We start from the raw sequence: 57,671 nt of genomic DNA on the forward strand, positions 1-57,671 counted from the left end.
CGTTCACAATTTGAAAAATTTACCATTGATCCGACAACAGCCATGATTTACTTGAAAAATATCGTCTCAAAAGTTGAGATCGAAGAGAAGTTAACACCAGTTTTACAAAGTAAGGGAGCTATCTAATCAAGAAAAAATAGGGGGAGAAAATATGGGCGTTATCAATTTTATTATCGAAAATATTTTGACTCAAGCATCGATCACGATTGCCTTGATTGCGATGCTAGGCCTGATCCTGCAAAAGAAATCAACGGGTCAAATTATTTCGGGTACATTGAAAACATTGCTAGGATTTCAAGTTTTAAGTGCGGGTTCGAGTATCATCGTCGGTAGTTTGACATATTTTGGGCAAATTTTTACCGAAGGGTTCCAAATGGAAGGAATCATCCCGTCAATTGAAGCAATCAATGGTCAAGCAATGAATGAACTTGGTCTAGGTAGAGATATCGCGTTAACCTTTTTAGCTATTTTTATCTTTAATATCTTACTTGCCCGTTTTACGAAGTGGAAATATATCTTCTTGACTGGTCAAGCAATCTTATGGATGGCGACGATGACCACTGTATTTGGGTACTTCGCTGGGTTACGTGGGTTTGTCTTGATTTTAGTTGGTGGTTTCATTGGGGCAGTGTTTGCTATTGCGATGCCAGCGATGGCGCAACCAATCATACGTAAGGTCACCGGTTCAAACGATATTGCTTTAGGGCATTTTTGTACGATCGGCTATTTATTTGAGGCTGGGGTAGCAAAAATCTTTGGTGAAAGAGGCGAGAACAAGAAATCGATTGAAGACATTAAATTGCCTGCTCACTTTGAATTTTTACAAGATACGTATTTATCAGTCATGGTGGTGATGGTGCCACTTTATATCGTGACTGTGTTGTTTGCAGGAGAGACGTTTGCGGCTGAGCTATCAGGAGGTCAAAACTATATCATGTTTGCCTTTTTACAAGCCATCCAGTTTGTTGTTGGTGTATACGTATTACTTTCAGGGGTACGTTTATTACTAGGCGAAATCGTTCCAGCGTTTCGTGGGATTGCGATGAAACTAGTTCCTGATGCGATTCCAGCGTTAGATTGTCCGGTGTTCTTCCCTTATAGTCCCAATGCAGTGATTTTAGGGTTTATCACAACAACGATCGGTACGGTCATTGCGATGTTTACGTTGCCGATGTTTGGATTAGCGATGATTCTGCCAGGGATGTTGACGAATTTCTTTGCTGGGGGGACAGCGGGTATTTTTGGTAATGCAGTTGGGGGACGACGAGGAGCAATCATTGGTGGAATCGCTCATGGCTTCTTTATTACCTTGTTGCCAGCATTATTAGTAACGATTTTCAATTCAATGGGATTTGTTAGTGCGACAGCGACAGATGTCGATACAGTAGTGGTAGCGCTACTGTACGCTTGGATCTTAAGTCCGATTTTAAAAGCATTCTAATGTGAAAGTAGGGAGCATAATGTTTGGTTTTTTGAAAAAGAAAAAAGAGCAACCTGAAGTAATACAGACGCTTTCCATCGAAGAAAAAGAAGAACTTCAAACAACGATCGAACGACTAAAGAAAGATATCGACCAGACAGAAGAAACAGACCAACGAGCGGTTCTTTTTGAACAAGTAGGACTAAAGCTCGCTGAGTTAGGGGATAACGATCAGGCAATCGAACACCTTGAGAAAAGTTTATCACTGAAGAAAAGTATCAATGATGGGTACAAGAAGTTGATGTCTTTATATAATGCAAAAAGAGCAGAAGCTGCACGAGCTGGGGACGATCAAGGAATTGATCATTATATGGGGAAAATGGACGAGATGCGACAAATTGCTAAACAACTTACGATTACAGGGAATAAATAAGAATAAAGGTGGCTATAAAAAAAATGTATACGACATTAAAAGAGGTAACAAAAACAGCAGAAGCTTTGAATTTTACCGTGGGCGCATTCAACACGCATAACTTAGAGATGTTGCCAGAAATGTTACGAGCAGCCAAAGAAATGGGTGCGCCGATCATTATCCAAACAAGTGTGGATACGGCGAAATATATTGGGATGAATGTCTTAGTCAATGTAGTGAAAACGATTGCTGAAGAAGAAATGGTGGACGCTGTTCTTCATCTGGATCATGCGCGTGATTTCTCTGATATCAAGCAAGCAATCGATAGCGGTTATACTTCAGTAATGTATGATGGTTCCCATCTACCTTTTAAAGAAAATATCTTGAAAACAAAAGCAGTCGTTGAATACGCCCATGCTCGTGGTGTCTCAGTAGAAGGGGAGCTAGGAACGATTGGTGGGACGGAAGAAGGAATCCATGTGGCAGAAGATGATAAAGTGTATACGAAACCCGAAGATGCGGTAGAATTCGTAGCAGCAACTGGAGTAGACGCATTAGCAATTGCTATTGGAACAAATCATGGACAATTCAAATCAAAAACAGAAGTCAATCTAACACTCCTGAAAGAAATCGACGCAGTAGTCGATGTTCCCTTGGTCATCCACGGCGGTACTGGAGTGAAAGAGGAAGATTATCCAGAGTTGATCAACCATGGAATACGTAAATTCAATGTTGGGACAGAGCTACTTGTCAACTGGACGAAAACAGCAAAAGAAAGCTTTGGGGAAGCAGAAGTCAGCCGATCATTACGCCACAACGTGATTCCAGCCAACGAAGCAGTAAAGGCAATCATCAAACATAAAATCGGCCTGTTTTTGAATACAGGAAGTGAGGTCTATGCAGGAAAGAGCTAAAATGAAAAAATATTTGTTTCTTTTGGCAGGAAGTCCTGGGACAGGAAAAACTTATTTGATGGAACGACTGTTCGAACGTTTTCCAACGATGTATCGTCTTACCTTAGATGAAGTCAAAGAGTATTACGCTGAATCAATTGGGTTCGATAATTTAGCTGAACGAGCAGAGCAAGAAAAAAACAAGGTGTATCCATTCTTTTATCAGGCATTGGAACTGTACATGGAAGCAGGGAAGAAAGTGATTGTTTCAGAGTATCCTTTCAGTGTTAAACAAAAAGGACCATTAGAAGCCTTATCAAAAAAATATGGATATGAAGTGATCACGATTCGCTTGCACGCAGACTTTGATGTACTATGGCAACGACGTTATAAAAGAGATCGTGATCCTGAACGTCATTTGAGTTATATCATGAACCATTATCATTATGGGGATACATTGGACGATCGATCGTTAGGAACCAATCATATCACCAAAGAAGAATTTAGAGCTGTTATAAATGATCGAAAGTATGAACACTTTGAACTTGGAACGCTTTATACATTCGATGTGACTGATTTCACCAAAGTGGATTATACACCGCTGTTAGACGAATTAGAGTGGCGAGTGGCGAATGACCAATAAAAAATAATATCTAGTTGATTGATTCAAGTTTTGAATGAATCGTAAAAAGTGAAAGCCTATCCTCCTATTTATCGAGAGATAGGCTTTTTCATTTTTATTACTAGATTTTTGTGCCATATGTCAAAGTGACTCTTTGGTGGATAACCAATCTGATAATTCCTTTAAGACTGTTTGGACTTGGGGCTCGTTTGTTTGTTTCAAAAAGTCATGTTCTAAATCATAAACAGGTTTGAATCGACTATTCGGGATCTGTTTGCTTATCCTTTTACTTGAAGCAAAAGGTACTTCTTGGTCTGAGATGCTGGCGGTACTATAGCAAGGAGGAAAAACTGCAAGTTCTGTTTCACTAATGGCATAATCCGACCAATCCAGTGATTTCGGTAAGCGATAGTAATCGGCTAAGATTCCTTGTTGTCGTCCATAGTAATAAAGTAAGGCGCGACCCATCAGTGGATCGTCTGCCGTGGGTGTTTGTTGATCAATGTCTATAAGCATTTCTTCTGTTAATGTGTGTGTGGTGGGAGTGGTTTGTTTCTTCAGAAATTCAAAATCAGCATAGCCATAAAAATTGATTAGGAAATTGGGTGAAAGCCCTCGATCCACACACAAATATTTGGTTAGGTGGAACATCAAATAACTTCCGGCAGAACGCCCGCAAATACCAAAGGGGTGTTCATGAATGATTGTCTTTTTTAAGGCATCAAAGCTTTCATTTAGTTTTGCAATGATTTCTGTTACAGATGTATTTGGTGCCAACAGGTAATCAAGAGCTAGCAGAGTGTAGCCATGAGCTAAAAAGAGATCTTTTAGCCTATTGGGTATGTCACCTTTTGATCCGTAAATCAATCCGCCACCATGCAAATAAAGGATATATTTCGGTGTATCACTCTGAGCAGGATAAATGGTTACTGTAATGTCATCGAGTAGTTGTTTGGTTTCTTTCATTTGCCTGTCTCCTCATTTTGATAATATAGGCGCCAATCTCATGATTGATCATTTGTAACGGATTTGTTAAATCAATTGATAGATAATTGGAAATTTTGTGGAGACGATAACGAATCGTTTTAGCATGTAAAAACATTGCTTCTGCTGTTTGTTTGTAGTTCCGATTGTGTTGTAAAAAACAATAAAAAGTTTCAAATAAGTCATAGTCTGTTTGAGCCAACTGCACCAATTTTAGAGGGATTGCTTCTTGCAATGTTGCTATCTGATTTTCTCGAATAAAATGTTTGAATATGCCGATATCTTCGGATGTCACAACAGGACCATTGTAAAATGAGGTATTGAAATTCAAAATATCCAAACATTCAAACAACAATTCCTTGATTTCCTGTCGTGGTTTTGCTTGGCTGATGGCAAATGTTACTTGTTGATTTTCTGCGAGTATTTCTACCATCAGACGTGAAATCTGATCTTTAGTGATAGGCCCTTCCGATTGAGCAAAGTTGAATAAAACAGCTGAATATTGATGTTGGTCAAAGAAAATCGCCTCTTTTTTCAGTGTCCGTAAAAGTGTAAGGATGCGATTTTTCATTAATTGCGTTTGCATCTCTTTAGTTGAAAAGACGATTGTCTGGTAAGTATCTTTTGACTGCATATGCGCTTCTTGTAGCAAGCTATCTAGTTCTTCAGGATTTCGTGGTGTATTTTGTAAAATCGCATCAGCTAAATTATTTAAACGAGTATAGCGTTCTTTTTTCAATAGGCTTTCTGTATTGAATTTTTCTTGCAAGGCGTCAATGGCATTTTCGATAATGACTAGGTCGGTTTCTTTGATTTGTTGGTTGTTCAGATAAACAAGCAATAAGCAATTGAGAGAATAGTTATTGAAAATCGCAATCTCTAATGCATAGCGTTTTTTCGAGTCTGTTTGAGCATAAAGTGTCAGTAAAGAATAATCGTTTTTCATGAAATCTGTTTGTGGTAGCGATTCACGTGAGAGTACGATGGCATCGGTTGGAATCATCCCTTCGCAAATTTCGATTTCTTTATCAAGCAATTTTAAGGAAAAAGGAAGTTCGATGATTTGATAAAACTCTTGCATGATCGTTTCTAAAGAAGAAAACTGTTTTTCTAGACGGTTGAATCTTTGGCGTGCTTCATAGTAGGTTCGTAAAGTATGGGCATGTGCATTGAGTAACGGCTCATAAATCGTTAATAAAATTTTTTCATAGCTGATCTCTTGACTAATTTTGATCAATGGGATTTCATATTTGAAGCATAACTCAATAAACCATTCGGGGATCACCTTGATAAAACGATCGGTTTTTAACACAAGACCGCTGATCCCGATTTGACACATCTTGATGAAAAAATCTTCCAGTTCTTTTTCTGACAAGTCGTTCAATGCATAAAACGAGGTCAGGATCAGCTGATTTTGTTTGCTCCAATTTTCGATATCAATGGCTTCTAAGACCATTGCAGTTTCGACTTCATTATCTAAACCAATCTCATTCGTTAGAATCTTCCCTTTTTTTAGTTCACCTAGCAATAATAACTCCCTTAATTTCATCATATTCTCCTTTTTTCCTTTTATGGATAAAAAGTATAGCATTCTTTTAGAAATACGTCCGATGAAAACACTTTCTTAATCTTCTACAATGACAGTGTAAGAATGAATAAGGAGGGGCATTATGTTAGAAACGGTTGTTTTACCAAATAATTATCAAGATTCCATCAACTTGATGCTATTGACTAATCAAATCAATTCGCTTGAGGAAGTCAACATGAGCCAGATCATGATGGGAACGGATGCTAATAAAGATATTTTGAATAACACGTCACTTTTAACAGAAAAGGCACAAACTGCGTCTGCGAACGATTTAATGATCGTGGTAGAGAGTGAGGATGAATCAATCATGGAAAAGGTACTGCCAATGATTGATGATTTTTTAGCGGATCTATCAGCAAAAGAGACAGCACAACCGAATAAATCAGTGACCACGTGGAAAGAAGCATTGAAACAATTACCAGATGCAAATGTCGCCTTGTTTAGTATTCCGGGGGAATACGGCGCAGCAGAAATGGCACGTGCGTTGAAGAATAATCTGCATGTTTTTTCATTTACGGATAATATTGCGATCGAAGATGAAGTCCGTCTGAAAAAACTAGCGCATGAAAAAGGATTATTGATGATGGGGCCAGATTGTGGGACAGGTATTTTATCGAGTATCCCAATTGCTTTTACGAATGTTGTCGCACCTGGAAATATTGGCGTAGTTGGTGCATCTGGTACGGGTATCCAAGAAGTGACGACAATCATTGATCGTCTAGGTGGAGGTGTGGTTCATGCCATTGGTACCGGTGGTCGTGACTTGAGCGACAAGGTGGGAGCAATAACGGTCAAAGATGCAATCGTGGCACTTGAAAACCATGAACCAACAGATGTGATCTGTGTGATTTCTAAGCCACCTGCAAAAGAGGTACGTGACGAGGTAGTGCAATTATTGCAGAGTATTTCAAAACCAGTCGTCGCTATATTTTTAGGAGAAAAACCAACGAATCACGAAGGAAAAGTCTATCTGGCACACACGTTAGAGGAAACTGCCCGTATCGCTGTGGATTTAGCAAACGAAGCAACAGTGAAAAAAAATTACTTTGAAGCACTAGAACAGCCGGGTGTCTTGACGCTTGCTAAAGAAAAAGTCGTCAAAGGGCTATATTCTGGAGGAACGCTCGCAGCTGAAGCAGGCATGCTGATTTCAGAAGCATTAGATTTAGGTGGTCTGGTCAAAGAAGATGGGTATATCTTGAAATCTCAAGGGTATGAAGTGATTGATTTAGGAGATGATCGTTATACACAAGGTAAACCACATCCAATGATCGATCCGGAAGTCCGGATCCATAAAATAGAAGAGTACGCCAAGGAAGAAGAAACTGGCGTCATCTTATTTGATATTGTTTTAGGATATGGTGCCCATGAAGACATGGTGGGTGCATTGTTACCAACGATCCAATCTGTGCAGTCAGAAGCGGAAAAAGCAGGACGTGAACTTTATTTCGTGGCGACAGTGTGTGGGACGAAGAATGATCCACAAGACTACCAAAAATCAGTGGAACGTTTGAAAGAAGCAGGTGTTTTTGTCGCAGAGAGTAATGCTAAAGCGGTTCAACTGGCGTTGTTGTTAAAAGGCATCAGATTGTCTGAAGCAGATAAAGAAGTCTTAGCATATGATGGAAAAACAGTTTCTGTACCACAACCGAGTGAGCAAGTCATGGAGTTGTTGACGACGAAACCGCGTGTAGTGAATGTCGGTTTGAAAAGCTTCAACGAATCGATTGTCACCTATGGTGGACAAACAGTCCAGTTGGATTGGCGGCCTCGCGCGAGCGGTAACAAGAAAATGATCAAAATTTTAGATGCGTTGGAAGAGCATCAGGAGCAAATTGATGAAGAAAATCAGAAAGTGACAGAAAAAATCAAGAACGCACAGCCGTTTCTGGTCGATGTGGTCCCTGCAAAAACGGTGATTCCTGAATTAAATGATCCAAAGCAAAAAACACTATTGCATGCAGGCCCGCCAATCACTTGGGAGGCGATGACCGGACCGATGCGAGGCGCGTGTCTAGGTGCAGCGTTATTCGAACGTTGGGCAGAAAACGAAGAAGAAGCATTAGCACTTTTTGAAGCAAATAAAGTGCGATTCATTCCTTGTCATCATGTACAAGCAGTAGGACCGATGGGAGGGATCACTTCTGGTGATATGCCGGTCTTCATTGTTGAAAACCGGAAAGAAGGCAATCAAGCCTTCTGTATCTTGAATGAAGGTATCGGTAAGGTATTACGTTTTGGTGCGTATTCCCAAGAAGTCGTTGATCGCTTAGATTGGATCAAAGAAGTACTAGGACCAACAATCCATCAAGCATTGGCATTCACCGAGGAAGGATTGAATCTAAATGTTTTGATCGCCCGGTCGATTACGATGGGGGATGAATTCCATCAAAGAAATATTGCTGCTTCTTTGAATTTCCTGAAAGAAATCGCTCCATTGATCATTCAAACGGAGATTCCTGAAGAACAAAAATATGATGTAATCAAGTTCTTAGCAGATACGGATCAATTTTTCTTGAATATCATGATGGCTACGGGAAAAGCAATCGTCGATGGTGCGCGCCAAGGGACTAAAGGAACAATCGTGACAACGATGACACGTAATGGTGTCGATTTTGGTGTCCGAATCGCAGAAACAGGCGATACATGGCATCTAGCGCCTGTAAATACACCAAAGGGCTTGTACTTTACAGGATTCAATGAAGAAGATGGTAATCCCGATATTGGCGATAGTGCTATCACTGAAACTGTCGGTGTAGGTGGAATGGCCATGGTCGCAGCACCAGGTGTGACCCGTTTTGTTGGTGCAGGTGGTTTTGAAGATGCGTTAGCAACCTCAAATGAAATGGCGAAAATCTGCGAAGGGCATAACCCAACGTTTTCGATACCAACTTGGGATTTTCAAGGAACTTGCTTAGGAATCGATATTCGCAAAGTGGTGGAAACAGCAATCACTCCTGTTATAAATACTGGGATCGCGCACAAAAATGCTGGAGTGGGGCAAATTGGCGCAGGTACAGTTCGGGCACCACTCGCTTGCTTTGAACAAGCCTTAGAGGCCTATGCTAAGGAGCTAGGGATCAACGTTGAGTAATCAAGAAATTCAAATGAGCGAGTATTTATCTCCACTTTTGCAATTTGGAAAAATAGGTGTGATCCACAGCGTATTTGAGCATTCCTTTAATGTTGAAATCAAGCAACAATTGATCAATATCGCCTGTTTTCATGACTATCTATCTAGTTTTGGTATCAATCTTCCTGAAGATCGATTTAACACACTTGCTTCGGCTCTTCAAACAGGAAATCGTGTAAAAATAAGTGATGATGTATTGACGATTTACAGTATTTCAAGTGTCAGACAAGTGACATTAAAACCGTGTCGGCTGGTTCCTCTCAACGTCTTCACGTTAGGGCTATCGAAAAAACAACTACTTTTATTGAAACCATTTTTGGCTGAAAAAAACTGGCAGACAAAAATCGGGTTACCGGTAGATAAACGTGCATCCACGCTGTTTGCTCGAATGGCACAACCAAACAGAGAGTGGACGACAACTGAATGGCAAGAAGTCGTTGGTTATCTTTTAGGCAGAGGCAAAGGGTTGACGCCTAGTGGTGATGACCTATTGATGGGTTATCAGCTTGTTTTAGGGACTGTTTCAGATCCCAGAGGAATCGCGCTAGCGGTTGCTCTGGGAGAAGCCCAAACGGCAACGACTGCAATCAGCCAAGCATATCTAACTTGTGCGACAAAGGGGTACGCCAATTCACTAGTGTATCAATTATTTTCAGACTTAGCACAAAACCAAGAGGAGAAAATAGAAGAACAGTTAGAGAAAATCATGAGAATTGGTCATTCTTCGGGAAAGGATCTAGCTTTTGGTATTTGGTTGGCGCTACAAGCAATCGAAGGAGAAGAAAGTGAGGGTGAAACATGGAAGCGAGTAAACAAAAACAAGCAGTAAGAGTCAGTGATACTTACTGGATCAAAGTAGTAGCAATCTTTTTTATTGGTTGGATCTTGATGTATGCCACACGAACGATTTTTAACCCGATCATGGGAGTGGTCGGGGAAGAATTCGGTTTAAGCAATACGCAATTAGGCTTAGCAAATAGTATCTTCTTTCTGACATATGCCATCGCTCAGATTCCTTTTGGGATCGTCGGAGACAAAATTGGACGAAAGTTAGTCATCACAGTGGGATTTTTACTTTTGGCAGTAGCGACATACTTCACCGGATTAGCCACGACGTTTATTTTATTCTTAGTGATTCGTGCCATCGCTGGGATCGGGCAAGGTGCTTACTACGGTCCACAGTTTGCCTTGTCGACAGAAGCGATTCCAAAGAGTAAACGGACGATTGGAAATGCCATCATTAATAGTGGTATGGCTTTTGGAACATCAGGCGGTTATCTTCTATCAAGTAAATTGGTCTTAGAAAACGGGGATGATTGGAGCAAGCCATTTTATCTGATGGCGATTCCTACATTGATTGTCGGCATTTTGTTTTATGTATTGTTGAAAGAAAAAGTGATCCGTCCGGGTGAAGAAGCAGAAGTGGAAGAAGGTCCAAAAGAAAAAATTTCTTTGAAGCAGATTTTTACAAATCGTAACTTAGTAGCAGCCTTTATTTTATGTTTTACCAGCATTTATGCTAATTTTGTGATTCTTACTTGGTTGCCGCAGTTTTTGATTGCAGAACGTGGATTTACTGGAGCGAGTGTTGGCTTTATTTCTTCTTTGGTCCCTTGGGCATCGATACCAGGCGCCTTACTCTTTGCACGGATCAATGATAAGACAGGAGCGACGAAGAAACTAGTCTTTGTTTTGGTTCCATTAGCAATCGTTTCGGTTTTTGCTATCGCTTTTGTTACCAATCGTACCTTATTGATCACAGTGCTGATTCTTTATGGATTGACTGGGAAATTAGCACTTGACCCGATCATGGTGACGTTTGTCACGAAACATGCACCAAGAGCAGCCTTAGGAACGACGTTAAGTGCGTATAATTTTATCGGGATGTCAGGATCGATTTTAGCTCCTTACGTTACTGGTTATTTAGCAGATACTTCAGGTTCGATGCAAGTTGGTTTTTACCTCTCTTGTGTCTTGTTGATCATCGGGTTGATTCTCTTTGCCCTATTGGCAAAAGAGGATCGTACACAAACGCTGAAGTAATAGAAAGAGGTGTAGGAAAGACATGGGATTAAATGTGATTGCTTTAGGTGGGAATGCTATTTTAGAAACTGATCCAACCGATAAAGGACAAAAAGCCATAGTCGAACAGGCGGCTGAAGCTATCGCAGCTTTTGTTGAACAAGGAGAACAAGTCATTCTTTGTCATGGCAATGGTCCGCAGGTTGGCAATTTATTATTGCAGCAACAAGCAGGAATAAGCGCAAAAAATCCTCCAATGAGCTTGGATACATGTGTCGCAATGACACAAGGAAGTATTGGCTATTGGTTACAACAAGCGTTAACCAATGCGTTTACGCAACATGGGATCACCCAACCGGTCGTTTCCATCGTGACACAAGTGTTAGTTGATCCGAATGATCCATCGTTTCAGAAGCCAACGAAACCGATTGGACCATTTTATACAGAAGAGGAGGCAAAAAAATCGGTACAAAAAAATGAAGGAACATACGTGGAAGATGCAGGACGTGGTTATCGTAAAGTCGTTGCATCTCCTCAACCAAAAGAAATTGTGGAAAAAGAAGCACTTCAAGCGTTAGTAGCAGCTAATGTTGTCACGATTTGTGCAGGTGGAGGTGGTATCCCAGTAATTGAATCATCTGGGCTTTATCAAGGCGTGGAAGCGGTCAATGATAAAGATTTCTCAGCAGCCGTATTGGCAGACGCTGTGGGTGCCGATCGTTTGATCATTTTAACTGGTGTCGAGCATATCTATATCAACTATGGAAAACCAGAAGAACAAGCCTTAGAGACGATGACTCCCGAAGAAGCAAAAGAATACGTAGCTGGTGGTCATTTTGCAGCTGGAAGTATGTTGCCAAAAGTAGAGGCAGCGGTCCGTTTTGTTGCAAGTGATCCAAAACGTCAAGCAGTCATTACTTCCATTGAAAAATTGAACCATTTGACTGAAGGTGCGGGAACAGTGATCCAACAAACGAGGTAACGAGTGATGAAAAAAAATGCCATGATCATTCAAATTAGCCTTGCATTGGCTTTAGGTATTTTGGTAGGGATGTTCTGGCCAATGAGTGCGTCTGTGTTAAAACCGATTGGCGAAGTATTTTTACGACTGATGCAGATGGCGATCCCATTATTGATTCTTGGTCAGATCATTCAAGCTTTAGGTAGTATTGATTTGAAGGAATTAGCAAGTATTGGGACACGCACCTTGCTCATCTTTGGGATTTCCTCCTTATTGGCAGCTTTATGGGGTGTGTTATTGGCTGTTTTGTTTACGCCTGGATCTGGCATGGAACATATAGAGCGATTAAGTCCTACGATCGAGGCGCAAGAGCTGTCGATCCAAGAAACGTTTCTCCAGTTTGTGCCTAAAAATATTTTTGAATCCCTTACGCAAGGTTCGATTATCCAAATCATTGTTTTCGCGATTTTTTTTGGCCTAGCCTTGAATCAATATGGACAAAAACAGCCCCAATCGAAGTTGTTTCAACTAATCATTGATTTTAACGAAGTGATTATCCAAGTCATCAAATATGTGATGCATTTTGCCCCTATTGGGATATTTGCCTTGGTGAGTAGCAGTATCAGCCAATTAGGCGCACAAGTCATTCTGCCAATGGTAAAATATCTACTGGTGTATAGCTTAGCTACAGTATTGTTCTTACTGGGATGGTTAGTTGTTGTCAGTATATACGGCCGATTACATCCGTTAAAATTGATCATGAATATGAAGAATATGTCGATCATGGCACTTGCAACGACTTCTTCAGCCATCACTTTACCAATCGAATTAGAAGAAACACAACATAAATTAGGGTTGAGTAAGCGAATCAGTCACTTAGTCTTACCATTAGGAATGTCATTGAACAGTAATGGCTCAGCAATGCACATGGCACTGACGGTGATCACGATCGCCCAGATGTACCAAGTAGAGTTTCGATGGACGACCATGGTCTATCTTGCGATTTTAGCCACTTTTATTTCTTTAGCCAATGCGGTAGTTCCTGGTGCGGGGCTCGTTTCTTTAGCCATCATCGTGCCGCAAATGGGGTTACCTATTGAAAGTATTGCCATTTTTGGCGGTGTTGAATGGTTGGTAGGGATGTTGCGTACGATTTTGAATGTCAATTCTGATGTGTATTCAGCAATCCTCGTGGCGAAATCAGTCGATGAAATCGATTATGAGATTTTTAGCCGTGGCTAAATGAATAAAAAGAAAGGGGTTGCAATTTTAAAAAATACTTGTTATAGTAAATGTAAATAAAACAGGCATGTGACTGGTAAAGCAGGCAGGACCTAAAGAAAGACACACAAAGAATCCTTTGTTGTTATTTCTTATGGTCTTGCCTGCTTTTTTCTTTTTTGTCTGCGCAGCGAAAAAGAAAAACGAAAGAAGGAGTGGAAAAAATGGATTATCAAACTTTAGCAAAGCATATTTTACAATTCGTTGGCGGAAAAGAAAATATCATTCATTTGGAACATTGTTCAACTAGACTTCGTTTTACGTTGAAAGATGTCAAACAAACAAATCGTGAAGAGTTAGAACGCTTAGATGGGGTCATTGGTGTTCGGAGCAATGCTCAATTCCAAGTAATCATTGGGAATGAAGTAGTGGAAGTTTATGACGAATTAGCCAAACTGATCGGAGAAATTTCGGCAGATCAGAACATAAACAAAGAAAAGAAACCTATTGGAACAATTTTACTTGATTTTATCATTTCAGTCTTTCAACCGTTGGTCCCTGCGATTGCAGGTGGCGGTGTCTTAAAATCACTTTTACTGCTCTTATCTTTATTGGGTGTGATGGATGCAAACTCATCTACTTACCTGCTATTGAATTTGATCGGAGGAGCGCCTCTTTACTTCTTACCGATTTTAGTTACGATGACGACGGCAAGAAAGCTAAAAGTCAATGAAATCGTAGCTGTTTCAGCAGTGAGTGCTTTGCTTTTACCAGAAATGGCAACCCTTCTAGCAGACGGAACCTCCTTTCTAGGGTTCTCAATTGAAAATATTGCGTATGCTTCTCAAGTCTTCCCAGCAATCTTAACGGTGTTGTTTTACAGTATCGTCGAAAAATATGTCACGAAAATTTCTCCGAAGCCGATTCGTATTTTCTTTGTTCCGATGGTTGCTTTATTAGTGACTGTCCCAGTTGCACTGCTGATTTTAGGACCGTTAGGCTATAACGTTGGTAGCGCATTCTCATATTTAATCGTCGAGTTATATCAACGATTAGGCTGGTTAGCGACAGGCTTACTTGCCGCAGTTCTACCATTGATGGTCGTTACTGGCATGCACAAAGCGATGATTCCTTATGCTGTTTCTTCAATGGGAGAGTTAGGAAAAGAGATGCTCTATTTACCGGCTTCTTTGGCACATAATATCGCTGAATCTGGTGCATGTTTTGCCGTAAGTTTAAAGACAAAAAATACAAAATTGCGACAAACAGCGATTTCTGCAGGAATCTCAGCTTTATTTGGTATCACTGAACCCGCATTATATGGGGTCACGATCTTACACAAACGGGTATTGAGTATCGTGATGGTTTCTAGTTTCATCGGCGGGATATTTGCCGGGATCATGGCTTTAGAAGCCTTCGCATTGGTTGGACCAGGGATTGCGAGTATCACGATGTTTGCTAGTGCAGATCAACCGATGAACCTTGTCTGGGCATTTGTCTGTACAGCTCTTTCTTTTGTCGTGTCGTTTGTAGGTGGCTTGGTATTTTTTAAAGATCAAGAAGAAGCAACTTCACAAGAAGAGAACGAGAGTCGTAGGGGAGGAACTTGGGGTATCGTGAGCCCAGTCAAAGGTCAAGTGATTCCTCTTGAAACAGTCCCAGATGATGTCTTTTCTAGTGGGATGGTTGGTGAAGGTGTCGGAGTCATTCCAGAAGAAGGTATTGTTTTTTCTCCTGAAGAAGCACAAGTGACCATGCTATTTGAGACAGGTCATGCCATCGGCTTACGAACGGTGAGCGGAGTAGAATTACTGATTCATGTAGGAATCGATACAGTCAAGTTACAAGGTGAAGGCTTCCAGGCTTTTGTTAAAGAAGGTCAGATGGTACAACCAGGCGAGCGTTTGCTTGCGTTTGATATTGAAAAAATCAAACAAGCAGGATTTGATCCAGTCGTTGTGGTGGTCGTGACCAATCAGAAGGAGTATCACATCGATCATCAAGTAGAAAATCAATCAGTGACACCCGAAACTGAGTTATTGATGATTTCTGCTTTAGTAAAATGAAGAAATGAAAGTGAGGAATAGAAAAATGGATATGACACAAACAGGTTTTCCCGAAGGATTTCTATGGGGAGGTGCAATTGCAGCAAACCAAGTAGAAGGAGCATGGGATATTGGTGGAAAAGGGCTATCTGTGGCAGATGTTGCAACTTATAAACCTAATGTAGACAACAAAGATTACGCAGCCCATGTAGGGGTGACAATCGAAAAAGTAGAAGAAGCAATAGCCGACCCTACAGACAAGTGGTTCCCTAAACGACGAGGGGTCGATTTCTATCATCGTTACAAAGAGGATTTAGCTTTATTTGCAGAAATGGGGTTTACTACATTACGTTTGTCGATTGCGTGGTCCCGACTCTTTCCAAACGGGGATGAAAAGACAGCTAATCCTGAAGGTGTCTCATTTTACAAAGAAGTTTTTAAAGAAATGAAGCGCTTAGGAATCGAACCGATTGTGACCTTGTCTCATTATGAGATGCCATTAGCATTAGCGATGAAAGGCAACGGTTGGATTCAACGAAGTGTGGTGGATGACTTTGTTCGATTTGTAGATACTTGTTTTGACGAATTTGGGGAGTACGTTCATTACTGGTTGACGTTCAATGAAGTGGATAGTATTTTTAGACATCCATTTACGACTGCCGGGATTTTGACTGATACGATCGAACCAGACAAAATCGAAGCGGTTATCTATCAAGCGTTACATCATCAATTTGTGGCAGGGGCTTTAGCAACGAAACATTGCCATGAAAAGATCCCTGGTAGCCAAGTTGGTTGTATGTTGACCAAATTGATGACCTATCCGTTGACGAGTCGACCAGAAGATGTGGAACGAACATTGAAAAAGAATATGAACAATCATTTTTATGCGGATGTTCAAGTCAAAGGTACGTATCCGCCACTCGTTTTGAAAGACTTAGCCAACCGTCATATCACGATCGACATGTTACCTGGTGATAAAGAATTATTGAAAGAACATACGGCAGACTTCCTATCGTTTAGTTATTATATGTCTATGTGTGAATCCGCAGATCCAAAGGCAGAGCGGACACCGGGGAATACCGTTTTGGGTGTTAAAAATCCTTATTTAGAAGCGACAGATTGGGGCTGGCAAATTGATCCTTTAGGCTTGAAAATTTCTTTACTAGAATTATATGACCGTTATCAAGTACCCTTGATGATCGTTGAAAATGGCATGGGGGCTTTTGATGAAGTGATTAACGATGAAATCCATGATCCTTATCGAATCGCCTATTTTACTGCACATTTCAAAGCAATGAAAGCAGCCATCGATGAAGGGGTTGATTTGATTGGGTATACAAGTTGGGGACCTATTGATTTAGTCAGTGCCGGAACCTCTCAAATGTCAAAACGTTACGGATTCATTTATGTAGATGCAGATGATGAAGGAAATGGAAGTTATGATCGCTTGCGTAAAGATTCATTTTACTGGTATAAAGAAGTTATTGGAACGAACGGTCGATCCATCGAGTGAAGGAACTGTTCGATGCGCTCAAGGAGTAACCATGAGCGAAGGAGGATATCATGAGGAAAATACTAAAGGTGCTTAACTCCAGTGTGGTATTGATCGACAGCAATCAGCAAAAAATGATTGCTTTAGGAAAAGGGATCGGTTTTGGCAAAAAGCCCGGTGAGATCATCTCGGATGATTCGATTGATGAGATCTATCTGCCCTATGATGAAGGCAAAGCCATGCAATTATTGGATTTGATCAAAGAGGTTCCTTTGACCTATTTTGAATTAACGAAAGCAATGGTCTCCAGTATGGAGAAACGACTAGGGAAACGGTTAAACTCTAGTATTTATTTAACATTACCTGATCATTTACATTTTTCAGTTGAACGTATGGCCAAAGGAATCATCATCACCAATCGGTTATATTGGGAGATCAAGAATTACTATCCGGAAGAATATCAAGCAGCGGAGCAAGCGCTAATGATCTTCAATGAAAAATCCGATGTCGAGTTACCCATTGAAGAAGCGGCAAATATCGCCTTTCATGTCATTAATTCATTGTCTCAAGAAAGTCAGGGAACCGATAGTATGAAGCAAGCGAAAATGATTGGTGGCATCGTCAACTTAGTAAAATATTCGATTCGAATCGACATTGCTCCAGACTCGATCCATTATAGTCGTTTTATTACTCATGTTCGTTTTTTCGTTGAACGGTTGTTTGCGAATAAAATGCTGGATGGACAAGATGATGGGCTATATCAGCAAATGTGTACCTTGTATCCATTGGCGATGGAAAATGCAGACAAAGTAAGGCAGTATATCCAGAAAATGATCCAACAGGAAATCACGAAAGAGGAAGTTACCTATCTAGGTGTGCATATCAATCGATTGATGCGGCACCCTGATTGAAAAAAATAGACAAGATTGCGTAATGAATAGCAGCAAGCCAGTGATCCTTTCTGGTAGCTGCTTTTTTTTTAAACAAATAGGAGGAATAGGATTTTTTAGCGAAATATATGTTTATAAAGTACCAGATAACCTGTTTTTTGGATCGGATCGTGTGGTAGTTCACAATTGTATCTGATTAGTTATATAACGTAGTTGATTTGAAAATTAACAAAAATAATCGAGGTTATATTAAAAAAACGGGTTGTTTTTAGTGTATAATATTCCTTAGTGTCGTACGACAACCCATCTACTAGGGCTTAAAATGGATAGATAACGCTTACGTTTGTGAGTAATCAATCAGGCTATTTGAAATAAATCAAAGGAAATGGGAAAATGAGTCAAGTAAAATAGTTTTTCAAGCGAATGATCAGTCATAACTAGTGGACATTGTGAATGATTGAATGATCGTGAGAGGAATTATTTGCTTATTCGTCGTATAACCAAATTAAAGGGGGAGAACAAAGAAATGAAGATAGCAATTGCTGGTGCAGGTGCAATGGGGAGTCGGTTTGGACTCATGTTGCAAAAAGGTGGAAATGACGTGACATTGATCGATGGTTGGAAAGACCATGTAGAAGCGATCAAAGAAAACGGATTGAAAGCTAACTTTAACGGTGAGGACATCGTTGTCGATATCCCAGTCGTTCTTCAATCAGAGATCAATGACGTAGAAAAAGTTGATTTGATCGTCTTATTCACGAAAGCAATGCAACTAGAAAAAATGTTGGAAGATATCCGTCCAATGATCAAAGATGAGACAAAAGTTCTTTGTTTATTGAATGGAATCGGCCATGAAGATATTATTGAAAAATTTGTACCAATGAAAAATATTTTTATTGGTAATACAATGTGGACGGCAGGCTTAGAAGGTCCTGGACGTGTGAAATTATTCGGTAGTGGTTCAGTAGAACTACAAAACTTAGGAGACGGTCAAGAAGAAGCTGCGAAAGAATTGGCAGAAACTTTAGCTGACTCTGGTTTGAATGCGAAGTATTCAAGTAATATCCATTACTCGATCTATCGTAAAGCTTGTGTCAATGGCACGATGAACGGCTTATGTACGATTTTAGACGTGAATATGGCAGGACTTGGTCGTACTTCTACAGCTCATGATATGGTTGTTGCTATCGTAAATGAATTTGGTCAAGTAGCAAAAGCCGAAAATATTGATTTAGATGTGGAAGAAGCAGTCGCCCACTGTGAAACTTGCTTTGATCCTGAAACGATCGGTATGCACTTCCCATCAATGCATCAAGATTTGATCAAAAACAACCGTTTGACAGAAATCGACTATATCAACGGTGCGATTTCACGTAAAGGAAAGAAATACGGGATCGCTACGCCTTACTGTGACTTTTTGACAGCGCTCGTGCATGCAAAAGAACAGATTTTAGAGGCGAAATAGGAGGAACAAATAAATGGATACGACGAATAAATTAACGCCAAGAATTTTTTTGAACAAAGTATTAGCTGGAACAGCAACAGGGATCATCGTAGGACTGATTCCAAATGCTGTTTTAGGAGCTATTTTAAAGTATTTCAGTGAATATCCTGTTGCTGTGACGATCGCACAACTAGCTGTGATCTTCCAATTAGCGACACCGTTGATCATTGGTGGTTTGATCGGGTTACAATTTGGGTTTAATCCGATGCAAATGATGGTAGTAGCTGGGGCTGCATTTGTCGGCTCTGGTGTTGTCCGCTTTATGCCAGACCTTGGTGAAGCAGGAGTATATGTAGGGGCAGGTACAGGAGATATCATCAATACGATGATCACTGCAGCGATTGCTGTTGGTCTGATCCTATTGATCGGTGACCGCTTTGGCTCAGTCGCAATCGTATTGACACCAATCGTAGTCGGTGTGGGCGCAGGTCTTGTTGGGTTTTATTTATTCCCTTATGTGACAGCGATCACCTCTGCAATTGGTGAAGGTATCAATAACTTTACGACATTGCAACCTATTTTGATGTCTATTTTGATCGGTTGTTCATTTGCCTTTTTGATCATTTCACCGATTTCAACAGTTGCGATTGGTTTAGCGATCCAATTGGATGGAGTTTCTGCAGGAGCTGCTGCTATGGGTGTTGCAGCCACAACATTTGTGTTGATCGTCAATTCTTGGCGTGTCAATAAATCAGGTGTCACGATCGCGATTGCGTTAGGTGCGATGAAGATGATGATGCCGAACTTATTCCGTAAACCGATCATCTTGCTTCCATGTTTAGTAAGTGCGGTTATCACAGCGATACCTGTCGCACTTTTCTCTGTATCAGGAACACCAGCTTCTGCGGGCTTTGGGATCGTAGGTTTAGTTGGCCCTCTTGCTTCATTAGATGCTGGACTAAATATCGTGATGGTGTTGATTTGTTGGTTCGTCGTACCAGTCGCGGCTGCTTTATTTACGCAATTGGTATTTGAAAAAGTCTTGAAACTTTACGACCGGGAAGAAGTCTTTAAATTCTTAGGTTGATCAAAATTATAAAAGAAAAAAACGCAAAACAGAGAAATCTCTGGATTGCGTTTTTTTTTGAGAAGAAGATGGTGTTATCTGCTATACTGACACTAAATGAAAACAATGGATCATTTGATCCAATAGAAGGAGAATACATGAGAAATATAAAATTAACGATCGAATATGATGGAAAAAGATATTCTGGTTGGCAGCGACTTGGTAATGATGAAAAAACGATCCAAGGAAAAATCGAAGCGATCATTTCGCAAATGACCGGGGAAACGATTGAGATTATCGGTTCTGGCCGAACAGACGCTGGAACACACGCCAGAGGTCAAGTAGCTAATTTCAAAACAGCTAGTACAATGAGTCGAATGGAGATGCTGGATTTTCTTAATCGTTATTTGCCAAGAGATATTGTGGTAAAAAAAGTGGAAGAAGTACCTGAACGTTTTCATGCTAGATATAATGCAAAAGGGAAAAAATATAGTTACTACGTTTGGAATGCTCCAATTCCAACAGTGTTTGAAAGAAACCATAGTTTTGATTATCCGAAGGCACTTGATTTGGAGAAAATGGAAGAAGCTTGTCGGAAACTAGAAGGAAAACATGATTTTATTGGATTTTCAGCATTGAAAAAAACAAAAAAATCAACAGTACGTACAATTGAAAAATTATCGGTCCAACAAGAAGGTAATATGCTTCATTTTACATTTGTAGGGGATGGTTTTTTGTATAAAATGGTACGGATCTTAATGGGAACGATTTTAGATATTGGTTCAGGTAAAGCTGATTTATCTTTGATCGATACGATTTTTGAAACGAAAGTCAGACAGCAAGCAGGCGAGACAGTTCCCGCACATGCGCTTTTTCTAGATGAAGTGTATTATTAAGGGATGTTAAATGATTCAAAGAAAATAGGGGAAAAGCAATCTCAGCTTTTTCCTGTTTCCTTGGATCGGCAGTGGACACTTTGGGAGGGGGAGACCCGATGAAGAAAGAGGAAGAAATCACCACTCTCTACAATTTGATTTTAAACCCAAACACGCGAGACTGGGAGCGACAACAACTAATGACAGCGAAAGAAGAGTTAGCAACTTCTGTTTCTCTAAAAGAGGTACTTGAAAAGTTGGAAGTTTCTTTGCGACCATTGGCTTTACGACAAAATCTAACTCCAGATGTCATGGATTTCTATTTGCAAATGGTCGGCGATCCGTTAGGGGAAGCGCGGTATGATTTTTCTAAACACGAACTGACAGATCCGACAGTTCAAGAACGAGCAGTGTTTGCTGGCGGTTGTTTTTGGTGTATGGTAGAGCCTTTTGAGAAAAAAGCAGGAATTATTTCTGTGATGTCTGGATACACAGGCGGGCAGTTTGATTCCCCTAATTATGACCAAGTCAGTGGCGGCTATACCGGTCATGTGGAAGCAGTGGAGATCATATTTGATAAGCGATTGATCAGTTATCAAGAGCTAGTCGAGATTTACTGGCAAGTAACGGACCCGACGGATGAATTTGGACAATTCCAAGACCGCGGAGAACAATATCGTCCAATCATTTTTGTTCAAAATGAAGAGCAACAAAAAACTGCTGAAGCGTCGAAACAAGCATTAAGCGCATCAGGTCGCTACAGAAAACCGATAGTTACGGCTATTTTACCAGCGACAGCTTTTTGGCCGGCAGAAAATTACCATCAGCAATTTTATCGGAAGCAACCAAAACGTTACAAAAAAATAAAACAAACTCGTCGTCAATTAGCATTTTTGCAAAAAATGACTACCAATTGGGGAAAAAAAGCGAAGAACTAAAACAAGCAACATAATTTTGGTAGCGTTTTCTATTGAAGAGATATAAATTTGAAAGTAATCTATGGGGACTTGAAATAGAGATGGCTAAAAAATCTTGGTCAGTAGTCATCTGCTATCCTTGAAAATGAAAAACGGCATTCCAGAAGTAACTCTTTATTTTTTGGGAGTGGAAGACTTCTGTGATAATCATAAAATAAGGAGTGAATGAAATGTATGTAGCTGATAAAACGCGTTATGAAAACATGGAGTATCGTAAAAGCGGTCAATCTGGATTAAAACTGCCTTTACTTTCCTTAGGGTTATGGCAAAATTTTGGGGAATATGATCCCATCAGTAATCAGCGGGAAATTTTAAAGGGGGCTTTTGATTTAGGCATCACCCATTTTGATCTAGCCAATAATTATGGTGGACCTGCTGGAGCAGCTGAAACAAACTTTGGACGACTTTTTAAAGAGGATCTCAAACCCTATCGAGATGAACTGATTATCTCTAGTAAAGCAGGCTATTATATGTGGGATGGGCCTTACGGCAATTGGGGGTCTCGTAAGTCGATCATTGCCAGTTGTGACCAGAGTTTGCAACGTATGGGTTTGGACTATGTGGATATTTTCTATCATCATCGTCCAGATCCTGAAACGCCTTTGGAAGAAACCGCAGAGGCATTGATGCAATTAGTTCGACAAGGAAAGGCCCTTTATATCGGTATCTCTAACTACAATGGGGCGGACACGCAGAAAATGGCGGAAATTTTACGCAAAAAAGATGCGCCCTTCGTGATCCATCAAATGCGTTACAATCTGTTCTCAAGAGAATTGCTTGAGACGGACTTAGCACCTGTCCTTGTTGAAAATGGACTAGGTGCAATCACGTTTAGTCCATTAGCACAAGGCTTGTTAACGAATCGCTACTTATATGGTATTCCTGAAGAATCACGTGCGCATCGAAAAGAAATCCCTTTTCTTTCAGAAGAACAGATTGCACCGACACTACGTAAAATTACACAGTTACAGGAAGTGGCGGAAGCGAGAGGACAAACATTGGCTCAGATGGCATTGGCGTGGAATGTGCGACAACCATCAGTGACAAGTGTTTTAGTCGGTGCTAGCCGTTTGAGTCAGTTGCAGGAAAGTGTCAAAATGAAAGATAATCTCGTCTTTGCACCAGAAGAACTAGCAACGATCGAAACGATTTTGGCAGAAAATTAACGTGTGAGAAAATCACGTTGAAGTGGATACAACAAAAGCAAGCGTGTCTGGGGGATTAGTCCTCATGCATATTCTAAAACCGAATAAACGGCAGGGACAGAAGTAACCTCTTCGGAAATAAGGCGCCAGCCACGAAAATTTGTAGAACAATTTTAGTGGCTGGCGCCTTATTTATCGAGGCTGAATACTTCTGTTCCGACCTCCTCTTGCTTATGCTATCATATCTTGTGTTTGAGAGGTGATGTAGAGACAGACGGCGTAGCTTGTTTTTCTTCATTTTTACTTGGTACAATAGCTTACCTTCTTGTTCTTCTAAAGTGAAGGTTTTATCGTCTTGCTTTTTTGTTCCTTTTCTATTTGTTTCAAATTCGTTTCCGACGCAGCAGAAAGAGCCTTAACATACAAAATACGTCTATCCTCTCCGGTTTGTATTAAAGATTCGGGGGACGAGTAGCTATCGGTTCCTGTTTTGTTTTCTGACACTATCGCTGTTTCTAGCGTTAGCTCACTTATTTTTTTTGTGAATGGTTCATTTGCGCAACTACTTCTGGACTCAGCCAAAAAATCTCTGTAGGAGAATGTGGCTCGTTTCCCAAATGCAAGGTCAGTTCATTGTTATGTACTTTTATAGAATCTCCTGGGATTCCGATGATTCTTTTAATGATTTCATCCGTAGAGGATCGCTGAATAGCGATGATGATATAACGTGTGAGTGCCGAAAACTTGTCTACGATCACAATATTGCCGTTGGCTAAATTGATGTTCCAGTAACTTGACGAAAGTGATAGCGATGAAGTGAATAAGTAAAAACGACACATAAAAGCAGCCATATTAAGATATATGGCCCTTTCTTTTTTTGAAGTTGACCATTTCCCAGGTATACAAGAAAACAATCCCCTTTTTTTACTTGAATGGTCCTGTTAGTTATTCCAAACGATTTTTTTGTTCTTTGACCTGTTCAACAAACTCGAGAATGGTCTGATGGGCATTTATTCGCGCATTTTCTAGTTCAAATAGTATGTAGACGCAAAAGGTCAATGCAATAGTTAGCAAACTGTTGATGATCAAAAGTTAAAAAAATGGTTTTTTCAATAATTTCAGTTTATAAATACTGATTTTTTAGATAAAATCGTATGGGCTTACAAACGACAAAAATTTGAAGTCTTGGCAAAAAAACGTGTTACTTCTATAGAAGTGTTACAAGAATTGAAATTTATGAGAAGAATCGATGCGATTGAATCAAAAAATCAATCAACGAAGTAACTACTTGTTGATTAATTCTAGCAAGCAATCATTGAAATCTACCAAGTGAGGAGCAGACTTACTTTTTACTTGGTAGTTTCTGGTGTTCCATTCTTTTTTTGCACACTAAAAATAGTGTGCGATAGAAAAATTAGAGTGTGTTTGATAAAAAACAACATGAAAACCCTTTTATATCAAAGTGGTAAAGCGATTTCAAAGTTGGCACGATACTTGCATTATATAAAAATGTAAGAAGAAGAAAAGGAAGTGTTCAAAATGGAGAAAAGAACAATCATGCTTGTCTGCTCTGCAGGAATGAGTACAAGTTTATTAGTGACAAAAATGCAAAAAGCAGCAGAAGAAAAAGGTGTAGAAGCGGACATCTTTGCAGTTTCAGCATCAGAAGCTGATAGCCAACTAGAATCAAAAAATGTAGACGTTTTATTATTAGGGCCACAAGTACGTTTCATGCAAAGTCAATTTGCTGAAAAACTAGCACCAAAAGGGATTCCGTTAGATGTTATCAACATGCAAGACTATGGCATGATGAACGGGGCAAAAGTATTGGAACAAGCAGAATCATTGATCAATAAATAAAAACAAGAAAAAGAGGAAAGAAAATGGAAGATCAAAAAAATTTAGAAGCGATCATGGGTTTGATCATGTTCGGTGGCAACGCAAAAAGCGATGCAATGGAAGCGATTGCTGCTGCGAAAAAAGGTGACTTTGAATTAGCAGATGCAAAAATCAAAGACGCAGAAGAATCATTGGTTCAAGCGCATCATTCGCAAACAGGGTTATTAACACAAGAAGCACAAGGGGAACACATGGAAGTTACTTTGTTAACCGTTCATAGTCAAGATCATTTGATGACATCGATCGCGTTTACAGATTTAGCAAAAGAAATCATTGATCTATACCGTCGTATAGATGCTTAAATAAAAGTTTTTTAAAGGAGAAAAGAGGAAAAGATATGGATAGCTTTGTAGCATTTATGGAGAAACACTTTATACCAGTCGCATCAAAAATCGGTGCACAACGCCATTTAGTGGCCATTCGTGACGCTTTTATGGTCAGTATGCCATTAATGATCTTAGGCGCTTTAGCTGTAATGATCAATAACTTGCCGATCCCTGGATTCCAAGAATTGATGAATTCGATTTTTGGTGGTGAAGCATGGAAAGGATTCGGTGCGGCTGCTTGGAACGGAACGTTTGCGATTCTTTCTGTTTTGATTGCGTTCTTATTAGCTTATCATTTAGCAAACGGTTACCGTAAAGATGGCGTATCTGCTGGAGTGATTTCATTAGGTTCATTCTTCGCACTAGGCGGCGCTTTAGGTATGAGTTCAAACGGATTATTTATTGCAATTATTGTCGGAATTATTTCAACAGAGATTTTTGTTCGTTTAAGTGGAAATGAAAAATTGATCATAAAAATGCCAGACGGAGTGCCACCAGCAGTAGCAAAAGCATTTGCGTCATTATTACCAGCAATGATCACGATCTCATTTTTCGCACTAATCGCTGCGATTTTTGCAGCATTCGGTGTTGCTGATATTGTTGGCGCATTCTACACGGTGGTTCAAGAACCATTTATGGGGCTTGCTAACTCTTACCCATCTGCATTATTGCTTGCATTTATTACACCGTTCCTTTGGTTCTTCGGATTACATGGAGCAAACATGGTCGATCCATTGATGCAAACCATCAATGCGCCAGCGATCCAAGCAAACGTCGAAGCGATTGCCAACGGTCAAAGTGCACCATTTATCGTCAATAAACCTTTTTTTGACAGCTTTGTCAATTTAGGTGGTACAGGTGCGACACTAGGATTACTGATTGCGATCTATTTAGTAGGACGTAGAAACAAACCTTATATGGTCGTAACGAACTTATCGATTGCACCAGGAGTATTCAATATCAACGAACCAACAATGTTTGGTCTACCAATCGTTTTGAATCCAGTGATGTTTATTCCATTTATTTTAACACCAATGGTTTTAGTAACTGTTGCGTACTTTGCGACATCAACAGGACTTGTACCAGCAGCGACAGTAATGCCACCATGGGTAACACCACCAGTGATCGGCGGATTTTTAGCAACAAACAGTCTTTCAGGCGCAGTGTTATCTGCGGTTAACTTACTGATTTCAATTCTGATCTATCTACCATTCGTTAAAGTAGCAACGATCCAAGAAATGAAAAAAGACGCATTGAACGCGTAAGAAATAATAAACGGAGAGCAAGTGATTGCTTTCCGTTTTTTTTTTTACTACTGTTATCATTGCTATTTTTCAGAAAGCAACGTATAGTTTTTGTAAGTATTTTTTTTGAATAGGAGGATAGCGTATGAATACAACAGATATTCAAAAAAGGATCGAACGATTCCAAGCATATGGGAACACCCTTCCAGGAGCTAGGGTATATTTTCGTGAAGATTGGGAAACGCTTTATTTTGATTTGGATGGTAAACAGTTTGGGATGATGAGTCCAGAAGAGAATGAAAAAGCATTGATTACGTTAAAACATTTTCCAGAAAAAAACGAGGAATTACGAACGATGTACCCTGGGATCATTATACCTGGTTACTATGCCAATAAGAAACATTGGAATTCGATCATGTTAGGCAAAGATGAATTGTCAGACGAGGAAATCGAGAAAATGATTTTGATTTCTTATGAATTGGTACTAGCTAAATTCGCTAAAAAGAAACAAGAAGAAATCAAAAACTCAGTGATAGAAAGTGATTGAAAGCTTGAAGGGGCATCAATCATTTTCTAGTCGATGAAAAAGGTCTGGAAATAGGGACACCCTATTTCCAGACGCTTAATAAAATTTGTGCAGATGGACTAAGAATGTTTGGATCGATGATTCGCCTCTACCTCTTTGTCACAGAAATAATCAACATCATCGGACGTCTTAATTCGTCTTTCATACCAGGCATATCTAACATATGTGACGGTGGCATTGGTTCAAGCACATGGTTGATTTGAAAGTCATTAGACAATAATGTCTCAAGATAAGTTGTAATCGTTCGATGATATTTTTTTACAGAAGATCCTAGGAAGTTTGTGTCACGCTCCCCTTCGTCAAAATAATGATTAACTGGAAAGTGCATGATCTGACCGTTGTCTGTATAAATCCAGTCTTGCCGACCATCTGCTGTGAAAATAGGATGTTCAACTGAAAAAAGAAATTGCCCATTCGGTTTTAGGAAGTGATGGACATGCTGGACGAGTTGTTCCCAATTTTCTACATAATGGATAGCTAAAGAACTGAACACGAAATCAAATGAGTCTTTGGCAAACCGGATCGTTGAAATATCGTCTTGCATATAACTGATCGTGGTATCGTTTGTTCGAGCTCTAGCTTCTGCTAGCATCTTCTCAGACAAGTCGACACCAATGATTTTTTTTGCCCCTTGCGAAGCAGCGTAACGACAGTGCCACCCATAGCCACATCCAAGATCAAGGACTGTTTGACCATGGAGATTGGGGAAGATAGATGCAAGCGTTGGCCATTCTCCAGCACCTTGTAAGCCATTTTTGCTACGAGGCATTTCTTTGTATCGGTCAAAAAATTGTTGATCATCGTAAATATTTGTCATGTTTGATTCCTCCATGTAATTTTTTTATTTGCTTAAACTACATGGAGTCCGTCTCTTTTGTGTGCAATCATCTCACTTACTCCTTTGACATCTATTCTAGCTTAGGTCGGAAGAAGAAGCAAAAATTCAAACATAGATAAACATGCTTAGGCATCTATTTTACACGACGCATGAATAATGAATGGAGATTTAAAAGTTGAATATGTATCAATGGATCAAATTAAATGAACACCCAGAATTACTGGAAGAAACCGCAAGTTGGTTTTCCTCAAAGTGGGGCATCCCTGCTGAGGTTTATGCGGAAAGTATACGTACTGGAATCATCGAGAAGGAAAGTATTCCTCAATGGTATGTCATTCTCGATGAAAAAGGTGCAATCGTTGGAGGAGCAGGTGTCATCGAAAATGACTTCCACGACCGCCCAGATTTAGCACCTAATCTGTGTACTTTATATGTTGAACCGGAGCATCGGAATCAGGGATTAGCAAAATGGATATTAGAACAAACCAGAGAAGAGATGCATCGATTAGGATTCAAAAAACTTTATTTGATGACAGACCACACCTCTTTTTATGAACGATATGATTGGTCATTTTTAACTATGGTCAAGGAAGAAGGTGGAACAACTGCCCGGTTGTATCAAATCACTACAACAACATAAAGAGAAGCATGAGATGTTGAATCAAATCTCATGCTTCTCTTTTTTCGCTTGTTCTCTTCGTTGTTTCTTTTCATCGTAAATAAAGACATTTCGCACGATACGTAAGATGGGGCGAGTGGTCAAGAAGATGGCGCCTGCTAAATACAAGTAATTACTGTAATAATCAGGGATTTTCGTGAGTAAAGCAATACTCCCTAAGACATAAAAAATCCCTGTGAGTAAATCAACCGCTAAAGAAATCAATGTGTAACGATTTTGGAAATACAAGCGAAAACGCCGTCCGCGGATCTCAATATCTTCTTCTTTGCCAATCTCGACATCATGGGTATTTCGTTTGATTCTTGGCATATAAAATCACCTAACTAGTTTTTATTTCTACGGTTTCAAGACAACTTTGATATTTTTATCTTCTTTTTTATCAAAAATCTCGTATGCTCGAGCCGCTTCTTCTAACGGCATCGAATGAGTGATGATTTGAGTTGGATCAAACAGTCCTTCTGCAATCATGTCATAAATTTTTGGCATCAAATGGACAACTGGTGCTTGCCCATGTTTGACGTCAATATTGCGCATAAAGAATTCTTGAAGTGGATAGGAAGAAGCAGGTGTCATATAAACACCAGTGATTTGCACTGTACCAAATTTTTTGACCGCTTTAGCAGCCATTTGGATAGGTGAGATCGTTCCACTTTGTAAGCTAACTAAATTTTTAGCTTTTTCTTTTGTTGGCTCTAAACCATCCATTCCGACACAATCAATGATGACATCTGCACCGCCACGAGCTAACTCATATAAATCATCTCCGGCTTGGTTCACATCGTCTAATAGATAGGTTTCGATTTGATTATAGCGGACTGCTTTGTCTAATCGGTGTTTGACTGGATCGACCGCAATGACACGTTTTGCTCCTGCCATCACAGCAAATTTTTGTGCAAATAAACCAACAGGACCTGAACCTAAGACGACGACTGTATCATCTTTTTTAACCCCTGCATTTGCAACGCTCCAATAAGCGGTGGGTAAAATATCAGATAAAAATAAAACTTTTTCATCAGGTAAATCATTATCTGGAACGATAAATGACGTAGAGTCGGCGAAAGGTACCCGAAGATATTCTGCTTGCCCACCCCAGTGATTTCCGTTCAATTTACCAAAACCGAATAATCCGCCGTATAATTCTTCCTGATTGGAATTATCACACTGACTTTCCATATGGTTTGCACAAAAATGGCAATGGCCACAACTAATATTAAAAGGAATAACGACACGTTGTCCTTTTTTCAACTTCTTCACTTCAGAACCAACTTCTTCAACAATCCCCATAGGTTCATGTCCAACGACATAGCCTTTTTCCATAACGGATTCCCCATGGTGATAAAGATGGAGATCAGATCCACAAATCGCTGTCGCAGTGATACGGATGATTGCATCGGTTGGTGCTAAAATTTTTGGATCATCAACATTTCTAATTTCCATTTTTTGCTTTCCTTGCCAAGTGACTGCTTTCATCGTAGTGCTCCTCTCCTGTTTTCGTTAATAAAACTAACGATAGTTATTTATAAACTCATTCTAAGGGAATGTTACTTTTTTTCACAATGAAACGCGCTTTTAGTTTTAGTTTAAAACAGTAAAATAACTTTTGACGAAAAAAGGAAGTTGTAGTTTTATTGACTGAAAGTTATAATTATAGTAGTTGATTTTCAACAAAATAAAACGTAAAAGAACAATTTTTTGTGCTGACCTAGGAAAGGAGAGAAATGAGAAATAGTCGATTAATCAAAATAATTATAGGAGTTGTGTGTACAGTCTGGCTCTTTTTTTTGTCGATTGGCGGACTTTTTTATACGTCTTTAGCAAATGAAGGATTTATGAATGAACAAATCAAACAAGCAAACTACATACAAAAGGTAACGAAAGAGATCAATGGTCGTGTCCAGAGCTATCACCAAGAAGCAAGAGTCACTCCAGAGGTGCTTGCCGACAGTATATCTGAGGAATTAGTCAAAAAGAATATCGAGCATTTTGTCAAAGAAACTTATCGTGACAAGCAACCAAGCTTGATCCAAGCAACGGAGTTGGAAGAACATATCAAAGAGACGATCCATACATATAAAACAGAACATGAGATCAATATTGAAGAAGGGATTGCGGGAGAAGAACTCGCTTTACATATGATCGGCGGGATCTTTGAACGAAGTGTCCAACCAAGTTATCTGCATCTTTTTATTCGAGGAATCAATGACCTGAGCCACCAGGTACTTCACTATGCTTGGGGCATTGTGAGTGTGAGCCTATTGATCTTAGCAGGATTCATTTATTTCAATCCAGGCTCTATCCGTTCACGTATCAAAAAATTTGCGTGTAGTCTGATGGGCGCTGGACTGATAAGTCTAGCATTTGCCACAACTTTATACTATGCGCAGATTTTGCAGACGGATGAGCAAATGGAGTCACTTCAAGGCTTGATGCGAATATATCTCACTAACTTTACCCTGATTGTTTTATTGATCGGAGGAAGTGAGATTGTTGTGGGCGGCTTCGCATGGCTCCTTGCAAAAAGAGAAAACAAAAAAAGAACTGTCGGACAAAATCAAAAATAACGAAAAAACAAAAGTCTTCCGCCTATTTCCATAGGTGGAGGACTTTTGTTTTAGGACTGAAGTAGCACAGGAAAGTGAATTCCTTTAGTGAACCTCAATCAAACATTTTTTTCGCTGCACGCATCAACGTAGGGATATCTTTGTCATAACGTGGTGTTTTCACCAAACGTGACATTGGAATACCTGCAAAATGGAATGCCGCAATTTCTCCTGAACGAACAGCACTTTGTTCGGTAAAGATCATTTGATAAGGCTGTTCAACGAACTCACCAGTAAAGGCAAGGTTTGTTGAATGTTTAGGAATGACTTTTGGTCGATCACTTTTCGCACGATTGTTAAATAAGGCAGAAGCATATGGCATGTAAACCGGAATATTATTGATGACACTATCGTAGATTTCGGTTTCTTTTTCGCGAATGTTTACTGGACCAGGATCAACTTTTGAAAGCTGACCAAGTAATTCTTCTAACATTTCTTTTCCGTTCATTTTAATATACTCTTTGTCGACAAATTCACCACGACGTCTTGGATACAAGAAGTAGCCCCAAATCACTGTTTCATTCGGTTTTTGTGAAGTGAAATGCGGTTGGTGATGCACGACGATAGACATATTGACATCTTTTTGACCAAGTGGGGTAATCGGTGTTGTTGAAATAAATGAATTCAACGCATTACCTGGTTCTTGTGTCGTGATACGTGTGATCTCATTTAGCAACACATGATTTTTCGTTGTCAACGTAAAGCTGACCCATTCACTTGCGTCACGATCTGCGAAAAATTTATCTGGATTGCCTAAATTGTAGAATTTTTCACTGGCTTTTTTCCACAAACTAGAAGCAGCACCGTAATCCATATTTTCCTCTGCGGGTGTTTCGTAGTCGCCAAGTGTTGCCGAATCAGTGATCGAACCATTTGTAAATAATACGCCAGTATCTCCATCAACAACGACATGTTCTTCTTCTTGTGTTTTTGTATTGATCATCTTCAAGCCAGTCACAGTGATTTCATCTTGCATCGCTGTTTCTTTGAATTCCCAGTCAACGACACGACGATTCAAAATGATTTTACAACCTTGTTCTTTCAAATAATTGATCAGTGGCAACATAATACTTTCGTATTGATTATAGCGTGTTCGATTGACCCCAACTAAATGCTCGATTTGAGTAAACTCATAAATCATTTGGTGCATATAGCGACGTAATTCTTGTGCAGAACTACGTGTTCGAAAAGCAAAAGTCGTTTCCCACATAAACCAGAAGTTTGTTTCAAAGAAATGGGGATCATCTTTGAAATACTCAGCAATCGTCACATTATCTAATTTTTCTTCTTCTGAATCAGGCATGGCGATTAGTTTCGTTAATAATACGCGATCTTTATTATTGAAGCCTAATTTACCGCCATCAACGATTCCCTTGCCACCTTCCAATAAGCGAGCTTTATCAAATGTCGGATGTTTGGCATCGAAATCTCGTGTATCTTCTTCGGCTGTCATGCCCGGTTCTGTGGCAGAAGGGATACGACTGAGTAGATCCATCAAATCGACATACGTACGGTAATTCAGCATACGTCCACCACGTGCAACGTAGCCTTTTTGATTTTCTAATGGGTGATTTTTGTTCCAATATTCATCAGTCACTGTGTCCACAGGAGCGCCATCATTTGATCCATGGTCATCTAAGGAGTAGAAAGTGATTTGATCTCCACGCCATTTGCCTTCTTGGATCAAATAAACAGCAGCTGCCATATTCGCGATTCCTGCACCAATCATAATTGCTTTCTTTTTTTGCATCATGCGTTCCTCCAATATTTACCAATTCATTTTCACAGCGATTTTTCTAGATGGATTCAAATTCATCATAAAGGTGACGATCATCTTCTAGTAAGCCTGTTTTTTTGCCAAGATAAACAGCACCTATAGCGACTAGTCCTAAGCCAATGCCTACTTTCAACCATTTCTTGCTCATAAAAAAACCTCCTTTTGGTTTGTGAACTGTTTCTACTTCAAAGCATAAAGCGTTTAGAAAAATAAGCCAAATGATAGGGTAAGGAAGCAACCTGGATTTTTGACAGTTTAGAGGAAGTGTCTGTTTTTCACAATAAAGTGTAAGAAAATGTTAAATGAATCAAAGAAGAATTAGTGACGATCACTGAGGCAAAAAAAGGGGAAAGAGATAATGGCTGAAAAAAATAGAACCAACATTTGCTGATTTCTTGAAAAAACTTCGTAGTTTCTGGTTTAGAGAGAAAGAATATGTTTCATCGACTAATAGATACAAGTAATCGAATCTCATTTTTGTTATTTAAAAAAAGGTGGTTTGATTATTTAAAATATTCTTCCAGTGGATAATCAACTAGGATCAGTCATTTTGGTTTTTTTTATTATTATGATGATTTTGAGAAAAGAGTGTGATAGGATGAATGAAAAGGGTATCATAGTTGTTTTTGTATAGTTTTTAGACGGATGAAGTCAAAAAAAGCGCCGAGACAGCGCTTGCTCCTAGAAGCTGATGACGGACAAAGCCTTATTTTAACTTGCTATATTGAATTGAATGCTACCAATGGTTTTATTATAGCATAGATTGTCAGACTTACAACAATATTTTTGATTTTGTTTTTTTATCATGTTGAGAGGTGAGGATTTAAGTATGGAAAAAGAGTATACGATTGGATTAGATATTGGGACAAATTCGGTTGGATGGGCAGTGTTGACGGATGATTATCGATTAGTCGCAAGAAAAATGAGTATTCAAGGAGACTCGAATAGAAAGAAAATAAAAAAGAATTTTTGGGGTGCACGTTTATTCGAAGAAGGTAAAACTGCACAATTTCGACGGATCAAACGAACGAACCGTCGTAGGATCGCACGAAGACGTCAAAGAGTTTTAGCATTACAAGATATTTTTGCAGAAGAGATACATAAAAAAGATCCCAATTTTTTTGCTCGGCTAGAAGAAGGAGATCGTGTGGAAGCAGACAAACGATTTGCTAAGTTTCCTGTTTTTGCTACATTGTCGGAGGAAAAAAATTATCATCGTCAATATCCGACCATCTACCATTTGAGGCATGATCTAGCAAACTCAAAAGAACAAGCAGATATTCGTTTAGTGTACTTAGCGATTGCCCATTGCTTGAAGTACAGAGGGCACTTTTTGTTTGAAGGAGAATTAGATACTGAAAATACCTCGGTAACCGAAAATTATCAGCAATTTTTACAAGCATACCAACAGTTCTTTCCAGAACCTATAGGAGATTTGGATGATGCTGTCCCTATTCTGACAGAGCGGCTATCTAAGGCAAAACGAGTGGAAAAAGTATTAGCTTATTATCCATCTGAAAAAAGTACTGGAAATTTTGCTCAATTCCTTAAACTAATGGTCGGAAATCAAGCAAATTTTAAAAAGACGTTTGATTTAGAAGAAGAAATGAAGTTGAATTTTACTCGTGATTGTTATGAAGAGGATTTAAATGAACTGCTAGAAAAAACAAGTGACGATTATGCAGAATTATTTTTAAAAGCGAAGGGTGTGTATGATGCGATTTTACTTTCGCAAATCCTTTCTAAGTCAGATGATGAAACGAAAGCTAAGTTGTCTGCGAATATGAAGTTGCGCTTTGAAGAGCACCAACGAGACCTTAAACAATTAAAAGAACTAGTCCGTAGAGACTTACCTAAAAAGTACGATGATTTCTTTAAGAATCGCAGTAAGAATGGATACGCTGGGTATGTCAAGGGGAAAGCGACACAAGAAGATTTTTATAAATTTCTAAGAACAGAACTAGCTGGATTAGAGGAAAGCCAATCAATCATGGAAAAAATTGATCTAGAGATCTATCTATTGAAACAACGTACCTTTGCAAATGGGGTGATTCCTCATCAAATCCATTTAGTTGAAATGAGAGAAATTATGGATCGGCAGAAACGTTTTTATCCTTTTCTAAAAGGGGCACAAGGAAAAATCGAGAAACTACTGACGTTTCGAATCCCATATTACGTAGGACCGTTGGCACAAGAAGGTCAAAGTCCTTTCGCTTGGATCAAACGTAAGAGTCCGAGCCAAATCACTCCATGGAATTTTGCAGAAGTGGTTGATAAAGAGAATTCAGCCATTGAATTTATTGAGCGAATGACAAATCAAGATACGTATTTACCAAAGGAAAAAGTTTTACCAAAACAAAGTTTGATTTATCAAAGATTCATGATCTTCAATGAATTGACAAAAGTCAGTTATACAGATGAACGTGGCAAATCTCACTATTTTTCAAGTGAACAAAAACGCAAGATTTTTAACGAGTTGTTCAAGCAACATCCAAGAGTAACAGAAAAACAATTGAGGAAATTTTTAGAGTTGAACGAGCAGATCGATTCAACTGAAATCAAAGGAATTGAAACGTCATTCAATGCTTCTTATAGCACCTATCATGATTTGTTGAAATTATCAGATCAGATGGATACATTATTAGATGATCCCGATATGACAACGATGTTTGAAGAAATTATCAAAATTTTGACGATTTTTGAAGACAGAGAAATGATTAGGGAACAACTGAAACCGTACGAAACTGTCTTAGGTCTTCCAGCTATCAAGAAATTAGCAAAAAAACATTATACTGGTTGGGGACGGCTATCGGAAAAAATGATCCAAGGAATCCGAGAGAAGCAGTCCCGGAAAACCATTCTTGATTATTTGATCGATGATGATGATTTTCCTTGCAATCGTAATCGAAATTTCATGCAACTAATCAATGATGATCATCTTTCGTTTAAAGAAACGATTGCTAATGAATTGATCATGAGCGACTCAAACGTATTGCTTGATCAAGTGAAGGCTATCCCAGGAAGTCCTGCGGTCAAAAAAGGGATTTGGCAAAGTATCAAAATCGTCGAAGAAATCATTGGTATCATCGGTAAGGCACCTAAGAACATAGTGATTGAAATGGCACGTGAGAATCAAAGAACAAGCCGTTCAAGCCCCCGCTTAAAAGCCTTAGAAGAAGCATTGAAGAATATCGACAGTCCATTGTTGAAAGACTATCCAACAGATAATCAAGCGCTACAAAAAGATCGACTGTATTTATATTATTTGCAAAATGGAAAAGATATGTATACAGGTGAACCATTAGAGATTCATCGTTTATCAGAATATGATATTGACCATATTATTCCTAGAAGTTTTATTGTTGATAATTCTTTAGATAATAAGGTCCTAGTTTCATCAAAAGTCAATCGTGGAAAGTTAGATAATGCCCCGGACCCACTTGTTGTCAAAAGAATGCGATCACATTGGGAAAAGCTACATCAAGCAAAATTGATCAGTGACAAAAAACTAGCCAATCTTACAAAACAAAATCTGACCGAGGCAGACAAGGCAAGATTTATCCAACGCCAGTTAGTCGAAACAAGACAGATAACGAAACATGTTGCCAATCTGTTACATCAGCATTTTAATTTACCAGAAGAAGTAAGTGCGACTGAGAAAACAAGTATCATTACCTTGAAATCAACGTTGACAAGCCAATTCCGTCAGATGTTCGATATTTATAAGGTGAGAGAGATCAATCATCACCACCATGCCCACGACGCTTATTTAAACGGAGTAGTCGCAATGACTTTACTAAAAAAATATCCTAAGTTGGCACCAGAATTTGTCTACGGAAGTTATATCAAAGGGGATATCAACCAGATCAATAAAGCAACTGCAAAAAAAGAATTCTATTCTAATATCATGAAATTTTTTGAAAGTGAAGAAATCATTTGTGATGAGCAAGGTGAAGTGATTTGGAATAAAAAACGTGATCTCTCAACAATCAAGAAGACGATTGGCGCACACCAAGTGAATATCGTTAAGAAAGTAGAAAAACAAAAAGGTGGATTCTATAAGGAAACAATTAATTCAAAAGCGAATCCAGAAAAACTAATTCCAAGAAAAGCATCATTAGATCCTTTGAAATATGGTGGCTATGGTAGCCCACTTGTGGCATATACGGTGATTTTTATCTTTGAAAAAGGAAAACAGAAGAAGGTAACCAAAGGAATCGAAGGAATTACCGTTATGGAACAATTGAGATTCGAACAAGACCCACGAGAGTTTCTAAAAACAAAAGGCTATGAGGGCGTAAAACAATGGCTGATATTGCCTAAATATATATTATTCGAAGCACAAGGTGGATATCGGAGAATGATTGCGAGTCATCAAGAAACGCAAAAAGCTAACTCATTGATTTTACCTGAACATCTAGTTACATTGCTTTATCATGCAAGACATTACGATGAAATCAATCATAAAGTGAGTTTTGATTATGTCAATGCGCATAAAGAAGGGTTTAATGACATTTTTGATTTTATCTCTGACTTTGGGGTGCGTTATATTTTGGCTCCTCAACATCTTGAAAAAATAAAAGTTGCCTATGAAAAAAATAAAGAGGTAGATCTGAAAGAAATGATAGATGCTATTTTATCTTTATTGAAATTTACGTTATTTGGTGCTTCTGTTGAGTTTAAGTTTTTTGATATTAAGATATTAAAAAGATATAAGAGTTTGACCGACATTTGGGAAGCAACCATTATCTACCAATCGGTTACTGGATTATATGAAAGGCGAGTGGAGGTAAGGAAGTTATGGGATGGAGAACGCTTGTAATCAATACACATTCAAAATTGACCTATACAAACAATCATTTGATTTTTAGGAACGCAGAAAGAACAGAAAAAATCCACTTGTCAGAAATCGATGTTCTATTATTAGAAACTACGGATATCACGATTACTACAATGTTGCTCAAGCGTTTAGTGGATGAAAAAGTCCTTGTCTTGTTCTGTGATGACAAACGATTACCTACTGCAAAATTGCAGCCATTTTATAGTCGGCATGATAGCAGTTTACAATTGACTCGGCAAATCGAATGGAAGAAAGATGACAAAGCGAGTGTTTGGACTGAGATCATCACACAGAAAATCAACAATCAGCAACGTTTTTTAGAAAAGCGTTTATTTACTGAAAAAGCAGAAGCAATTGCTCAGTTGACTGCCAGTTTACAATTACTAGATCCAACCAATCGAGAAGGCCATGCAGCCAGAATTTATTTCCAAACATTGTTTGGAAATAAATTCACTAGAGAAGCAGACAATGCAATCAATGCTGGATTAGATTATGGATATACTTTATTGATGAGTCTATTTGCTCGAGAAATCGTCAAGAATGGTTGCATGACTCAATTTGGGTTGAAACATGCCAATCAGTTTAATGACTTTAACTTAGCCAGTGATTTAATGGAGCCGTTTCGCCCATTAGTCGATCAAATCGTGTACGAGGTACGTGAGAAAGAATTTCCAATAATCAAACGCAGATTATTCGATCTGTTCTTAACGAATTATTCTTATGAGAAAAAAGAGATGTTCCTGACAAATATCGTTGCAGATTATACAAAGAAAGTAATCAAAGCATTAAATAAAGAAGCGAAAGGAGTTCCACACTTCGGAATATGAGTTATCGCTATATGAGAATGATATTAATGTTCGATATGCCAACTGAAACCGTCGATGACCGCAAAGCTTATCGTCGTTTTCGAAAATTTTTGATCAGTGAAGGCTTCATCATGCATCAGTTTTCCGTCTATAGTAAACTCCTGCTTAACAATACCGCCAATCAGGTAATGATCGGTCGTTTAAAAGGGAATAATCCTAAGAAAGGGTTGATCACGATCCTTACAGTAACAGAAAAGCAATTTGGTCGAATGATTTATTTGACTGGTGAAAAAGATCAAAGTATCGGGAATCTAGATGACCGAGTGATCTTTTTAGGAGAGGAGTTCAATGATGAATCTTAATTTTTCATTACTTGATCAGCCAATGAAATTTGAGCATGCGAATTTTTTTATCATAGAAGACGTGACGGTGTTTGCTAAAATGATCCAACAGCTGTACACCTATAAAGAAAATGGTGAAGTGAAGTTATTCAATGAACGGCATGAAACGATTAAAGAAAGCGAATTGATGATGATAACAGATATTTTGGGCTTTGACATCAATTCAGCCGCGACACTGAAATTGATTTATTCAGATTTAGAAAGACAATTGAACGAAAAGCCAGAAGTGAAGTCGATGATCACTAAATTGACAGATACGATCAGTGAACTGATTGAGTATGAATTATTAGACCATGAGATGGACTTGGAAAGTGATGAGATCACGATTTTAGAATTATTCAAGGCGTTAGGAGTCAAAATAGAAACGACGAGTGATACGATTTATGAAAAAATAATCGAGATTTTACAAGTATTTAAGTATCTGACAAAAAAGAAACTATTAATCTTTATCAATGTTTGTTCGTATTTAACGTTGAAAGAAATAGAAGAAATACGATCTTATATTTCTTTATGTAACATGGATGTTCTTTTTATCGAACCAAGAAAAATTGCAGGAATCACAAAAACAATCTTAGATAATGATTATTTTTTAATAGATGGTAGTATGGTAGAATAAAAGAAAATAAGTATTCAATTCTGAAGTTTTGCTATGAACGAATCGCGCGATTACGAAACTTTGTCAGAAAAAATTTTTTCTACGAGGTTTTAGAGCTATGTTGAATTGAATGCTTCCAAAACTTCTTTGCGATCGTTTGGATTGACTCCAACGTTTTAGAGCTATGTTGAATTGAATGCTTCCAAAACTTTCTTGCGACTGTTACGGCGAGCCGTCCAGTTTTAGAGCTATGTTGAATTGAATGCTTCCAAAACTCCGCCACCTACACTATTGAATAAGTCACCGTTTTAGAGCTATGTTGAATTGAATGCTTCCAAAACTATGCTTGTTTGAAGGTATATAAGATTGTTGTTTTAGAGCTATGTTGAATTGAATGCTTCCAAAACAATAAATGGACGAATAATAATCCTTAGAGAGTTTTAGAGCTATGTTGAATTGTCTGCCATTACTAGCTATACTGGATCTCAGTAAAAAGATGATAGTGGGATTCACTAATAAAAAGTACAGAGTCAGAAGAAAACACAGACACTTGTGTTTTCTTTTTTTGCTCAAACTGGACGAAACTCTTTACTCTTAGTAGGATAGGAGTAGAAGAAAAAGTGGGGTGTAAAGATGTTTAGTGAAACGTTGGTTCATTTGTTGGAATGGGTGACTGCGATTTTGAATATTTTCTCGATTTTAGTCTTGTTGGTTGGAATTTTTTTAGTTTTAAAAAATTTGATGTTGGAACGTCCATTGATTAAAGATTATGCGACACGTAATCGGCGCAATGCGGATATTCGAAAACTACTAGCTAGTTACATTTTGTTGAGTTTAGAAGTACTGATCGTGGCAGATCTCATCGAATCTGTCATTAAACCAACTTGGACAGACATTTTAAAATTAGCATTGATCATTATCATTCGCACGATCATCTCTTATTTCTTAAATTTAGAAATTGCGAGTCATGTATCGCATGAAAGAAGGGAAGTTTGATGGAGATCAGTTGGATGACACTGCTTTATCCATATCTTGAATGGTTGGTCTTGATTTTAGATATTTTTGCCATTGTGGTCTTATTATGGGGAGGCTTTCTTTCAATCAAAGATTTTTTGAAAGATTCCTTGAATCCGTCATTCAAACAAAATGAACGGATTCATCAAAATAATGGCATCAAAAAAATGCTGGGTGGGTATATCTTGTTGAGTTTAGAGATATTGATTTCTGCTGGGATCATCGAGTCGATCATCAAACCGACATTACAAGATATTTTTCAGTTGGCCGCATTAGTTGTGATTCGTACGATCATCTCTTACTTCTTGAATAAAGAAATCGGCCCAGCAGATGTCTAAGTTTGCATCATCATAGGCAGAATGGGTAAATGATATTAGTGATCACGTCTCTTAAAATTGAATAGTTTTTCAGAAAGTAACGATTATAAAAAAGCTAGAAAAGCTAAAATCTTGTAGGATGAATTTTTGGTTTTCTAGCTTTTTTTATGGAACTGTCTAGCTTTGCACACACTTTATACGACAGAATAAATGTGTGCAAGAGTTACTATTACGAAAGTATGCCTTCCTCATGAACTACTTTTTACAAGCAGTATAATTGCTTGTTCCACTGTTTCGACTGAGATTGGAATAATTTGTTCCATGGACAAGGCCACAGGTGTGTAGAGTGTACGTTCACACAACAGCCGGTTAGATGAGGCTGCCACAAAATCGATAGCTTCTTTACTTAATTGTTTATAAATCATTGGCTCGACGGAAATGTCACATGTCGTAACAGCCTCTAAAGCTTCGCGATAAATCAGGTATTTGATATCTGAGTTGGTCACGATCCGCACAGTTAATTTTTGTTTATCTAAGCGTAAAATGCCAGTCAATTCAATAACGAATGACCGCAGACAATTTGGATTGATCTTTAATTGATAAGGAAGTGCATGGCTCCAATCGCTAACGATCCGTTTTACTTCTTCAAATAACTCTCGTTGTTCATCGGTCAATAAATGAAATTTTTCAGGTAAGAACAATTGATAGTTTTTCCAAACAGAACGCAAAATACGTATCAAAGCACGTTCAAAAGCTTTGTTTCCAAGAAAAGCATGATCAAAATGTTGTTCAAATTGTTGGATCAATTGTTTTGTCTCTGGATTATTTTCAATAAAGACCTGATGCAGTTGGGCAAAATCCTGCTCGATTGCTTCATAAGAATCAAATCCATAATCACATAAATTGAAGAGTATCAGAATAAAATAAAATTCATTTGGTTGAAAAAATTGCTTAAACGGACTTTCTTCCCAAGCTGCAAGAACGAAATGATAAATCGGTCTCTTTTTGATTTCATCGATGAAGGATTGATCGATTGATAGCGGGGCGTCTTTTTGATAGAACAGACTGATCAGAAAGCCTGTTTGCAAAATCTCTTGGGTATCCCGATCATAGATCCGCCCACTTTTTTTCGTGACTGCTTGAATAAACTCTTGCGCTTGGACATCAAAGGAGCAAGGAAGAGAGAGGTCAGGCAATGTGCCTGTCCGATAGCTCACATTTAGCAAAACCAAGCGTCTTTCGATGTTAGTAAAGTGAGGGGAATGATGTTCAATGGCGATATCGCATGCTTGAAAGTAGTCTAACACTTGTTTCTTCAATGCGTAAGCTTTGCTGACTGAAACAAATTCGAGTTCGGTCAATTGGATATAATCTGGTTCATCTTCTAAGTAAAGAAGGCAAGTTTTTAAAAATAAAGACGGCCGAGAGAGTCGTTGCATCAATTGGAAGCGAGAAGTTGTTGGTGCGAAGTATAAAGAATAGGTTTCTTTTTCTTTTGATTGATAAATGATTTGGTCGCTCAATTCTCTACTTAATGATTTGATATCATTCAACAGAGTGGTTTGACAAACATGTAACAAAGTAGCTGTCGTTGGAAGATGGACTTCCTTATTTACATAAAACTGTCCACAAAGAAAGAGTTGGCGTAAGAGATTTTTCTCAAGATAATGTTCAATCATGGGGAATCCTCCCTATTTGTATAGTCATGCACAAGCACTTAGCTATTATGCCATGTTTTTTGTAGATACGCATCTATCACCCAATCTTTCTTAGCAAACAAGATGCTAAATTTACTTATTTTTGTTATTGTATCTGTTTTAATTAAAAAAATTGGGAACTGATTGATAAAAAGAACCAAATAGAAAAAACAAATATGAATATTTTTCAACGAATAAGTACATTTGATTTCTTTTTTTTGTTCGTGACTTAAACGTTATAATCAATAAATTGAACCATTCTTAGATAGGGAGTTTAGTCACATCGTTCGTTTTTTTGAGCTAAAAATACAGAATAATCAGACTTTATTTTTTTGTCTTCAAAGTAAGAAATATAAAGATATGTTATTAAAAAAATTTTTTTAAAATTTGAGCGTATAGTCAAACACGTAAACTGATCAAGCAACAACAGCCGGCTGATTATTTCCTGTGATCAGGTAACAAGAGAGGAGAAATGAATCATGAAAGATATGGACATCAAAGCCGTCTTTATTGGCGACAAAGCAGAAAATGGCCAAGTGTATAAAATGTTATTGAATAAGATGGTGGATGAACATTTAGGTTGGCGTGAAAATTATTTGCCAGCTGACCTTCCCGCAATCAGTGAAGCAGACAAATCAACAACATCTTATCTTGCGACTCGACAACATATGATGGAGGTCTTAGATGAAGTCAGTGAACGAATGCGTGCCGGTTCAATTCCTTGGCATTCAGCCGGACGTTATTGGGGACAAATGAATGCAGAAACATTGATGCCAGCTTTGTTGGCTTATCACTTTGCGATGCTTTGGAATCCTAATAACGTGGCATTGGAATCCTCAATGGCCACGTCACAAATGGAAGCAGAAATCGGAGAAGACTTTGCGAAGCTGTTCAGTATGCCGAATGGTTGGGGCCATCTGACAGCGGATGGTTCAATTGCGAATTTAGAAGGTCTATGGTATGCCCGTTGTATCAAATCGATTCCTTTAGCGGTCAAAGAAACTTACCCTGAAAAAGTGAAAGACCTATCGGATTGGGAATTACTTAATCTATCTGTAGAAGAAATATTAGAAATGATCGAAACATTTACTGATGAAGAATTAGATCGAGTCAAAGCTGCATCTTCACGAAGTGGGAAACACATCCAAGAATTGGGCAAATGGCTTGTTCCTCAAACCAAACACTATTCATGGATGAAAGCATTAGATATTTGTGGTGTCGGGTTGGATCAAATGATCGCGATCCCCGTTGATGACTGCTACCGAATGGATGTCCAAGTATTGGAAAAGACGATTCGTGAACTAGCTATCCAACATATCCCCATCCTAGGTGTGGTCGCTGTTGTAGGTACAACAGAAGAAGGACAAGTCGATCGTGTCGATCAAATCGTTGAACTTAGAGAAAAATTGAAAGATGAAGGCATTTATTTTTACCTTCACGTGGATGCAGCTTATGGTGGCTATGCCCGTTGCTTGTTCATGAATGAAGCGTATGAATTTGTACCTTACGCATCATTAGCAGAATTTTATGAAGAACATCATGTTTTCCATCATGAAGTGAAAATCGAACGAAGTGTTTATGAAGGATTCAAGGCAATCAGTGAAGCCGAATCAGTGACTGTTGATCCCCATAAAATGGGCTATGTACCTTATGCGGCAGGAGGAATCACGATCAAACATAAAAGTATGCGGAATATCATCTCTTATTTTGCACCTTATGTGTTTGAAAAATCCGTTAAAGCACCAGATATGTTAGGTGCTTATATTTTAGAAGGTTCAAAAGCTGGGGCAACGGCTGCGGCAGTTTGGACGGCACACCGAGTTCTGCCTTTGAATGTCACTGGCTATGGTCAATTGATTGGTGCATCGATCGAAGCCGCTCAACGTTTCCGAGAATTTCTTGATCAATTAAGCTTTACTGTCAATGGGAAAACAATCGAAGTCTATCCATTGAATCATCCAGATTTCAATATGGTCGATTGGGCATTCAAAGTCCAAGGTTGTACAGATTTAAAAGAAATCAACCGTTTGAATGAAGAAATGTTTGATGTGTCCTCTTATATGGAAGGTGATGTGTACGCAGAACGCTTTATCACTTCTCATACGACCTTCACGCAAGCGGATTATGGCGATTCTCCAGTAGCATTTGTTGAAAGCATGGGTGTTCCAAAAGAGGAATGGCAAAAAGAACAACAAGTTACTTTGTTGCGAGCTGCGATCATGACTCCGTATTTAACCGATGACAACATCTTTGCTTATTATACCGAAGCCATCAAACACGCAATGGAAGAAAAACTAAGAGAAGTTCTTGCGTAGTTTTAGTGATAGAAAGAAGGATCAATCATGACAGACTCAAAATCTACCAAACAACTGTCAACGTTAACGTTTATTGGGATGACTTGCGCTTTAGTCGCAAGCGTCCGCAATATTCCTGATGTCGCTGCCACTGGTTGGACGATGTTGTTTTATATGTTAGTTGCTGTACTCTTTTATGCGTTTCCGATCTCTCTGATCTCAGGAGAGTTTGCAGGGATGTTTCCTCAAAAGGGAGGGCCAGAACTGTGGGTCTCTCAATCCCTCGGTAGAAAATGGGGATTTGTCGTCTCTTGGCTTTTATGGGTTCAAATGTTTCCAGGGATGGTCATGGTTGCCTCAGCACTTGCCCCATTGTTTGGCAACATGGTCAATAACGTCCCATTGGGCTTGAATAGTAAATTCACATTGCTCGTGATTTTAGTCGTTTATTGGATCATCACACTATTGAACTTAAAATTCGACATGGCAAAAATTGGCGGGAAAATCGGTGTCTGGTTGGGGTTGTATGTCCCGTTGGCATTGATGCTCCTATTAGGTGCCGCAGCATGGATCAAGATCGGTATTATGCCAAATGGAACATTAGGGAAATTTTCTTGGGATCTTTTAGTTCCCGATCCAAGTACTGCAAAATCATTCGTTTATTTTGCACCGATCATGTTCATTTTTACTGGAATCGAAATGTCTTCTGTTTATATCACTCGATTGGCACATCCAGTTAAAACTTATATACGCGGTATTTTCGCTGCGTTAGTCTTTTTATTTGTGGTAAATACGCTGAATGCGTTAGTCGTTGCCAATGTGGTACCAAAGGGTCAAATGGAGTTGAATAATATTGCTCAATCCATTTCGATCGATTGCCAAATTCTTGGCTTGCCACATATGATTGTGAACCTATTCAGCTTACTTGTATTTGTCGGTGTCGCTGTACAATTGTCTGCTTGGGCTTCTGGTCCAGCCAAAACTGTTACAGAAAGTGCAAGAAAAGGCGCGTATCCTCCTCGTTTCAATTTTTGGAAAACCAATGAATTTGATGTGTCAAAAGCGGTGATCTTGACACAATCCATTATCATTTCTGTATTTGCACTATTCTATTTATTGATTCCCGGAGTCAATCAAGCATTTTTGATGTTAGTAAATGCAACGACAGTGATTTATTGTATCGTCTATCTTATCATGGGTGTCGCATTCTTACGTTTTAGAAAAACAAATCCAACTATCCCTCGTCCATTTCGCATCGGTAAAAAAGAGGGAAATGGGAATCTCGGTGCATGGCTTGTTGTGTTAGTCTTATTTGCAGCAATCGTTTTTTCTGTCGGACTTACATTAAAAGCTGGTACATGGATCAACTTTGTGGTTGTCGCATTGATCAGCGGCATTCTTTTTGTTGCCCCATTATGTATCGAAAAAATTAGAAAACCTTCTTGGGAACAAGAAATAAAGAACAAATTGAGTGAACAAAAATCAACGAAGCAATCGGAGTAAAGGCAAAAATTTTCGTTTGAAAAGCAAACCTAGAAACCTGGCTCATATTAAATCACACTAATTATTTCATGTTTGCCTGAAATAATCGACATAAGAAACCCTCCTTTTTACGTATAATAAGTATTATCAAATGAAATACAGGAGGGATTGCCGATGACATGGTACAAAGAAACTGCTGAAGAAACAATGAATAAATTAAAGACGACCAAAGATGGTCTTTCAAATCAAGAACGTACCAGTCGTTTAGAAATACAAGGAAGAAATGAAATAGAGGTAAAAAAGAAAGTCAGTCCGCTTCGGAAATTTTTGAAGCATTTTACGGATTTGTTGATGATCATCCTTATGGTGGCTTCTGTCTTGAAGTTTTTAACGGGTGATTATATTGAAGGTAGTATTATTTTACTTGTAGTGATCATCAATAGTTTTGTTGGTTATTGGCAAGAAAGAAAAGCAGAAGAGTCACTCAATGGGCTAAAAAGTTTAATGAGTCAAGACGCAGTGGTTCTTTCTGAAGGCGTCAAGAAAAGTATTCCTGCCACTGAGATCGTGCAAGGGGATATAGTTAGTTTAACAGCTGGAGATGTCGTGCCTGCCGATATTCGTTTAGTCGAAACATATGGTTTGATGATCGAAGAAGCTGCGTTGACCGGTGAATCCGATGCGGTCGAGAAAATAAGTGAGCCGTTAGTCGACGAATTAGGCGCAGGAGATCAACTCAATATGGCTTTTTCAGGTACACTTGTCCAAGCTGGATCGGCACTTGGTGTCGTCGTTGAAACAGGGAATACGACGGAGATTGGAAAAATCAATCAAGCATTACAATCAGTCCAACAACAAACAACCCCTTTGGTTCGCAAGATCCATCAGTTAAACAAGCAAATCTTCAGAGGAATCGTTTTTCTAAGTTTATTCTTGATTTTCTTTACCTCATTTAGGTATGGCTTAGAGTGGAACTTTTTATTCTCAACAATCATTGCGTTGATCGTTTCTATGATCCCAGAAGGCTTGCCAGCGGTATTGACGATGATCCTCTCACTTGGGGTCAATGAAATGGCACAAGAACAAGCGATTATCAAAGGATTACCTTCTGTTGAAACACTTGGTTCAATGACGGTGATCTGTTCAGATAAAACGGGTACGTTGACCAAAAATGAAATGACTGTTGTGGAAACAATGACAGAAGATGAGACACGCTTACTTGAAATCATGAAAAATTGTCAAGAAGTGCAAACGAAAGAGGATCAAGTAGTGGAAACGTTGAGTGGCAATCCAACTGAGCTAGCTTTATTACGATACACAGCTGAACAGAATCTTCCCCTAAAAACGTCGCTTGCTAAATTGCCATTTAGCTCAAGTTATAAATATATGGCAACATTGCATGAAGAACAGGACCATGCAGTAGTGTTTGTCAAAGGAGCGCCAGAAGTTTTATTATCGAGATCTTCTTTGTCACAATCAGAACAGCAACAATGGATCAACCAAGCATCACAGCTAGCGAAAAAAGGCCAACGTGTATTAGGGTTCGCCTACAAGCAAATGCCTATTGAGCAAGAGTTAGACCATGCACAGTTGCAACAACTGACATTTGTTGGGATTGCAGGAATCATTGATCCACCAAAAGAGAGTGCGATCCAAGCGGTAAGAGAATGTCAGCAAGCAGGGATCTCAGTGAAAATGATTACTGGTGACCACAAAGACACAGCCCAAGCAATTGCGGATCAAATCGGATTGAAGCATACGAGTAATGTCCTTGAAGGAATCGATATCGATCGACTCTCTGATCAAGATTTAGCGAAGAAAGTGAGCAAAGTCGATGTCTTTGCTCGAACGACTCCGGAGCATAAATTGAGGATCGTAGAAGCTTTGCAGAAGAATGGTGAAATCGTTGGGATGACCGGTGATGGTGTCAATGACGCGCCCGCATTGAAGCGAGCAGATGTGGGAATCGCTATGGGGATCAAAGGAAGTGAAGTCAGTAAACAAGCCGCAGATATGGTATTAGGCGATGACAACTTCCATACGATCGCTAAAGCAGTCAAAGAAGGACGGCGGATTTTAGATAATTTACAAAAAACGATCAGCTTCTTCTTACCTACATCTTTAGCACAAGGCTTGGTGATCATCTGGGCATTACTTGCGAATCAGCCATTGCCTTTGACACCGATCCAAATCTTATGGGTCAATATGGTGACAACAATCACGTTATCCTATGCTTTAGGTTTTGAACAAGCAAGTAAAGACACGATGAGTCGGCCACCAAGAGATCCTAACCAAGGGATTTTGACGAAGTACAATGTTTTCCGGATTTTCTATGTGTCCCTCTTGATCATTATCCCAGCTTATTGGTTGGCAATGCAGTTTGAAGGTCAAGCCTTACAACAAACTGTTCTTTTACAAAATATTGTTGCTGCCCAAGCCGTCTATATGATCAATTGCCGTGAGCAAGTCGATGCTTCATTGAATAAAGGCTTCTTCCAAAATAAATTCTTATTTATTTCATTAGGTATTTTATTTGTCCTCCAAACTGGAGTCATTTATCTACCCTTTGCGCAACAAGTCATTGAAACAACAAGTTTGAGCTTTGCTCAACATTTACCAATCCTTGTAAATGTACTTCTATTATTTACAATCGTAGAAGTCGAGAAACGAATCAGTAAAACATGGATTAAAAGAAAAGAAAGAGAAGCTTTTGCCGGTAACTGAGAATCGTCGATCGTTTAAGAGATAAAGTCAAAGCGACAGTCTTCCCCCTAGGTTACTGTAGAGGAAGGCTGTCGCTTTTTATGGTTTAATACTTGGAGCTGAACGCTTCTTTTAAAACCTGATAAACGGTGTTCGAAAAGCTGACCTTCAACATTAAGCTAAAAAATCAAAAAATATGGGGAGCTATTTTCTGATTTTCTATCTTACTGCTCAGGTCAAAGCGCTTTTCTCACAACCTTACAAATAACTTCTAAATGTGAGTTCGGTCAATTGGTCGAGCTCATTTTTTGTTGGTATGGTAGAGATGTAGATGATTGGTATCGGGACTTGGTCGAGGGGGGTGTTTGAGACGAACAAGTCGTTTTTATGGAACGTGATGTCAGAAAGTTGAGATAATTCTACTGGAATCAATTGAACTCGTTTCCCAAAGTAATCATTTAATTCTTGTTGCAAAAAGGCTTTCCAAGAGGGTTCGCCTTGAAAGAAGAAATACAGGTTCAATTTATTTGGACGAACGGATAAGATTGCTTGTTGGATCAAGAAGGATAGTAGGCGTAGAAAGTATTCGTCTTCTTGAATAGGCAACTCTTGTTTCAGTTGCTCAAGTAATTCTTGTTTGAATGGGTACAACTGCGGATATTGTTGCTCATATTCTTCCAAAAAATAGTGATATTGCAAATTCAGCTGCTCGATCAAGATAGGTGATTCATGGTATTTCAACAGTAACAAAATCAGGTTATCAGCAAGTTTTGTTTCGTTTAGTTTTTCTAAGTGCAAGGTATCAGCTAAATCCTGAACGAATTGTTTGATCTTGCCTGAAAAAGGATAACTTTGCAAGATATCTGCCACGGGTTCTTGGTATTGATTGTTGTAATTCCAACTTTCTAAAAAGCAAAAGAAAGCAAAAATCAATTCATCTTTTTGTAAATACACGCCTTCTAATTCATAAAGTTCGGTTAATTCAGTAGCATACGTGGAGTAAAGAGTATCTTCAGGTTTAAAGAAAGAGTCCTTGATACGGCAATTTGCCTTGACACGTATCGTGTTGATGAAAAACCAGCAAATTCCAAAGATCTCTTCTGTTTCAACAGAAAAAGGGGTTTGCTTCAAGCGTTTCAAAAAACGAAAGTAATGGGATTCATGGATGGAATAATCTTCAAAAAAATAATTATTATGAGTAAATGGCATCAAAAGACGATGATAAAACAAGCGGATCGCATTCTCAGAACCACTCATCGTACTTGTATATTTTGTCAGCTTGATCTGTAACCCATAACGAAGGAGTTGGCGATTGACTTTTCTTGTATGACGTTTCAGCGTTTCGTAAGAAAGTCCATTGACTGCTAAAAAATTGGTTGTGGAACATTCTTTTGTAAACAATAGTTCTTTGATCAATTGTACACTAACGGATTGTTTTAGAAACAATTCCCACAGATCATTGGCAAGTAGATTTTTTTGATTGAGTAAACGAATCCCTGACTGATCACTATCGATCAACCAGCCATCAGGTAATTGTGAGCGGATGACTTGTAAGTCGGAAAAAATCGTACGTTCCGTTGTATTGGTTTCTTCAGCAAGCTCATTGACAGTGATTTTGGGATGGTTCAAAAGTAGTTCAATCAGCGTGACTTGTCGTTGTAAATCTTTTTCAGTGATGATTTGGTGCATGAGCGAGTACATCCAACATCCCTCCTTTTAAAACAAATTATAACACAATCCTTGACTTACATAAGCGGTTTCTTGTAGTTTTGGAGTAAGAGATAGCAACGCGGATTTATCGAAAGGAATGAATCAAAATGGCAACAAAAATCGAACAATACAAACGCTTATTAGCGATAGCAGAAGCCGGTCTCTTCTATGGCAAAGATCCATTTGACGAAGAACGTTACCAAGAATTGAAATCGATTGCTTTATCTTTATTGAGTAATGGCGAAAAGGAAATCGAAGAACAGCTTGCTTTTATTTTAGACCAAAATGAAGGATATCCCACACCAAAAGTCGATGTGCGTGCCTTCATCAAACAAGAGAATAAGATACTGCTAGTGGAAGATAGTCATACAAAAGAATGGGCATTGCCAGGTGGTTTTGCAGAAATCGGCTATTCACCAAAGGAAAATATTGGAAAAGAGGTGAAAGAAGAAACCGGGCTAACGGTGACGGTGGATCAACTACTGGCAATTTTTGATACCAATACCCGAAAAGATATTCCACAAGCCTTTCAATACTATAAAGTCATTTTTGGATGTTCAATCATCGGAGGTTCTTTTATCACGAATAATGAAACTTCAAATAGTGCCTTTTTTGCATTGGATGATTTGCCTATCCTTTCCCAAAAACGGACGACAGAAGAACAGCTTGCGATCTTAGCGAAAGGTGATTTGCCTTACTTTGAGTGATCAATATATTTTTGTTGCATTTGCAACAAAAATCAGTACAATAAAAGTACAACTAAAGGAGAGAAGAGATGGCTGAGATCATAAGAGAAATTGGCGCGATAGCACGAGCGTTAGATTCGATCAGTAATATTGAGTTCAAGGAAGTCGCTTTGACGAGGGGGCAATACCTGTATCTCGTTCGCATTTGTGAAAATCCAGGCATCATTCAAGAAAAAATAGCCGAAATGCTTAAAGTCGATCGAACGACAACTGCCCGTGCGCTGAAAAAGTTGGAAAGTAATGGCTTGATTCGACGGGTAACTGACGAACAGAACAAGAAAAACAAAAGGTGTTACCCGACAGCCCAAGGAGAAGCACTTTATCCGATGATCATCCGAGAACACCATTATTCTACGAAAGTCGCTTTAGCTGGCTTGTCTGAAGAAGAAATCCAACAGTTGGAAAGATTATTGACACACGTAAGGAAAAATATCAGCGAAGACTGGAATTTTGTAAAAAAGGGCAATAAACGCCTGTATTGAAAGGGATGTTGGAGTGGAGAAGGTAGAAATCAGACCGATTGTGGGGAGTGAAGTGGAACGTCTCCAAGCTATCAGCATTGAAACGTACACAGATACTTTTGGTGAATATAACACGCAGGCAGATATGGATGCATATCTTTCGCAAGCGTATGATTTGCAGCGATTGACAAAAGAACTGATCCAGCCAGACTCAGCTTTTTTCTGGGCGCTAGATCATGGCGAAATTGCAGGTTATCTAAAACTGAACATAGGAAAAGCACAATCCGAGGAAATGCCTGAGGATCATCTAGAAATCGAACGGATCTATATTCGACCACCCTATAAGAAAAAAGGGATCGGCACTCACTTGATGAACTGGGCGTTGGCTCAAGCGAAAGCACAGGGAAAAACAGCTGTGTGGTTAGGTGTGTGGGAACATAATGATCCAGCCCAAGCTTTTTACCGTAAGCATGGTTTCATACACCAAGGACAACATGTGTTTTATATGGGCGACGATGCACAGAGCGATCATATCTTAGTCAAAAAAATCAATGAGGTGTAACGAATGAAAAAATTTGTAGCAGATCCATCATTTTGGGAAGTGTTCCCAGAAGCAAAAATCGAGATCCTAACGGTAGAAGGGATCAATAACGAAGTCGTTGAAGAAAACAAAGCAGATTATTATGACAAATTGAATCGTGCTGCTAAAGAAGCAAGAAATTATTTAACAGAAGAACCTTTTAGTCAAAATGAAGTGATTGCACAATGGCGTCAAGCGTTTACCCAGTTCAAGACAAAAAAAGGCGCACGTTCATCGATCGAGGCACTGCTAAAAAGAGCCAGTCAAGGTCGCGAATTTGTCCCGATCAGTCCGTTAGTGGATATCTATAATAGTATCTCTTTGCGCTTTGGCGTACCCTGTGGCGGAGAAGATCTTGACACAATCGTTGGGGATCTTCATTTGGGTAAAGCTCAAGGTGGAGAAAATTTCTTGCCATTAGGCGCAGAAGCAGATGCGCCCGCATTACCAGAAGAAATCATTTATTATGATAAAGAAGGCGCAGTTTGTCGCTGCTTTAACTGGCGTGAAGCGCAACGGACCATGTTAACGAAAAAAACGACGAACGCTGTGTTGGTGATCGAGGCAGTCAACGCACAACAAGCAGAAGTTGCCGGAAAAGCAATGACTGCTTTACAAGAAGACATTGAACGAACATTTGGTGTAACGAGTACTAGACAAACAGTGACGAAAGAACAACCAGAAATCACTTTGTGACCGGACACGTAGTAAATAACCAAAACGATGGAGTCACGCGTAATCTTCAAACAATGCAAACTTGAAGATTGCGGGTGATTTGTCTTTTGATAGCTTAACACGAAAATAAGCAACGTTTGCTCGATCATCTTGTGCTTAATAGCAGTGACTTCCACTAAGTGTGTTTCCGCTTTCGTGCTATAATGAAAACAAGCTTTTATTTAGAGGAGGCGTTGTCAAATGATCCATAAATCTCGTGTCATGCTATATGTTGAAGATGTCGCGTTAGTCAGTCGGTTTTTCGTTGAGCAATTGAAGGCAGAAATCGTTGAAACGTTGGAATTGCCAGAGGAATATCAAAGCATTGTCTTACGTATGTCGCAAGAATTGGAGTTGGCTATTTTTCCTCGGACATTCGTTGAACGATTTTCACCAGAAGTGTTAGGTCCACCACCGTCTATGATTTTCTTTACAGATAAGTTTGATGAACTTTACGAACAAATCGAAACAGCTGGTGAAATTTTGGAGAATAATGGCTTGTTGACGTTTAACTTTTCCGATCCTGAAGGAAATTTTTTTGTGATTGCAAAATTAGAATCGACAGAAAAAGTAGATGAAAGGGAGACAGAAGATGAAAATCTCGATCACTGAAACACTTGAAGATTATTTCAAAAAGCAACGGATGAAAAAGAGTGATAAATTGAGAATGAAGAATTTGAAATCTGGGAAAAATCCTGCCAAAGGATGGAATAAAATGGTCGATACAGGCTTCGGTGGTTTAAATTCTTTAGATTATCGTGGGAAAGGGAGTAATTTACCGATCAGCCAAATCGACAATCAGCAATTTCGTGCGGAAGAACAAAAGCGAATCGGTAAAGAAACCCATAGATAGAAGCTTCTTCAACTATTGTGTACTTAGTTTTATTTATTAGTAATCGACATACTTTTCTCTAAATGAAAGCGGAATAGGTAAATAGTAATGTTCGGATTTTTGATTAAATCCGAATTTTTTGTTTACTTATTTCTATATTTGGGATAATATTAAACACGTTGTTTTATTAATAAATCTAATATAGTAAGAACTTTTTTATAAATGTTCGGTTTTAGGGGGATGAACGATGAAGGAAAAGATACTTTCCTACTTCGAGATTGACGCACTGAATACGACGGTGAAACGTGAGATACTGGCTGGGTTTACGACATTTATCTCTATGGCATATATCTTATTTGTCAATCCAACAGTACTTGGTGCTTCGGGGATGGATGAAGGGGCAGTGTTTACTGCGACAGCATTAGCCAGTGCCATTGGCTGTATTTTGATGGGGGTCGTTGCACGCTACCCGATTGGAACAGCACCTGCGCTAGGAATCAATGCCTTTTTTGCTTACTCAGTCTGTTTAGGTATGGGGATTCCATGGGAAACAGCATTGGCAGGGGTGTTTGTCGCTTCGTTGATTTTTATTTTGATCACCATTTTTAAATTACGTGAAATGATCATTGATGCGATTCCAACAGACTTGAAGTTTGCGATTTCTGGCGGGATTGGTTTGTTTATTGCCTTTCTAGGCTTGAGTGAAGGTGGCTTGATCGTGGCAAATGAATCAACTCTTGTTGGCTTAGGTTCATTGAGTGTCGGTTCCACTTGGTTGACGATTTTTGGTTTGATCGTTACTGCGGTATTGTTAGTTCGTCGCGTACCAGGAGGGATTTTTATCGGAATGGTAGCTACCACGCTTCTAGGACTAGTCACTGGACTGATTCCTATGCCTTCACAACTTGTTGCGGCAGCACCTAGCTTGAAACCTACTTTCTTAATTGCATTGAAACACGTTGGTGATATCAATAGCTTACAAATGTGGGTAGTCGTTTTGACGTTCTTGTTAGTGACATTCTTTGATACAGCTGGAACATTGGTTGGCCTAGCAAACCAAGCCGGTTTCATGCAAGATAACAAAATGCCACGTGTTGGGAAAGCATTGGCTTCGGATTCTACTGCGATGTTAGCTGGTTCATTGTTAGGAACATCGCCAGTTGGGGCTTTTGTTGAGTCATCCGCAGGGATCGCCGTTGGTGGACGATCTGGACTAACTGCAATCACAACAGGGATTTTATTCTTGTTCGGGTTGTTTTTCTCACCATTATTATCAGTCGTGACTTCTCAAGTGACTGCACCTGCGCTGATTTTAGTTGGTGTGTTGATGGCCCAATCATTACGTCAGATCGAATGGGGAAAAATGGAGATTGCGATTCCTGCTTTCTTGATCTTGATCGGTATGCCGTTGACTTATAGTATCTCAGATGGGATTGCATTAGGATTCATCTTTTATCCAATCACCATGCTAGCAGCAAAACGTGGCAAAGAAGTCTCACCAATCATGTACGCGCTATTCTTTGTCTTTATAGGATTCATGTGGATCTTGAATGTTTGATTGATTTAGGTAGAACTTGAGTGTTCATTCGCTTTTAAAAGAGTGTGGGACAGTCCAGTTGTCCTTTCTCAAAAATAAAAAACGAGTCTGATTTTGATGTTTTTTTGTCAAAATTGGACTCGTTTTTAGTCATATACACACTTTTTATCCATGTGTTGCCCTAATTTCCTTAGATCTAGTGCCATGAGCGTCAATCTGATATCACTCGCCCACGTTAGTGAAAAATTTAGCACCCCCAAGTGAGCCTTTAGATGACCGGTCACTGGTTCGACGAGTTTGTGACAGAAGTGTTTTGACCTGAGCAGTAAGATAGAAAATTGAAAAATTACTTTTTATATTTGACAATTTTTTAGCTTAATGTTGAAGGAGCCGGTTTGCAAACACCGTTTATTCGGTTTTAAGGTATGCAACAAAAAATGAATTTTATTTTTTGTCCCACCCACAAATCGAACCGTTGAAAAATAAGGACTAGAATATGACGACATGAAATGAATCGATCTTTACGATAATAATCGTTTGAAATATATGTGGTCTTTTGAATACACGGATAAAAACTTTGTTAATTACGTAGCAGCAACCCCACAGTTCAAGTTTATACGATTAGTTGAAGAGATAGTTCTAACGACAATCGGCAATTTCCTTAACTATGTACCTGATCAAAATAGGTTAGAAAAAATTCGTCCTAGCTTGATTGCTAAATAATGCAAGAAGAGGTAGTAAATAAAGTGACGATATTTAATAGATACAAAGATGATAAATATTTTTAATATTATAATTAAGCTAACTCGATAGGTAATATTTGCTTGTTGAGTTATTTTAATTTATTTTTTTAGTTATTTTATAAAAATAATATCTTTAAATAACCCTATTAAGCGAAAATGTCATTAAAACAGCATATTTTGATTAATATATTTTTCCGCTGTATAAGTATGTTATTGTAACGATTGTAACAAATACAATTTGAGGAGTGGAAAAATGAAAAAGAAAATTACTGTTTTAGTTCTTAGTCCTTGCATGTTATTATCCACGTTGGTTCCAAGTAGTGTTGCATGTGCAGAAGAATTTATTGATGAGTCAACTGTAGTGGAGACCGTACATACTCCAGAGATGCCCCCTGGGGTTTACGCTGAAGTACATGAAGATGGAAGTATTTCTGTTGTAAAGACAGACCCAATGCTCAAAGCTAATGTATCTCGATGGGGTAGTTCAATCTACACGAACGTTGCAGTTTCTACTGGTGTAGCAACTAATGCAATTAATACAGCATTTTATTCAGGAATTGGTTCAGTATTGGGAATTTTTGGGGTAGTACCTCTGTGGGCTTTACAAGGACTATTAAATGCGGTTGGTTGGACTCAAATGGGATCTAAACCTGGTGCGTCGGTCGCTAAACTTTGGGATAAGAATAAAAATGGGTGGATTGGGTTCTATTTCCAAAGAGGTTACGATGCTGCTGGCAAAGAAGTGGCTACTAGGTATAGTACACTTTAAATATGAAATTCAAAAAATTTACTGAAGACCACCCATATTTAACCGTAATCTATTCGGGATTAATTGGAAGTGCATTTGGGATTACTGTTGAATATATCGTTAATCGAGATTTCAGACCTAGTGGAATTTATAGTCTAATATTTTATTATGTAATTGGATTATCTTCAGTAAAATTTAAGTCCAGAAAAAAATGAGTACTGTAAAACCCAAAATTATTAATTAATCGTTTAGTCCAACAGGGTATACTTTGTTGGGCTTTTTAGATTTCTTGATATATTTGAATTATAAAAT

Annotated in this window: 51 protein-coding genes and 1 CRISPR repeat array (1 of these 52 running past the window's edge); of the genes, 41 read left to right on the plus strand and 10 right to left on the minus strand. The window is 38.8% G+C overall.

Annotated elements, in window-relative coordinates:
• The 5 genes in view from IGK01_RS01390 to IGK01_RS01410 are tightly spaced (at most 25 nt apart) and all read left to right on the plus strand, a layout consistent with a single transcriptional unit that may run on beyond the window.
• Window positions 1–126, plus strand: partial view of a PTS sugar transporter subunit IIB gene (locus tag IGK01_RS01390; protein WP_010736508.1) — the 3' end only. The gene continues 177 nt to the left of window position 1, outside the view; 126 of the gene's 303 nt are visible here — the last part of the coding sequence; its start codon lies beyond the left edge, outside the window; it ends in the stop codon at window positions 124–126.
• 25 nt (window positions 127–151) lie between these two features.
• Entirely contained in the window at window positions 152–1,441 is a 1,290-nt protein-coding gene (locus tag IGK01_RS01395; RefSeq protein WP_023518995.1) for a PTS sugar transporter subunit IIC, read from the plus strand.
• Window positions 1,442–1,460: 19 nt separating this feature from the next.
• Window positions 1,461–1,853, plus strand: a complete 393-nt coding sequence (locus tag IGK01_RS01400) for a tetratricopeptide repeat protein (RefSeq protein WP_169058418.1) — start codon at window positions 1,461–1,463, stop codon at window positions 1,851–1,853.
• A gap of 23 nt (window positions 1,854–1,876) precedes the next feature.
• Window positions 1,877–2,746, plus strand: coding sequence for a class II fructose-bisphosphate aldolase (locus IGK01_RS01405; protein ID WP_438840446.1), 870 nt, complete (start codon window positions 1,877–1,879; stop codon window positions 2,744–2,746).
• A 1-nt stretch (window position 2,747) separates the two neighbouring features.
• Window positions 2,748–3,368: an AAA family ATPase gene (locus IGK01_RS01410; protein ID WP_349521016.1), complete on the plus strand. Its 621-nt coding sequence runs from the start codon at window positions 2,748–2,750 to the stop codon at window positions 3,366–3,368.
• A gap of 120 nt (window positions 3,369–3,488) precedes the next feature.
• Here the strand turns inward: IGK01_RS01410 and IGK01_RS01415 are convergent, their stop codons facing one another.
• The gene (locus IGK01_RS01415) at window positions 3,489–4,313 is read right to left on the minus strand and encodes an alpha/beta hydrolase (RefSeq protein ID WP_438840447.1); all 825 of its coding nucleotides are present in this window, start codon (window positions 4,311–4,313) and stop codon (window positions 3,489–3,491) included.
• On the minus strand, window positions 4,285–5,880 hold the full coding sequence (locus IGK01_RS01420) for a PucR family transcriptional regulator (RefSeq protein WP_224434441.1): 1,596 nt from the start codon (window positions 5,878–5,880) through the stop codon (window positions 4,285–4,287). The genes IGK01_RS01415 and IGK01_RS01420 overlap by 29 nt, the downstream gene beginning before the upstream one ends.
• 121 nt (window positions 5,881–6,001) lie before the next feature.
• Between IGK01_RS01420 and fdrA the strand changes: the two genes are divergently transcribed.
• From fdrA to IGK01_RS01485, 13 genes are all read left to right on the plus strand, one after another.
• Complete coding sequence (gene fdrA, locus IGK01_RS01425; protein WP_224434442.1) at window positions 6,002–9,013, plus strand: DUF1116 domain-containing protein; 3,012 nt, start codon at window positions 6,002–6,004, stop codon at window positions 9,011–9,013.
• Entirely contained in the window at window positions 9,006–9,881 is an 876-nt protein-coding gene (locus tag IGK01_RS01430) for a DUF2877 domain-containing protein (RefSeq protein WP_010736500.1), read from the plus strand. The genes fdrA and IGK01_RS01430 overlap by 8 nt, the downstream gene beginning before the upstream one ends.
• A complete protein-coding gene (locus IGK01_RS01435) occupies window positions 9,851–11,095 on the plus strand; it encodes an MFS transporter (RefSeq protein WP_023519001.1) in 1,245 nt (414 codons plus the stop codon). The genes IGK01_RS01430 and IGK01_RS01435 overlap by 31 nt, the downstream gene beginning before the upstream one ends.
• Before the next feature lie 22 nt (window positions 11,096–11,117).
• Window positions 11,118–12,056, plus strand: coding sequence for a carbamate kinase (arcC, locus tag IGK01_RS01440; RefSeq protein ID WP_062805817.1), 939 nt, complete (start codon window positions 11,118–11,120; stop codon window positions 12,054–12,056).
• A gap of 6 nt (window positions 12,057–12,062) precedes the next feature.
• Window positions 12,063–13,277 carry a dicarboxylate/amino acid:cation symporter gene (locus IGK01_RS01445; protein ID WP_010736497.1) on the plus strand — a complete coding sequence of 405 codons (1,215 nt, stop codon included), beginning with the start codon at window positions 12,063–12,065 and terminating at the stop codon, window positions 13,275–13,277.
• Window positions 13,278–13,480: 203 nt separating this feature from the next.
• Window positions 13,481–15,322: a beta-glucoside-specific PTS transporter subunit IIABC gene (locus IGK01_RS01450; protein WP_438770477.1), complete on the plus strand. Its 1,842-nt coding sequence runs from the start codon at window positions 13,481–13,483 to the stop codon at window positions 15,320–15,322.
• A 31-nt stretch (window positions 15,323–15,353) separates the two neighbouring features.
• On the plus strand, window positions 15,354–16,814 hold the full coding sequence (locus IGK01_RS01455; protein ID WP_438840833.1) for a glycoside hydrolase family 1 protein: 1,461 nt from the start codon (window positions 15,354–15,356) through the stop codon (window positions 16,812–16,814).
• A 50-nt stretch (window positions 16,815–16,864) separates the two neighbouring features.
• Window positions 16,865–17,704, plus strand: a complete 840-nt coding sequence (locus tag IGK01_RS01460; RefSeq protein WP_010736494.1) for a PRD domain-containing protein — start codon at window positions 16,865–16,867, stop codon at window positions 17,702–17,704.
• 505 nt (window positions 17,705–18,209) lie between these two features.
• On the plus strand, window positions 18,210–19,148 hold the full coding sequence (locus tag IGK01_RS01465; RefSeq protein ID WP_010736493.1) for a 2-dehydropantoate 2-reductase: 939 nt from the start codon (window positions 18,210–18,212) through the stop codon (window positions 19,146–19,148).
• A 13-nt stretch (window positions 19,149–19,161) separates the two neighbouring features.
• Window positions 19,162–20,214, plus strand: a complete 1,053-nt coding sequence (locus tag IGK01_RS01470; RefSeq protein WP_375152029.1) for a PTS sugar transporter subunit IIC — start codon at window positions 19,162–19,164, stop codon at window positions 20,212–20,214.
• 137 nt (window positions 20,215–20,351) lie between these two features.
• Window positions 20,352–21,089, plus strand: coding sequence for a tRNA pseudouridine(38-40) synthase TruA (gene truA, locus IGK01_RS01475; RefSeq protein ID WP_023519006.1), 738 nt, complete (start codon window positions 20,352–20,354; stop codon window positions 21,087–21,089).
• Window positions 21,090–21,187: 98 nt separating this feature from the next.
• Window positions 21,188–22,006 (plus strand): peptide-methionine (S)-S-oxide reductase MsrA, encoded by an 819-nt coding sequence (msrA, locus tag IGK01_RS01480; protein ID WP_010736490.1) that lies wholly within the window; start codon window positions 21,188–21,190, stop codon window positions 22,004–22,006.
• A 209-nt stretch (window positions 22,007–22,215) separates the two neighbouring features.
• Window positions 22,216–23,211, plus strand: a complete 996-nt coding sequence (locus tag IGK01_RS01485; protein WP_438840448.1) for an aldo/keto reductase — start codon at window positions 22,216–22,218, stop codon at window positions 23,209–23,211.
• A 509-nt stretch (window positions 23,212–23,720) separates the two neighbouring features.
• Here IGK01_RS01485 and IGK01_RS01490 read toward each other — a convergent pair.
• Entirely contained in the window at window positions 23,721–24,041 is a 321-nt protein-coding gene (locus tag IGK01_RS01490) for a S26 family signal peptidase (RefSeq protein WP_349521026.1), read from the minus strand.
• A 688-nt stretch (window positions 24,042–24,729) separates the two neighbouring features.
• Here IGK01_RS01490 and IGK01_RS01495 point away from each other — a divergent pair.
• The 4 genes from IGK01_RS01495 (at window position 24,730) to IGK01_RS01510 (ending at window position 27,206) form a co-directional block, all read left to right on the plus strand.
• Window positions 24,730–25,050 (plus strand): PTS sugar transporter subunit IIB, encoded by a 321-nt coding sequence (locus IGK01_RS01495; protein ID WP_010736487.1) that lies wholly within the window; start codon window positions 24,730–24,732, stop codon window positions 25,048–25,050.
• 23 nt (window positions 25,051–25,073) lie between these two features.
• The gene (locus tag IGK01_RS01500; RefSeq protein ID WP_010736486.1) at window positions 25,074–25,391 is read left to right on the plus strand and encodes a PTS lactose/cellobiose transporter subunit IIA; all 318 of its coding nucleotides are present in this window, start codon (window positions 25,074–25,076) and stop codon (window positions 25,389–25,391) included.
• 35 nt (window positions 25,392–25,426) lie between these two features.
• Window positions 25,427–26,680, plus strand: coding sequence for a PTS sugar transporter subunit IIC (locus IGK01_RS01505; protein ID WP_019723248.1), 1,254 nt, complete (start codon window positions 25,427–25,429; stop codon window positions 26,678–26,680).
• Between the two features lie 124 nt (window positions 26,681–26,804).
• Window positions 26,805–27,206: an MmcQ/YjbR family DNA-binding protein gene (locus IGK01_RS01510; protein ID WP_438840449.1), complete on the plus strand. Its 402-nt coding sequence runs from the start codon at window positions 26,805–26,807 to the stop codon at window positions 27,204–27,206.
• A gap of 127 nt (window positions 27,207–27,333) precedes the next feature.
• On the opposite strand, the gene IGK01_RS01515 is transcribed toward IGK01_RS01510, so the two are convergent.
• The gene (locus IGK01_RS01515) at window positions 27,334–28,062 is read right to left on the minus strand and encodes a class I SAM-dependent methyltransferase (protein WP_349521031.1); all 729 of its coding nucleotides are present in this window, start codon (window positions 28,060–28,062) and stop codon (window positions 27,334–27,336) included.
• 202 nt (window positions 28,063–28,264) lie between these two features.
• Between IGK01_RS01515 and IGK01_RS01520 the strand changes: the two genes are divergently transcribed.
• Window positions 28,265–28,723 (plus strand): GNAT family N-acetyltransferase, encoded by a 459-nt coding sequence (locus tag IGK01_RS01520; RefSeq protein ID WP_224434918.1) that lies wholly within the window; start codon window positions 28,265–28,267, stop codon window positions 28,721–28,723.
• Between the two features lie 21 nt (window positions 28,724–28,744).
• Here IGK01_RS01520 and IGK01_RS01525 read toward each other — a convergent pair whose 3' ends face one another.
• Both IGK01_RS01525 and IGK01_RS01530 read right to left on the minus strand, forming a co-directional pair.
• Window positions 28,745–29,071, minus strand: a complete 327-nt coding sequence (locus IGK01_RS01525) for a YrhK family protein (RefSeq protein WP_010736481.1) — start codon at window positions 29,069–29,071, stop codon at window positions 28,745–28,747.
• Window positions 29,072–29,098: 27 nt separating this feature from the next.
• Window positions 29,099–30,232 carry an alcohol dehydrogenase catalytic domain-containing protein gene (locus tag IGK01_RS01530; protein WP_010736480.1) on the minus strand — a complete coding sequence of 378 codons (1,134 nt, stop codon included), beginning with the start codon at window positions 30,230–30,232 and terminating at the stop codon, window positions 29,099–29,101.
• A 248-nt stretch (window positions 30,233–30,480) separates the two neighbouring features.
• On the opposite strand from IGK01_RS01530, the gene IGK01_RS01535 reads away from it, so the two are divergent.
• Window positions 30,481–31,323, plus strand: coding sequence for a hypothetical protein (locus IGK01_RS01535; protein WP_438840450.1), 843 nt, complete (start codon window positions 30,481–30,483; stop codon window positions 31,321–31,323).
• 94 nt (window positions 31,324–31,417) lie between these two features.
• Here IGK01_RS01535 and IGK01_RS01540 read toward each other — a convergent pair whose 3' ends face one another.
• The gene (locus IGK01_RS01540; protein WP_062805806.1) at window positions 31,418–33,112 is read right to left on the minus strand and encodes an oleate hydratase; all 1,695 of its coding nucleotides are present in this window, start codon (window positions 33,110–33,112) and stop codon (window positions 31,418–31,420) included.
• A 46-nt stretch (window positions 33,113–33,158) separates the two neighbouring features.
• Window positions 33,159–33,287, minus strand: a complete 129-nt coding sequence (locus tag IGK01_RS01545; protein ID WP_010736477.1) for a hypothetical protein — start codon at window positions 33,285–33,287, stop codon at window positions 33,159–33,161.
• Window positions 33,288–33,968: 681 nt separating this feature from the next.
• Here IGK01_RS01545 and cas9 point away from each other — a divergent pair.
• The 6 genes from cas9 (at window position 33,969) to IGK01_RS01575 (ending at window position 41,133) form a co-directional block, all read left to right on the plus strand.
• A complete protein-coding gene (cas9, locus tag IGK01_RS01550) occupies window positions 33,969–37,961 on the plus strand; it encodes a type II CRISPR RNA-guided endonuclease Cas9 (protein ID WP_224434450.1) in 3,993 nt (1,330 codons plus the stop codon).
• Window positions 37,940–38,806 (plus strand): type II CRISPR-associated endonuclease Cas1, encoded by an 867-nt coding sequence (cas1, locus tag IGK01_RS01555; RefSeq protein ID WP_023519018.1) that lies wholly within the window; start codon window positions 37,940–37,942, stop codon window positions 38,804–38,806. Before cas9 ends, cas1 begins: the two co-directional genes overlap by 22 nt.
• Complete coding sequence (cas2, locus tag IGK01_RS01560) at window positions 38,803–39,147, plus strand: CRISPR-associated endonuclease Cas2 (RefSeq protein ID WP_023519019.1); 345 nt, start codon at window positions 38,803–38,805, stop codon at window positions 39,145–39,147. The genes cas1 and cas2 overlap by 4 nt, the downstream gene beginning before the upstream one ends.
• A complete protein-coding gene (csn2, locus tag IGK01_RS01565; protein ID WP_438840834.1) occupies window positions 39,137–39,802 on the plus strand; it encodes a type II-A CRISPR-associated protein Csn2 in 666 nt (221 codons plus the stop codon). Before cas2 ends, csn2 begins: the two co-directional genes overlap by 11 nt.
• A gap of 86 nt (window positions 39,803–39,888) precedes the next feature.
• Window positions 39,889–40,189: direct repeats of the CRISPR family, unit length 37 nt; unit sequence GTTTTAGAGCTATGTTGAATTGAATGCTTCCAAAACT.
• Window positions 40,190–40,414: 225 nt separating this feature from the next.
• Window positions 40,415–40,777 carry a DUF1622 domain-containing protein gene (locus tag IGK01_RS01570; RefSeq protein ID WP_010736474.1) on the plus strand — a complete coding sequence of 121 codons (363 nt, stop codon included), beginning with the start codon at window positions 40,415–40,417 and terminating at the stop codon, window positions 40,775–40,777.
• Entirely contained in the window at window positions 40,777–41,133 is a 357-nt protein-coding gene (locus IGK01_RS01575; RefSeq protein ID WP_019724648.1) for a DUF1622 domain-containing protein, read from the plus strand. The genes IGK01_RS01570 and IGK01_RS01575 overlap by 1 nt, the downstream gene beginning before the upstream one ends.
• Window positions 41,134–41,360: 227 nt before the next feature.
• On the opposite strand, the gene IGK01_RS01580 is transcribed toward IGK01_RS01575, so the two are convergent.
• Complete coding sequence (locus IGK01_RS01580; RefSeq protein WP_409173731.1) at window positions 41,361–42,791, minus strand: DNA-binding protein; 1,431 nt, start codon at window positions 42,789–42,791, stop codon at window positions 41,361–41,363.
• A gap of 497 nt (window positions 42,792–43,288) precedes the next feature.
• Here IGK01_RS01580 and tdc point away from each other — a divergent pair, with 497 nt between their 5' ends.
• From tdc to IGK01_RS01595, 3 genes are all read left to right on the plus strand, one after another.
• Complete coding sequence (tdc, locus tag IGK01_RS01585) at window positions 43,289–45,124, plus strand: tyrosine decarboxylase (RefSeq protein ID WP_023519022.1); 1,836 nt, start codon at window positions 43,289–43,291, stop codon at window positions 45,122–45,124.
• A gap of 27 nt (window positions 45,125–45,151) precedes the next feature.
• On the plus strand, window positions 45,152–46,606 hold the full coding sequence (locus IGK01_RS01590) for an amino acid permease (RefSeq protein ID WP_438840451.1): 1,455 nt from the start codon (window positions 45,152–45,154) through the stop codon (window positions 46,604–46,606).
• A gap of 153 nt (window positions 46,607–46,759) precedes the next feature.
• Window positions 46,760–49,309 (plus strand): HAD-IC family P-type ATPase, encoded by a 2,550-nt coding sequence (locus IGK01_RS01595; RefSeq protein ID WP_023519024.1) that lies wholly within the window; start codon window positions 46,760–46,762, stop codon window positions 49,307–49,309.
• A 237-nt stretch (window positions 49,310–49,546) separates the two neighbouring features.
• Here IGK01_RS01595 and IGK01_RS01600 read toward each other — a convergent pair whose 3' ends face one another.
• Window positions 49,547–50,989 carry a helix-turn-helix domain-containing protein gene (locus IGK01_RS01600; RefSeq protein WP_010736466.1) on the minus strand — a complete coding sequence of 481 codons (1,443 nt, stop codon included), beginning with the start codon at window positions 50,987–50,989 and terminating at the stop codon, window positions 49,547–49,549.
• Between the two features lie 116 nt (window positions 50,990–51,105).
• Between IGK01_RS01600 and IGK01_RS01605 the strand changes: the two genes are divergently transcribed.
• The 8 genes from IGK01_RS01605 to IGK01_RS01640 all read left to right on the plus strand — a co-directional run bounded on the left by IGK01_RS01605 (window position 51,106) and on the right by IGK01_RS01640 (window position 57,380).
• On the plus strand, window positions 51,106–51,705 hold the full coding sequence (locus IGK01_RS01605) for an NUDIX hydrolase N-terminal domain-containing protein (RefSeq protein WP_224434452.1): 600 nt from the start codon (window positions 51,106–51,108) through the stop codon (window positions 51,703–51,705).
• Between the two features lie 68 nt (window positions 51,706–51,773).
• Entirely contained in the window at window positions 51,774–52,226 is a 453-nt protein-coding gene (locus tag IGK01_RS01610; RefSeq protein WP_023519026.1) for a MarR family winged helix-turn-helix transcriptional regulator, read from the plus strand.
• A 13-nt stretch (window positions 52,227–52,239) separates the two neighbouring features.
• A complete protein-coding gene (locus tag IGK01_RS01615) occupies window positions 52,240–52,767 on the plus strand; it encodes a GNAT family N-acetyltransferase (RefSeq protein WP_438840452.1) in 528 nt (175 codons plus the stop codon).
• Between the two features lie 3 nt (window positions 52,768–52,770).
• Window positions 52,771–53,481, plus strand: coding sequence for a B3/B4 domain-containing protein (locus IGK01_RS01620; RefSeq protein ID WP_010736462.1), 711 nt, complete (start codon window positions 52,771–52,773; stop codon window positions 53,479–53,481).
• Window positions 53,482–53,700: 219 nt separating this feature from the next.
• Complete coding sequence (locus tag IGK01_RS01625) at window positions 53,701–54,111, plus strand: glyoxalase/bleomycin resistance protein/dioxygenase (protein ID WP_023519027.1); 411 nt, start codon at window positions 53,701–53,703, stop codon at window positions 54,109–54,111.
• A complete protein-coding gene (locus tag IGK01_RS01630; protein ID WP_019724093.1) occupies window positions 54,092–54,352 on the plus strand; it encodes a hypothetical protein in 261 nt (86 codons plus the stop codon). Before IGK01_RS01625 ends, IGK01_RS01630 begins: the two co-directional genes overlap by 20 nt.
• Window positions 54,353–54,578: 226 nt before the next feature.
• Complete coding sequence (locus tag IGK01_RS01635) at window positions 54,579–55,889, plus strand: NCS2 family permease (RefSeq protein ID WP_224434454.1); 1,311 nt, start codon at window positions 54,579–54,581, stop codon at window positions 55,887–55,889.
• 975 nt (window positions 55,890–56,864) lie between these two features.
• Complete coding sequence (locus IGK01_RS01640) at window positions 56,865–57,380, plus strand: hypothetical protein (RefSeq protein WP_062805796.1); 516 nt, start codon at window positions 56,865–56,867, stop codon at window positions 57,378–57,380.
• Window positions 57,381–57,671: the final 291 nt, after the last annotated feature.

Origin of the sequence: Enterococcus sp. AZ080 (assembly GCF_051714945.1) — a bacterium.
Lineage (GTDB): Bacteria > Bacillota > Bacilli > Lactobacillales > Enterococcaceae > Enterococcus_B > Enterococcus_B pernyi.

Bases quoted from the DNA above. Each gene is read 5' to 3' on its own strand.
- cas2 (WP_023519019.1), top strand. From the start codon at position 38,803: ATGAGTTATCGCTATATGAGAATGATATTAATGTTCGATATGCCAACT.
- IGK01_RS01410 (WP_349521016.1), top strand. From the start codon at position 2,748: ATGAAAAAATATTTGTTTCTTTTGGCAGGAAGTCCTGGGACAGGAAAA.
- IGK01_RS01490 (WP_349521026.1), bottom strand. From the start codon at position 24,041: ATGGCTGCTTTTATGTGTCGTTTTTACTTATTCACTTCATCGCTATCA.
- IGK01_RS01620 (WP_010736462.1), top strand. From the start codon at position 52,771: ATGAAAAAATTTGTAGCAGATCCATCATTTTGGGAAGTGTTCCCAGAA.
- IGK01_RS01580 (WP_409173731.1), bottom strand. From the start codon at position 42,791: ATGATTGAACATTATCTTGAGAAAAATCTCTTACGCCAACTCTTTCTT.
- IGK01_RS01600 (WP_010736466.1), bottom strand. From the start codon at position 50,989: ATGTACTCGCTCATGCACCAAATCATCACTGAAAAAGATTTACAACGA.
- IGK01_RS01575 (WP_019724648.1), top strand. From the start codon at position 40,777: ATGGAGATCAGTTGGATGACACTGCTTTATCCATATCTTGAATGGTTG.
- csn2 (WP_438840834.1), top strand. From the start codon at position 39,137: ATGAATCTTAATTTTTCATTACTTGATCAGCCAATGAAATTTGAGCAT.
- IGK01_RS01460 (WP_010736494.1), top strand. From the start codon at position 16,865: ATGAGGAAAATACTAAAGGTGCTTAACTCCAGTGTGGTATTGATCGAC.
- IGK01_RS01485 (WP_438840448.1), top strand. From the start codon at position 22,216: ATGTATGTAGCTGATAAAACGCGTTATGAAAACATGGAGTATCGTAAA.
- IGK01_RS01450 (WP_438770477.1), top strand. From the start codon at position 13,481: ATGGATTATCAAACTTTAGCAAAGCATATTTTACAATTCGTTGGCGGA.
- IGK01_RS01610 (WP_023519026.1), top strand. From the start codon at position 51,774: ATGGCTGAGATCATAAGAGAAATTGGCGCGATAGCACGAGCGTTAGAT.
- IGK01_RS01525 (WP_010736481.1), bottom strand. From the start codon at position 29,071: ATGCCAAGAATCAAACGAAATACCCATGATGTCGAGATTGGCAAAGAA.
- arcC (WP_062805817.1), top strand. From the start codon at position 11,118: ATGGGATTAAATGTGATTGCTTTAGGTGGGAATGCTATTTTAGAAACT.
- IGK01_RS01445 (WP_010736497.1), top strand. From the start codon at position 12,063: ATGAAAAAAAATGCCATGATCATTCAAATTAGCCTTGCATTGGCTTTA.
- IGK01_RS01470 (WP_375152029.1), top strand. From the start codon at position 19,162: ATGGATACGACGAATAAATTAACGCCAAGAATTTTTTTGAACAAAGTA.
- truA (WP_023519006.1), top strand. From the start codon at position 20,352: ATGAGAAATATAAAATTAACGATCGAATATGATGGAAAAAGATATTCT.
- cas9 (WP_224434450.1), top strand. From the start codon at position 33,969: ATGGAAAAAGAGTATACGATTGGATTAGATATTGGGACAAATTCGGTT.
- IGK01_RS01515 (WP_349521031.1), bottom strand. From the start codon at position 28,062: ATGACAAATATTTACGATGATCAACAATTTTTTGACCGATACAAAGAA.
- IGK01_RS01465 (WP_010736493.1), top strand. From the start codon at position 18,210: ATGAAGATAGCAATTGCTGGTGCAGGTGCAATGGGGAGTCGGTTTGGA.
- IGK01_RS01455 (WP_438840833.1), top strand. From the start codon at position 15,354: ATGACACAAACAGGTTTTCCCGAAGGATTTCTATGGGGAGGTGCAATT.
- IGK01_RS01420 (WP_224434441.1), bottom strand. From the start codon at position 5,880: ATGAAATTAAGGGAGTTATTATTGCTAGGTGAACTAAAAAAAGGGAAG.
- msrA (WP_010736490.1), top strand. From the start codon at position 21,188: ATGAAGAAAGAGGAAGAAATCACCACTCTCTACAATTTGATTTTAAAC.
- IGK01_RS01520 (WP_224434918.1), top strand. From the start codon at position 28,265: ATGTATCAATGGATCAAATTAAATGAACACCCAGAATTACTGGAAGAA.
- IGK01_RS01535 (WP_438840450.1), top strand. From the start codon at position 30,481: ATGAGAAATAGTCGATTAATCAAAATAATTATAGGAGTTGTGTGTACA.
- cas1 (WP_023519018.1), top strand. From the start codon at position 37,940: ATGGGATGGAGAACGCTTGTAATCAATACACATTCAAAATTGACCTAT.
- IGK01_RS01415 (WP_438840447.1), bottom strand. From the start codon at position 4,313: ATGAAAGAAACCAAACAACTACTCGATGACATTACAGTAACCATTTAT.
- fdrA (WP_224434442.1), top strand. From the start codon at position 6,002: ATGTTAGAAACGGTTGTTTTACCAAATAATTATCAAGATTCCATCAAC.
- IGK01_RS01510 (WP_438840449.1), top strand. From the start codon at position 26,805: ATGAATACAACAGATATTCAAAAAAGGATCGAACGATTCCAAGCATAT.
- IGK01_RS01630 (WP_019724093.1), top strand. From the start codon at position 54,092: ATGAAAATCTCGATCACTGAAACACTTGAAGATTATTTCAAAAAGCAA.
- IGK01_RS01435 (WP_023519001.1), top strand. From the start codon at position 9,851: ATGGAAGCGAGTAAACAAAAACAAGCAGTAAGAGTCAGTGATACTTAC.
- IGK01_RS01595 (WP_023519024.1), top strand. From the start codon at position 46,760: ATGACATGGTACAAAGAAACTGCTGAAGAAACAATGAATAAATTAAAG.
- IGK01_RS01590 (WP_438840451.1), top strand. From the start codon at position 45,152: ATGACAGACTCAAAATCTACCAAACAACTGTCAACGTTAACGTTTATT.
- IGK01_RS01530 (WP_010736480.1), bottom strand. From the start codon at position 30,232: ATGAAAGCAGTCACTTGGCAAGGAAAGCAAAAAATGGAAATTAGAAAT.
- IGK01_RS01395 (WP_023518995.1), top strand. From the start codon at position 152: ATGGGCGTTATCAATTTTATTATCGAAAATATTTTGACTCAAGCATCG.
- IGK01_RS01545 (WP_010736477.1), bottom strand. From the start codon at position 33,287: ATGAGCAAGAAATGGTTGAAAGTAGGCATTGGCTTAGGACTAGTCGCT.
- tdc (WP_023519022.1), top strand. From the start codon at position 43,289: ATGAAAGATATGGACATCAAAGCCGTCTTTATTGGCGACAAAGCAGAA.
- IGK01_RS01400 (WP_169058418.1), top strand. From the start codon at position 1,461: ATGTTTGGTTTTTTGAAAAAGAAAAAAGAGCAACCTGAAGTAATACAG.
- IGK01_RS01540 (WP_062805806.1), bottom strand. From the start codon at position 33,112: ATGCAAAAAAAGAAAGCAATTATGATTGGTGCAGGAATCGCGAATATG.
- IGK01_RS01605 (WP_224434452.1), top strand. From the start codon at position 51,106: ATGGCAACAAAAATCGAACAATACAAACGCTTATTAGCGATAGCAGAA.
- IGK01_RS01570 (WP_010736474.1), top strand. From the start codon at position 40,415: ATGTTTAGTGAAACGTTGGTTCATTTGTTGGAATGGGTGACTGCGATT.
- IGK01_RS01640 (WP_062805796.1), top strand. From the start codon at position 56,865: ATGAAAAAGAAAATTACTGTTTTAGTTCTTAGTCCTTGCATGTTATTA.
- IGK01_RS01500 (WP_010736486.1), top strand. From the start codon at position 25,074: ATGGAAGATCAAAAAAATTTAGAAGCGATCATGGGTTTGATCATGTTC.
- IGK01_RS01625 (WP_023519027.1), top strand. From the start codon at position 53,701: ATGATCCATAAATCTCGTGTCATGCTATATGTTGAAGATGTCGCGTTA.
- IGK01_RS01405 (WP_438840446.1), top strand. From the start codon at position 1,877: ATGTATACGACATTAAAAGAGGTAACAAAAACAGCAGAAGCTTTGAAT.
- IGK01_RS01495 (WP_010736487.1), top strand. From the start codon at position 24,730: ATGGAGAAAAGAACAATCATGCTTGTCTGCTCTGCAGGAATGAGTACA.
- IGK01_RS01635 (WP_224434454.1), top strand. From the start codon at position 54,579: ATGAAGGAAAAGATACTTTCCTACTTCGAGATTGACGCACTGAATACG.
- IGK01_RS01505 (WP_019723248.1), top strand. From the start codon at position 25,427: ATGGATAGCTTTGTAGCATTTATGGAGAAACACTTTATACCAGTCGCA.